The sequence below is a fragment of the Natronospira elongata genome (assembly GCF_034931365.1).
Lineage (GTDB): Bacteria > Pseudomonadota > Gammaproteobacteria > Natronospirales > Natronospiraceae > Natronospira > Natronospira elongata.
In genome coordinates this window covers 115,344-173,014 of the sequence record NZ_JAYGII010000002.1, presented here as the reverse complement: position 1 = coordinate 173,014, position 57,671 = coordinate 115,344, and the positions used below count along the sequence as shown (strand labels likewise).

Sequence of the window (57,671 nt, the reverse complement as noted above, 5' to 3'; positions counted from 1 at the left end):
GCCTTGTACTGGCGTGCCAGCTCATCGGCGTTTTCCTGCCCGGCGGTGACCCGCTCCAGGACCTTGTCAATATGGGCCTCGTCGGGCTTGAGCTCATGCTTGCGGATGACCTCACCCATCAGCAGGCCCACCCGCACGCGACGCTCGGCCTGATCACGGAACATTTCGTCGGGCATGTCGGGGGCCTTGTCGGGGTCGCTGACGCCCATGCGCTGCATGGTGTCCTGACGCAGGGACTGGATCTCCTGGTCCACCATGGCCGTGGGCACATCGATTTCGTTCTTGGCCAGGAGCTTCTCCAGGACCTGCTCGCGGACATTGCCACGCACGGTCTGCTCCAGCTCGGCGTCCATGTTGTTGCGCACTTCTTCCCGGAGCTTGTCCACGCCGCCCTCGGTGATCCCGAAGCGTTCGCAGAAGCTGTCGTCCAGCTCGGGCAGTTCCAGGGCCTTGACCTCATGGACCTTGACCTGGAACACCCCCTTCTTGCCAGCGACTTCCTCGCTGCCATAGTCCTTGGGGAACTTGACCTTGACCTCAAGTTCCTGACCGGCTTCGACGCCCTTCAGGCCCTTCTCGAAATCAGCCAGCAGTCGACCGGCGCCGAGTTCCACTTCCACGCCTTCCGCGGAACCACCTTCGAAGGGCTCGCCGTCAACCTTGCCCTCGAAGTCGATACGCACCTGGTCACCATCGGCCGCCGCCCGCTCAACCGGCTTCCACTCGCCGTGCTGACGCTGGAGATTCTCCAGCATGGCGTCCACATCTTCATCGGTGATTTCCACCTTGGGACGTTCGATGGATTCGCCTTCCAGGCTCTTGAGCTCGATCTCGGGATAGATTTCAAAGGCCGCCTCGTACTCCAGCTCCTTGCCCGGCTCACTGTCCAGGGAGCTGATTTCCGGGCCGCCAGCCGGTCGCAGGGCCTCTTTCTCAAGGGCCTCGGACCAGGTTTCCCGCACCACTTCATTGACGACCTCGGCGCGGACCTGCTCGCCATATTGCTGGCGCATCACCTTGAACGGCACCTTGCCCGGGCGAAAACCGGGCAACTTGGCCTTCTTGCCAAGCGACCGAAGGCGGTTATCCACCTCCTTGTCGATGCGCTCGGCCGGGACCTGGACCTTCATCCGGCGCTTGAGACCGCCGTCGGATTCCACTGAAACCTGCATGGACAACTCCCTCAGAAAACAGAAACCGGCCGCCTTGGGTCGCGACCGGTGGGAACAAAGGCGACCCGCGATGGGCCGCCGGTGAATCTGGTGCGAAAGGAGAGATTCGAACTCTCACGGGGCGTCAACCCCACTGGGACCTAAACCCAGCGCGTCTACCAGTTCCGCCACTTTCGCATTGCCGGCCCGCCCGCTCAGGGGGCGAAATCACGCCACACCCCGAGAAAATTGGGCCAATGCCGGAAGACCCCCCATTATACCGGCTCGCCAATAGCTCGGGAAACCCCGGCCTTCGCTGCGGCCTGGCCTCAGTCCCCGGCCAGGGAGAAGAAAGGCAACAGCATCAGATAGACAATGAAGGCGGTTGCCCCAATGGCCGCAAGCACGCGCAGGGGCTGGCGACGGAGAAAACTGCCTACGGTATCCAGCTCGCCGGCCCGCCGCCGCTCTTCCCGTTCCGCCAGGGCCTGCTCCCGGCGGCGGGCCTGATACTCCGCCATCAAGGCCTTGGCTTCGGCCATGCGTTCCCGGTCCCGGACCCAGATACCGCCAACGGTAATGCCCCAGCGGTTGGGGGGCGTCTCGTAATAATCGATATCATGCGCTTCCAGCATCTCGCGGACGTCATCCGCCTCGTCATCCGGCACATGCCGCAAATTCAGCAGCAGTCGACCCATAATTGCTCCACATCGGCCTGTTCGTGGTGAACATCTTGCATTCAGGATAGGGATTTTCCTACAAAGCGATGCGAAAAGCACCGGCTGTGCGCTCGCTCGGCGCTTCCTATCATAGGCGGCAACAGTCAACCGCACCGGGGAGCAAACAATGATGACTGCAGGGGAAATCACGCAGAGCGGCCGCAGGCTGTTCGCCAGCCTTCAATCGCAGGGCGACGCCGACAAGCGGCTGTGGAAGCGGCTCCGCCATCATCAACTGGGGGTCCTGTTCCGTCGCCGGCAGGTTCTTGGCAGCAACCGGGTGGACTTTTACTGTCCGGAGGCTGCCATGGTGGTGGTGATCGACGTCGAACCTGATGACAGGGGAAACGAGGAAGATCAACGCTATCGCCGCTTCGGCCTGGAGACCCTGCGCTTCGAGGAAAGCGAGATCCTGGAAGATCTGGACCGGGTGGTGGTGGAGATCTTTCGTCAGGTCACTCTCCGCACCAACTCCCCGGCCTTTCAGGGCCATCACTCATAATCGCTCGGGGCACCCGGGCGCGGCGAACCCGCGGCGCCCGGGTCGATCCCAATCTTACCGCCACTGCTTCGCCTCCGGCAGCGCGTCCTCATACTCTCCCGTCAGATCCAGGGGGGCCGCCAGCGCCGCCTCTCCATCCAGCACCTGCCACAAGCGCTCAAAGCCCGCCTGGGCGTAGGGCATCAGGGGACCGTGCAGTGATCGCATGCCCGGCAGGGCCAGCATGGCGTCGAAATGCTGGGCCCGAGGTATCTCGCGATAGACCAGATGATCCGCACCGGCAGCCAGTGCTGCCTCCACGTAAGGGCGGCTGCTGAAGGCGGCCGGCACCAGACCGTCCATCTCGCCATGCAGGATCAGCACCGGCACATCCGGCAAGCGGGCGCTGGCCAGAGTTTCCGCCACCGCCGCCCGCAGTCCGGTCGCTTCCTCATCATCGCCGGTCCACAGTTCTCGCAAGCACCCCAGTCCGACGATGGGATCCTGCCCTTCCCCGTCCAGCAATTCGATCATCCCGTCCGGGGCGATACCGGGGCTCAATGACCACCAAAGATTGCGTTCAACCGTCGTGGCCAGGCGAGGTCGGCGGTCATCATCCAGCAACGCCGTGCGGTAATCACAGGGCATGTCGCCAGCACCGCGGGCGAGATAAGCGGAGGCATAGGTGGCGGCGACCGAGCGAAAGAGGCCAAACGCGGCATTGATCGCCGACTGACTCAGGGCCTGCTCGGTGAAACCCGCATCCCGCAGGATAGTGGCCGCCTCGGCCGGATCCGGCTGCTCCAGCCAACCGGCCTCCGCCAGGGCCTCACAGGCCTGGCGCCCTGTCACTGCCTGCCCCGGCTGTGCCAGGCTCATCGCCGACAGGGCATCCTGGTCGGCCAACAGACAGGGCTGATAGAGGGCCGCCAGGGTGGCGTAATCGTAAAGTGGCGGCGCTCCCTCAACAGTGATGTTGGGCGCCACGGCCAGCACCGCATCAATCCAACCGGCCTCATCCTCTTCCGCGGCCCGCAGCACCGCCCCGCCGGCATTGGACAACCCGGCGGCCAGAACACGCACCTGCCCCCTATCCACCTCATGCTCCGGGGTGGCCTCCTCCAGCCAGACCAGAGCCTGATCAATGGCGGCCAGGGTGAACTGACCCCAATCGGCCTCGGGATGGTCTCCGGAATGAGCATGCTGCATGGCCACAAGTGGCTTGGACGTCGTGCTATCGGGCTCAAAGCCGAGCGGCTCCTCGCCGGGTGCGGCAACCTGGGCGTCCAGGGTGATGCCCTTGCCCGCGGCCAGATCGAAATGATCTGAACCAGCCCCCTTGTCAGTCATGACCAGGGCGCAGCCTCGCGATAGAGCCCATGGCCCCGCAAAGCCGATGGCACCATAAACCCCGCGGGAACCGGAGGCCGGAGCCACGACCAGGCAGGGGGTATCGGCATTGAATGAATCCGGCAACTGCATCAGAACGCGTGCCGGCTGACGATGGCCGTCCAGACGAAGGAACTGATGAAACTCCACGCCGGCAAGCTGCGGCAGGGGGTCATCGGCGAAGGGTGCCGGGCCCTGCACATCGACGATCGAGGTCCAGTTGGCGTGCATGGCGAGGCGACGCCGGGCCTCAAGCGAGGCCTGTTCAGGCTCGGCCGGAACAGGGGCCCGGGACTGGAGACCGCGCCAGCCCAGACCGGCCGAGACCAGGTCCTCGTAAGGCGTGACCTTGAGCTCCCCCAGCGCCTGATAGGACGGCCCCATCGACTCCTCCGGCCGCTCCCGTTCACAGCCCAGCAATGAGGCCAGCAGAAGCGGCAGACAAGTCAACACAGCCAGGGACAGCAGCCAGGGCCTTGCCAGACTGTTACTGCCAGTTCTCTCTGTCATCAGATTCGCTCCCAGTCGTGATCAGTCCATACAGCACAGCTTAACGCCCTAAAACCCCGGCCCGACTTGGACCTTGGTACAGGTTCGGTCATCGCCCGAACGTGCTAGCGTTTTCATACAGCCAACAAGGAGCATAGAGCAATGGCTCAGCGACATGTACTGATCACGGGCGCGGGCAGTGGTATCGGCGCAGGCATCGCCCATGACCTGGCCGCCAGGGGCGACCAAATTACGGTCAGCGACCTGTCACTGGAAGCCGCGGAAGCCACTGCCCGGGCAATCCGGGATGCCGGCGGCAAGGCCGAGGCCCTGGCCATGGATGTTGCCAGTGATGAATCGGTCAACGCCGCCCTGGACCAGCTCTCCGATCCGGTGGAGGTGTTGATCAACAACGCCGGTCTGCAGCATGTGGCGGCACTGGCGGACTTCCCCATGAGCAAATGGGATCAACTCATCCAGATCATGCTGGTGGGCGCGGCGCGAGTCACGCGGGCGGTTCTGCCCGGCATGGAGGCTCGAAATTTCGGGCGGATCATCAATATCGGCTCCATCCATTCACTGGTCGCCAGTCCTTACAAGAGCGCCTATGTTGCCGCCAAGCATGGTCTGCTTGGGCTGTCGAAAGTGGTGGCACTGGAGACGGCGAAATCCGACATCACCATCAACACCATCTGCCCGACCTATGTGAAGACACCGCTGGTGGAGCAGCAGATCGAATCCCAGGCCCGCAGCCACGGCATCCCCAAATCGCAGGTCGTGGATGAAATCATGCTCAAGCCCATGCCCAAGGGCGTTTTCATCAGTTTCGAGGAGCTGGCGGGCATCTGCCATTTTCTGATCGGTCCCGCAGCACGTAATATCACGGGACAGACCATCACCGTGGACGGCGGTTGGACGGTAAGCTGAATGACCGCGCCAAGAGTGGAGAGCCATGCCGCGTGTACTGATCGCCGATGATCACCCCCTGTTCCGGGCTGCGCTCAGCCAGGCGCTGGCCCAGTGCCTGCCGGAAGCCGAAATCATTGAAGCCCATGATCTCCCCCAGGCCCATGCATGTCTTCAGGAGTATCCCGACACCGACCTGGCCATGCTGGACCTGCGCATGCCGGGCAGCCAGGGACTGGCGGGCCTGGCCGCCATCCGCTGTGAGTATCCCTCCGTGGCCGTGGTCGTGGTTTCCGGCAACGAGCACCCGCAGGTAGTCCGCCGGGCCCTGGACCATGGTGCTGCCGGCTTCATCCCAAAGAGCTCAGGCCTGGAGGAGCTGACCGAGGCCATCGAGGCCATCATGAACTGTCGCGAATGGATCCCCCCGGGACTGGAGGAAGCGGTCGCTGCCGAGCCAGGCGGTGACGAGGAGCTGGCTGCCCGCATCGCCAGCCTGACACCCCAGCAGTTCCGGGTATTGCAAATGGTTGCCGAGGGCTATCTCAACAAGCAGATTGCGGATCAGCTTGGCATTCAGGAGCGCACCGTCAAGGCCCATATGAGTGACATCTTCCAGAAACTGGATGTCCGTAACCGGACCCAGGCCGGGGTCGCTTTCCGTCAGTTAAGTATTGATCAAGGCTACGAGCGCCGACGGGAATCGGAGGCCCTGGACTGAGAGCGGGCTGACAGCAGGCGCCGCAACAGCGAACGCAGCGCCAAAGGCTTGAGGGGTTTGTGCAGGAGCTCACAACCGGCTTGGGCAGCTGCCTCACGCAGAGACGCACCGTGGTCGGCACTGATCAGAACGGCTGGCAGGGGCCCCAGCTCCTGGCGCAGAGATTCCAGTACGGCAAGACCGGTTTCCCCTTTATCCAGATGGTAGTCCAGCAGCAGGACATCCGGCAGGGTATTCGCGCAGGTCTCTGCCGCTGTCCGGCCATCGCGAGCCTCGTAGACCTCGCACCCCCATTCCGATAGCAGCCCCGCCAGGGAGGCGCGCATGGCCGGGTCGTTATCCACCACCAGTACCCGACCCTGAAGCCGGTCACGACCGATCCGGCTGGGCTGACGCGCCTGGCGCCTTCCAGGCTCTGCCCGGGGGACCCGGACCCCGAACAGAGTGCCGCGACCGGGCACAGACTCCAGCACCAGCTCATGGCCCAGCAGCCTGGCCATGCGCTCGGAAATGGCCAGCCCCAGTCCCAGCCCGGGCGCGGCTTCCTCGGCCTGCAGCCGCCTGAACTCCTCGAAGATCACCTGCCGGGAATCCGGCTCGATCCCCGGACCGGTATCCCAGACACCTACAAGCAACTCGTCGCCATAACGACGACATCCCATCAGTACTCGGCCCCGCTCGGTATAGCGCAGGGCGTTGGACAGGAAGTTCTGAACGATCCGGCGAAGCATCTGGACATCGCTGCGGACCCAGACCCGGCTCTTTACACAGCGCAAATCCAGTCCCCGTTCACCGGCAATCAGGGAGAACTCACCAGCCAACTGATTGAACAGGTCATTCAGGGGAAACTCATTGATGCGTGGTCGCAAGCCCCCGGCATCCAGACGGGAAATATCCAACAAGCCGCTGAGCAGGGATTCGGTGGCCCCCAGGGCCCCATCAATCTGCTGCAGACTGCGCGCTTCCGCCTGGCCATTCATGCGTTGCGCCAAAGAATGGGTCAGCAATTGGGCGGCATTGAGCGGTTGCACCAGGTCGTGGCTGACCGCGGCGAGAAATCGGGTCTTGGCCTCATTGGCCCGCTCCGCCTCGGTCATCGCCTGCTGCAGTTCGGCGGTACGGGATTGCACGCGTTGCTCCAGGGTCTCGTTGATCCGTCGCAGTTCCTCCTCGGTATGGCGAAAGGCCGTGACATCGGTAAAGGTGGCCACAAAACCGCTACCGGGCATGGGGTTGCCGCGAATTTCGATGATCCGACCATCCGGCCAGGCGCGCTCCACCCGGTAGCGGGAACCGCTGCGCATATGGGCCAGGCGTCGCTCGATGGCACCCTTGCTATCCCCGGCCGCCAGTAGCCCGGTGCGGGCATTGTGCTCAAGCAGATCCGCCACCGGGCGGCCCACGCGAATCAACTCGGGGGGATAATCGAACAGATCCAGATAGGCCCGATTCCAGGCCACCAGCCTTAGGCGATCGTCCACCACGCAAACGCCCTGACTCATGTTTTCCAGGGCCCCTGACAGAACCTCGCGACTGAAGCGCGCGCGGGCCGAGGCCTCGCCCACCATGTCGGCGACAGTGTCCAGCGGTGCCGGGGCCCGCTGGCGGGCTGCATCAAGCAACAGCCGCGCCGATGCGGCGCCCACCATGGCAGACAGCTCATGCTCGACGGCTCGTTCCAACTGGCGACCCTCACCACCATTGTGGAGCAGACGAACTGCCCGCTCCCTGCCCAGGAAACGCCGGGCAATGGTCTCCAGGGTATCCGGGTCAATCTGGTTGGTGGGGGCGGCCGGCGCCTGCCCTGGCCCCAGCAAACGCAATAACAGGAAGATAAAGGCCAGATTGACCGCCAGACTGGTGGCAACGGCGCGGGCCAGCACATCCAGTTGGCCCAAACCGAAAAAGCCCTCTGGCGATAGCCAGGCCAGGCCCAGCGGGCCGTCGGACAACCAGGCAGTGGGCAAGCCGAGAGCCGAAACCGCCAGGGGCACCAGCAACACATAGGTCCAGACCACGATCCCCGCTGCCAGACCGGCCAGGATGGCGCGCTCCGGCAATCCGGGACGATAAACAGCGAGCACCACCGCCGGTGCCAACTGGGCCAGGCCCGAAAAGGACAGGGCGCCGATCTCCCCCAGGGGCTCTGCCACACCAAGGGCCCGGCTGTAGCCGTAGGCCAGCAGCAGAACCACGAGTATCCCAAGCCGGCGCTGTGTACGCACCGAGATGGGCAACTCGCCGCGACGGCCGCCGGTTCCCCGCAACAAGGCCGGTGTCAGCCAGTGGTTACCGATCATGATCGACAGGGTCAGGCTGGCCAAGATCACCATGCCGGTTGCCGCGCTCAGCCCCCCCAGGAAAGCGAACAGGGCCAGCCCCGTCTGCCCTTCCATCATCGGCAGTTGCAAGACATAGAGATCGGGCGGCACTCCCGCCGGCCCCAGCAGTTCGCCGCCCGCCCGGGCCAGGGGCAGGATGGGCAGGCTGATAAGGATCAGAAACAGCGGGAAGAGCCAGCGTGCCGTTCGCATGTGCTCGGGATCACGGCACTCGACAATCCCGATGTGGAACTGATGCGGCAAGGTGAACATGGCCAGGGCACCGAGCAGCATCAGGGTCAGGAAGCTGTCCAGGTTTTGAAACTCTGGCCTGGGTGTACTGGCAAGAAGGTCCGCGGGCCCTGAAAACAGCACAAAGACGACGAAGCCACCCAGGGCCAGCATGGCGGCCAGCTTGAACAGGGACTCGAAGCCCATGGCGAATACCAGACCGCGATTGTGTGCGGTGGCCGCCGCCCATCGGGTCCCGAAGATCATGCCGAACACGGCCATCAGGATCGCCACGTAAAAGGCCAGGTCCTGCCAGGCCGGCGGCTCCCCTCCCCCGACCTCGCCTACACTCAAGGCGCTGAAACTCATGGCAACCGCCTTGAGCTGCAGAGCGATGTAGGGAACCAGGCCGATCAGGGCCACAGCCGTCACTGCCGCAGCCAGAGCCGAACTCTTTCCGAATCGACTGGCAATGAAGTCGGCAATGCTGGTGCTGTTGTGCTGTTTGCTCAGGCGTACCAGGCGACGCAAGAATGGCCAGCCAAACAGAAACAGCAGGATGGTGCCGATGAAGGTAGGCGGTATGGGCCAGCCGGATTCGGCCGCCTGGGTGGTAGTGCCGTAAAAGGTCCAGGCGGTGCAGTAAACCGCCAGAGAGAGCACGTAGACAGTCGGCCAGATTCGATGCCAAAGGCGGCTGGGGCGTTCTCCCAGCAAGGCCACCGCAAACAGCAGCCCCAGCCAGGCCAGGCCGGCCAGAATCAGGGTGGCAATGGTGACCGTCTGGGTCATGAACTCAAGCCTGAAACATGCATGGCATCAGAATACCCGACGGAAAACGGCCCCGCGAGTGCGGGGCCGTCTCCGGATCCACGCCGGGATCAGTAGTAGTGACGCAGGGAGAGCATCCAGTGGCGAGGTGCGCCAAAGAAGGCGCCCTGGATATTACCCACGCTGGAGAACTCCTGGGCATCCACCTTGTACACTTCATCGGTGAGGTTACGGACACTGGCTGCCACTTCCCAACGGGCATCGGGGGTGAGATAGCGCAGCTGGGAATTGAACAGCCAGTAGTCATCCTGGAACAGGCCCGGCTGATTATCCACGCTCAGGGCCGTCTCATCACGATACTGGGCATCGCCACTCAGGGTCAGGGTGCCGCCATTGCCCAGATGGAAGTCATGCAGGACCCCAAAACGGAATGTGACGTCCGGGGAGAAGGGCACCTCGTCATCCGAGCGGTCGGCATCGTCAAAACGGAGATCAAAGAACTCCTTGTAGCGAGCGTCCAGCAGGCCCAACTGCATGGATAGACGGGTATCGTCGCCGACCTGGGCCAATGCTTCCAGCTCCAGACCGTCAATACGCAGTTCACCCGCGTTGATGACCGGGAACTGGTCGATATCCTCGGCCACCCGAGCCTGGAAATCCTGATAGTCGCTGCGGAACACCGCCCAGTTGGTGAGCAGGCGTCCATCCAGGAAGGTCGCCTTGAGACCCAGCTCGAAGGTATCCACGATCTCCGGATCAAATGCACTGGTATCCGTTGGCGCATTGGCACGGCCATTGAAACCGCCCGCCTTGTAACCGCGGCTCAGGGAGCCGTAGGCCATCATGTTTTCATCAATGTCATAACGGACGCTGAGCGAGGGCGTGACTTCCGACCAGCTGTCCTTGTCCTCGAAGGCGAATGTGCCTTCCAGAAAATCAAAGTTCGAGAAGGTAGATGTGGTGCGGAAGTACTCTTTCTCATCGCGGGTGTAGCGAGCCCCGGCGGAAAGCTGCCAGCGCTCGGCCAAATCCCAGGTCCCCTGTGCAAATACGGCGTAGCTGGTCGTGCTCAGGTCATCTTCAATGGTGCGCAGAAAATCCACCGGTGCACCGGCAAAGGTAAAGGCATCATTGGCAATGGCTTCCTGATAGGAAGGCACGTCTTCCTGCATGTAATAGACACCGGTGACAGCCCGGAAGTCATTGCCGCCGTCATAGTGGAACTGGAACTCCTGGCTGAACTGGGACTGATCCAGGGCCACCAGCGCTTCGGTCACGGAGAATCGGGAATTATCGAAATCGAGCCAGAAGTCGGTGTCCAGCTCTCGATAGGCGCTGATCCCCTTCATTCGCCAGTGTTCATTCAGGCCCAGCTCCCAGCGGGCACTCAGCCCCCAATGATCCAGGTCCTGACCCTGTCCGGGATGCAGGTTGGTGGAGGTGCGGAAGTTGAACTCTTCTTCCGGCGCGGGCAGGAGAACAGTGCTCTCGCCGGTGGCCAGATCCACCTGAATCAGGTCTTCCTGCTGTTGGCCCAGCGTGGCGGCCGCCCGCTGACGGGTATAGTCCCAGCTGAGGGTGAGGTTGAAATCCGCTGCCGGATCGTAATGCAGCTTGGCACGCAGGGCCTGACTATCGTCATCATTGAACTCACCACCGAAGACCGGATCTTCCACATAGCCATCCATGCCGGTCACAAGGCCTGACAGGGACATGCCCCAGTCGTTGCCCAGACCTCCGCCAACATAGAACTGGCCGTTGTAGCGGCCATAGTCACCAACTCCCAGCTCGGCAATGGCTTCATTCACTTCGCCGGGCGTGCGGGTGATGATCTTGATTGCCCCTGCCGGTGAGTTACGACCATAAAGGGTGCCCTGAGGCCCACGGAGTACTTCGACCCGCTCCACGTCAAAAAGATTGAACAAAGCCCCCTGGATGCGGGACATGTAGACATCGTCCACGTAGATGCCCACCCCCGGATCAAAGGTCTGCAGGGCATCCGGCTGACCAATGCCACGGATGAAGGCGTTGACACTACTCGCCGACGCCCGGCCCTGGGCAATATTGACGTTGGGCACGGCGGCTTGAATATCGTCCAGCTGTACCGCCTGAAGATCACGCAGATCTTCACTGCTGAAGGCGGTCACTGCCACCGGTACTTCCTGGATGGTCTCTTCAACCCGACGGGTGGTCACCGCAACGCGACCCAGGTCACGGGCCTCCTCGTCGGCACCTCGCTGCTGAGCCTGCTCCTCGTCCTGCTCCGCATCCGCCGTATCGGCAAGAATCGGAGCAGGGACCAGAAACAGGAGGCTGACCAGGCTCCATGCGGAAAGTCGCTTGATATCCATGGGGACTCCTCAAGTTCACTCACTCGGGTGCAGCGGCTTTTGCCCCTGCAAGACTGTCTGGCACTAATGGAGCCTAGAAGGCAGGCACCCGGGTGTAACTTGTACTTTGGTACAGTTTCGCCGCAGGCAGCAGTCAAACGACCATGACTTCCGTGAAGCGACCGGGGGGACCCCGGTGAAGTCACCCTGTGCGGGAGTCATGGGATGCTGAGTGTCATCGGTTTGCTGGGCGCGCTGGCGCTATTGATCTTTCTCACCATGCGCGGGCTAAGCCTGTTCGTGGCCACGCCCCTCTGCGCCCTGATCGTCGCTCTCACCAGCGGCCTGCCCCTGCTGCCACCCCTGGCCGAGACCGAGGGCATGGACCTGGTCAGCCAGTACATGGACGGCTTCACGGGCTTCATCGCTTCCTGGTTCTTCGTATTCCTGCTGGGGTCCCTGTTCGGCAAGCTGATGGAATCCTCGGGCTCCGCGGAAAGCGTTGCCAACTGGATCATCAATCATCTGGGAACCAAGCGTGCGGCCCTGGCGGTGGTGCTGGCCTGCGCCGTGCTCACCTACGGTGGCGTCAGCCTTTTCGTGGTGGCTTTCTCAGTCTACCCCATGGCGGTGAGCCTGTTCCGGGAGGCTGACCTGCCCCGACGATTCATTCCCGCCACCCTGGCCTTCGGTTCGGTCACCTTCACCATGACGTCTGCCGGCTCCCCCGAGATCCAGAACTGGATTCCGGTGGAGCACCTGGGGACCAGCCCCCTGGCCGCCTGGGAGGCCAGCCTGATCGTGGCCATCTTCATGGCCACGACCGGTTACTGGTGGCTGACCTGGATGCTCAAACGCGCAGTGGCCCGGGGAGAGAAGTTCGAGGCCCGCGAGGAGGATACCGCCACCCGCCGGGACAATCTCCCCCACCCGGCCCTGGCCATCATTCCTCTCAGCCTGGTGCTGGGCATCTCCTTTACCACCCACGATGCCCTGGGCACCTCGGCCCTGATTCTGGCCCTGCTCTCTGGTTGCATCGGCGCGGCCCTGACCAATCCCCGTTTCCTCAAGGCCCCGGGACAGGCCCTGACCGACGGCGGCGTGGGCGCGCTCATTGCCATCGGCAATACCTCGGCCGTGGTGGGCTTCGGCTCCGTGGCCCGAGTTTCGCCGGCCTTCGAGTCCGCCGTGGACTGGGTTACCGGCATCCCCGGCGCGGGACTGGCCACCGCCGCCCTGGCGGTCTCGGTGATCGCCGCCTTGACCGGCTCCGCCTCGGGTGGCCAGGCCATTGCCCTGCCCATTCTGGGACAGCACTACATCGACCAGGGCGTGGACCCCGACCAGCTCCACCGCACCGTCGCGATCTCCTCCGGCGCCCTGGATTCCCTGCCCCATAACGGCTACGTGGTAACCACCATCCGCGCCATCTGCAAGGAAACCCACGCCGCCGCCTACGCCCCGGTGGGCGCCCTGACCGTCATCATCCCCCTGGCCGGCCTGGTACTTTGTCTTGGCCTGTTCGCCATCGGGCTTTGATGGGATGAAAGGGTTTGAGTCCCTGGCCCAGAAAAAAGCCTCTCAAACAAAAAACGGCCCACCCGGGTTGGGTGGGCCGTTTCGGCTTAATGGTGGGCCGCCAGGGACTCGAACAAATCGTCCGGAACGATTTGTCGCGAAGCGCGGTAGCGCGAAGCCCGGAGCGAAGCGGAGGGTGAGTCTCAGGGATGAGACGAACAACCCCGAACCATCAACAAAGACCGGGATTTGAGTCCCTGGCCCAAGAGAGAGCCTCTCAACAAAAAACGGCCCACCCGGGCTGGGTGAGCCGTTTCAGCTTAATGGTGGGCCGCCAGGGACTCGAACCCCGAACCAATTGATTAAGAGTCAACTGCTCTACCAGTTGAGCTAGCGGCCCATATTTTAAAGCCGGAGACCGGCCGTCCTGCCGCGACTCCTCCACGCAAAAGGAAAATGCGATTTCCCTTTGCTCCCGTCTCAGCAGAAGCCGAGACGCGCGTACCTACTGTACGCCGGGTAAAAACTGGGGTGGACGATGGGACTCGAACCCACGACGACCGGAATCACAATCCGGGGCTCTACCAACTGAGCTACGCCCACCATTGAACCTGCTTTACTGCGACCCGCACCAAAGCGAATCTTTGGGGCCGGGACTGGCGCGCCCGGCAGGACTCGAACCTGCAACCTACGGCTTAGAAGGCCGTTGCTCTATCCAATTGAGCTACAGGCGCAAACCCTGTTTTCCTGCCTTGAGTCCCGACCGGATAATTGGTCGGGGCAGAGGGATTTGAACCCCCGACTTCCTGCTCCCAAAGCAGGCGCGCTACCAGGCTGCGCTATGCCCCGCAATTCCTGCCGTGCCGTAATCAACGTTTCCGGCAAACTCAACATCAAGCGCCTGCTTCGCTCGCAGGCCTGTTGGCGGCTCGGCTCCTGCCTCGCCTGCCAACCCGGTCGCCGGCTGTCCTGCCGGCGCCGTTCGGACCGCTGCGTTTGTCCACCGGACAAACGGTCGGTCCTCACCCCAAAGCAGGCGCGCTACCAGGCTGCGCTATGCCCCGCGCCGAGCTGCTGAGGCCCCTTGTCAGGGCCCAACCCGGCAGACGGCGAATGATACTGCCTGAGCGGGGCAGCGTCAATTGCCCTCGCTGTTCCCGAGGCGGGCTTTATGCGACAATCAGCGCCCTTTTCCGGGACCGCGGGGTGTCCCGGCTCATCAGATTACCGGAATCGCCATGGCAGCAGAATTGATCGACGGCAAGGGTTTCGCGGCCCGCATTCGGGATGACATCAAGCGGGGTGTGGACCAGCGCACCCGGCGCGGTCTTCGACGGCCGGGCTTGGCGGTGATCCTGGTAGGCGATGACCCCGCCTCGAAAGTCTATGTGGGGCACAAGCGGAATGACTGTGAGCAGGTCGGCATCGAGTCTCAGGTGCTGGAACTGCCCTTCTCCACCACCGAAGCCGAAGTACTCCACCATATCGACGAATACAATGCCGACCCCAGTGTGGACGGCATCCTGGTCCAGCTTCCCCTACCCCGCCATGTGGACAGCACTCGGGTGATCGAGCGCATTCGCCCGGACAAGGATGTGGATGGCTTCCATCCCTACAATATCGGTCGGCTGGTTCAGCGCATCCCTGCCCTGCGACCCTGCACTCCCTTTGGCGTGATCCGCCTGCTGGAATCCATCGGTGAACCGTTCAAGGAAAGGGATGCGGTGGTGGTGGGTGCGTCCAATATCGTTGGACGGCCCATGGCCCTGGAGCTGCTACTGGCCGGCGCCACCGTTACCGTCTGCCATCGCTTCACCCGTGACACCGAGGCCCATGTGCGTCAGGCGGACCTGGTAGTCGTGGGTGTGGGCAAACCCGGCCTGGTCAAAGGCGAGTGGATCAAGGAAGGTGCCACGGTCATTGACGTGGGCATCAACCGCATGGACGACGGCCGCCTGGTGGGTGACGTGGAGTTCGACGTGGCCCGGGAACGCGCGGCCTGGATTACCCCAGTCCCCGGCGGCGTGGGCCCCATGACCCGGGCCATGTTGCTGCAGAACACCCTGGACGCCGCCCGCCATCACGACGGCTGAATAGCCTGCCCGCCGTTCAGCCCCGCTTCCACTTCGTGCCTTCCGGCCCGTCTTCCAGGACAATGCCCTGGGCCTGAAGCTCGTCACGGATGCGGTCTGCCTCGGCGAAGTCGCGCTCCTTGCGGGCCTGCTTGCGTTGCTCGATCATGGCCTCGACCGTGGCCGCGTCGAGCCCTTCTGCGCCACCGCCACCTTGCAAGAAGCTCTCGGCATCGTCCTGAAGAATCCCCAGCACGCCCCCAAGCTCCAACAGCAAGCCCGCATGGCTACTGGCCTGATCCAGCTCACCGGAATCCCGCAAACGGTTCACTTCCCGCGCCAGATCAAACAGCACCGCCAATGCTTCAGGCGTGTTGAAGTCATCATTCATGGCCTCGCTGAATCGATCGCGGTAACTCGATTGCGAAGGCGCACTTCCCGGCTTCACTTCCCGCAGCACGGTATAGAAGCGTTCCAGGCCGGCCCGGGCGGTGTCCAGATTCTCGGTGGAGTAATTGAGGGGGCTGCGATAGTGGCTGTTCAGCATGAACATGCGAACCACTTCCGGGGCATAGACCTTGAGCACTTCACGAACCGTGAAGAAGTTGCCCAGGGATTTCGACATCTTTTCCTCGTCAATCTGGACGAAGCCGTTGTGCATCCAATAATTGACGAAAGGGGAATCATTGGCAGCGCAGGACTGGGCAATCTCGTTCTCATGGTGGGGGAACTTCAGGTCCATGCCTCCGCCGTGGATGTCGAAATGCTTGCCCAGGTGGGCTCTGGACATGGCCGAGCACTCGATATGCCAACCGGGTCGTCCATCACCCCAGGGGCTGGGCCAGCTGGGCTCTCCCGGCTTGGCCTTCTTCCAGAGCACGAAATCCAGGGGATCGCGCTTGGCTTCTTCCACCGCAACCCGGGCGCCTGATCGCAGGTCTTCGGTTCGCTTGCCCGACAAGCGGCCATAGTCCTGGAAGCGACTGACGGCGTAAAAGACATCGCCATTCTCACCCTGATAGGCATAGCCTTTTTCTTCCAGGGTCTGGATCATTTCGATAATGCCGTCCAGGTTTTCGGTGGCTCGCGGCTCGTGATCGGGACGATTGACGCCAAGGGCGGCTTCGTCTTCGTGCATGGCATGAATGAAGCGCTCGGTCAGGTCGCCCATGGCCTCGCCGTTCTCGGCGGCCCGCTGGATGATCTTGTCGTCGATATCGGTGATATTGCGGACATAGGTCAATTCATAGCCCTGGTGGCGGAAATACCGGGCCACCACATCGAAGACCACCAACACCCGGGCATGGCCAAGATGGCAGTAGTCGTACACGGTCATGCCGCAGACGTACATGCGTACACGGCCGTCTTCAATGGGCTGAAAGTTTTCTTTCTGGCGGGTCAGTGAATTGTAGATCTTGAGCATGGCTGCATCGCCCTTATCGGTTTTCGGATGGTCCCATCGTTGCCTGGGTCGTTCAGGCGAGACGGGTACATCGTTCAAGCCGCCGGGCGGCCTCGTGCTGGCCGATAAGGCGAAGGACGCCGTCCAGGTCTGGACCGGAACGCGACCCGGTAAGTGCCGCGCGCAAGGGCAGGAAGAGTTTCTTGCCCTTGGCACCGGTGAGCTGGCGAATGCGATCCACCCAGGACTGGTAGTCAGTTCCCGCCGACTCCAGAGCATCCAGTGCCGATTCGAAAAATTCGCGCCCGCTCTCCTCGATAACGCTCACGGCCTCAGCCGGCATGGGGTCAAGATCATCAAAGAGCCGGTGGGCCCAGTCGCGGGCGTCACGCGGGAAGACACAATTGGGCCTGATCAATTCGGCGAAGGCCCGCGCCTTGCCCGGCGGTACCGCGTCGGCCACGGCAGCGGCCATCCATTGCCAGGCTTCTTCTCCATTCAGGCGAGCCACCGCCTGTTTCTGCCAATAGAGCAGTTGCCCGGCGTCGTAACGCGCCGGTGCCTTGCCGATCCGCCCTGGATCAAAATCCGCCGCCAGCTCATCCAGGCTCCGAAGCCGTTCTTCGTCGTCATAGCGATGACCCAGGCGAGCCATGTAGTTGAGCAGCGCCAGAGGCAGATAGCCCTCGTCCCGGAACTGGCGAATGCCGAGGCTGCCAGCCCGCTTGGACAGAGGGCCGCCGTCGCTGTCGGCAATCAGGGGCAAATGGCCGTACTCGGGGGTGAGCAGGTCCAGGGCCTTGAGCAGCATCAACTGCCGGGGCGTGTTGGTGAGATGATCCTCACCCCGCATGACATGGGTGACGCCCATCAGGGCGTCATCGACGGCGTTGCTGAAAAAGAAGGCCGGAGTCCCATCCGTGCGGCGAATCACGAAATCCCCGATCTCATCGGTCCGAAACTGCTGCGGGCCGCGAACAAAATCCTCGAACGACACCGTCTCATACGCCTTGACCCGGAACCGCCAGGTGGCCGGCTCACCCGCTTCCAGTTTGCCGCGCGCCTCAGCCTCGGACAAACCCGCGCAGGCCCCGTCATAGCGCGGCGGCTGCCCCGAGGCACGCTGAGCGGCACGCAAACGCTCCAGGCGCTCCCGGCTGCAGAAGCAGGGATAGCTGTGGCCCGCCGCCTGAAGACGCTGGAAGTAATCTTCGTAGATATACTGACGCTGGGACTGACGGTAGGGACCGGCGTCACCGCCCGCCTCGTGCCCCAGCTGCCAATTCAGGCCCAGCCAGCGCAGATCCTCCATCAGGGATTGGAGAAACTCATCGCGGGAGCGCTCCGGATCGGTATCCTCCACCCGAAGCATGAATTGCCCGCTGCGGCCTCGACTGAACAGGGCATTGAACAGGGCGGTCCGGGCGTTGCCGACGTGAATATGGCCGGTCGGGCTCGGGGCGAAGCGGGTAACGGTCGTGTTGGGGGCTGTGTCGCTCATGGCGGGGCATCATAGCCGATACGGCCGGTGCGGACAAAGCGGTCGGTGGTGGATTGCTCAATTTGCGACCAGAACCGCTAGAATGTGGGGCCTCGCAATTGCCATCGGAGGAGAAGATGCCCGTCAAGCTGTTGCTGATCGTGATCGGCCTGGCCTTGCTACTGCCGACCCGGGCGGTGGCCTTCAACGACCATCTGCTGCTGGACACCGATCGTGGTGAGATTCTGATCCAGCTCAACTTCGCCCGCGCGCCGCTGACCGCGGAAAATGTGATGAGCCTGGCGGAGGCCGGTCACTACGATGGCCTGATCTTCCACCGGGTCATAGAAGATTTCGTGATTCAGACCGGCGGCTATGACCCGGACATGGAGGAACGTCGCAGCGAGGAACAGATTCCCAATGAATCCGGCAATGGTTTGAGCAATGAGCGGGGGACCGTGGCCCTGGCACGGGGCTCCGATCCCCATTCCGGCAGCGCCCAGTTCTATATCAACCTGTCCGACAACAGCCGCCTGGACCCACGTTCAACCCGCTGGGGCTATGCGGTATTCGGTCGGGTTCGGGCCGGGATGTCGGTGGCCGATGAGATTGCCGGCCTGCCCACTGGTGGCCGAGCACATCTGAGCAGTGATGTGCCCGAGGAAGATGTCCGTATTCGCCGGGCTCGCCCCATGAGCTACGAGGAGGCCGAGGCCTGGCTGCAGGACAGAAATAACGCATCCGACGAGGAAGACTGAAAACGATGGCTAGCACCCTGTTCATCTCCGATCTGCATCTGTTTCCCTCGCGCCCGGAAATCACTGGACTGTTTCTGGATTTTCTCGACGGGGAGGCTCGCGAAGCCGAATCGCTGTACATCCTCGGCGACCTCTTCGAGGCCTGGATCGGTGACGATGCCATGCCCCCCCACGATCAGGAAGTGGTGGCCGGCATGAAGGCCCTGAGCGACAGCGGGGTGCCCTGTTATTTCATGCGAGGCAATCGGGACTTTCTGGTGGGCGACGACTTTGCCCGGGCCAGTGGCTTCGAGATTCTGCCTGACCCCACCGTCATTGATCTGCATGGCGAGCCGGTACTCCTCATGCACGGCGATTCACTGTGCGTGGATGATCACGACTACATGGCGTTCCAGGAGCTGGTACGCAGCGAGGCCTGGCAACAGGATTTTCTATCCAAGCCGGTAGCGGAACGGATCGAATTCGCCAAGCGTGCAAGAGCGGAGAGCATGGCCCGAGGCCAGGAAAAGTCCATGGAAATCATGGATGTGAACAAGCAGGCCGTCGAGGAAGCCATGAAGGAGGCCGGTGTCCGCCGCTTCATTCATGGTCATACCCATCGGCCTGCCATCCACGACATCGAAGTTGACGGCCAACCCGCCCAGCGCATCGTGCTCGGGGACTGGTACGAACAGGGCAGCGTCCTGCGTGTCAGCGACGGCCAGTACGACCTTCAAACGATCCCGCTTGAGTCACGGTAGCGCCGGGCGGCAGTCCTGAACGGGCCGGGGTGGCCCGGAATGGAAGCGGAACTGAGAGTCAGGCCGGGTGATGAGCTGAGCTTCAAGTTCGGCAAACGCCACAACCCGATCGTCCACCGGTGCCTGGTTGAACTGTTCCGCCAAATGGAGATAGTCCCTGAAGTGCCGAGCCTCGGACCGCAACAGGCGATAATAGAAACCGCCGATCTCTTCATCCAGCTCCGGTGCCAGACGTTCGAACCGCTCACAGGAGCGGGCTTCAATGAAGGCCCCACAGACGAGCAGATCCACCAGCTTCTCCCGAGCACCGGCGCGCACGCCCTCCCGCAAGCCCGCAGCATAACGAGACGGGGCAATGCGACGATAGCGGTAGCCACGCCGACGAATGATGGCCAACACCTGCTCGAAGTGCCGTAGCTCCTCACGGGCCAGACGAGACATCTTGTCCTGCAGCTCATCCCACTCGGCATGGTCATGCATGAGCTTCATGGCGGTGGCCGCGGCCTTGCGTTCGCAATGGGCATGATCGATCAGCAGGGTTTCTTCCTGCTTCAGGGCCTCGGCCACCCAGGCGTCCGGTGTCGGGCAAGGCAGAAATTCCCGTATGCCCTCGGTGAGGGATGGATCAACTTCGCGAGCCATTACTGAGTCCGTAAACCGATTATCAGATCATTGACATTGGTACCGGTGGGACCGGTGTCCACCAGGTCCCCGCTGGCAGCCAGGAACCGGCCGGCATCCGCGTAATCCAAGGCATCCTCCATACTCAAGCCGGCTTCCATTCCGCGTGCCACAGTGCCGCCGTCCACAACGGCCCCGGCATCACCCTCCGGACCATCAAGACCGTCACTGCCACAGGCCAGCAGGTAGCAACCGTCCTCGCCGGCAATGCGATCCGCCGCCGCCAGGGCCAACTGCTGGCAGCGGCCACCCCGCCCGGGCGTGGCGGGCAATTCCACCGTGGTTTCCCCCGTCCAGATGAATATACCGGGCTCGGATGCAAGGATTGCTTCGGCCAACTCCCGCCCCACATCGGCGGCATCCCCTTCCAGCCAGCGGGGTGATGCTGCCACCGGCAAGGATTGCTGGCCGGCCAGATCGGCCACGGTTTCACGAAATATGGCCGCATCGGCGAGCAGATGGTGGGGGATTCGGGGCACGCCAGATGGATTTACAGGAGCAGTGAGAATACTGACCCAGTCAGGCAGCAGAGGCAGTGCCCCCTCCAACGGTGGCAGGAATGGCCCGGAGGCCAGGGCCGCATCCATGCCCGGCGGTATGTCGGCAATACAAAGCACGCGGGCGTCACGCTCACCCAGACGACGAGCCAGTCCCCCGCCCTTGATCCGGGAAATGGCCTGGCGAACCCGGTTCACTTCGACGATATCCAATCCCGACGCCAGCAACCATTCGTGTACGGAGAACAACTGTTCTTCACTGACGCCGTCTCTTGGCGCCGCCATCAGACTGGAACCGCCCCCGGAAATCAGCACCAGCAGGCGGGCATCGGTGGGCAGCTCATCAATGAAGCGTTCGGCAGCAGTGCCAGCAAGAAAACTGCCCGCACCGGGCAGGGGATGCTGAGCAGCAATGCACTCAACCCAGGAAGGCATGGCCGAGGCGGGTTGATCATCGGGATGAATTACCAGGGCCTGACTGGGAGGTCGGGAGAGGGAGTCCAGAGCGCCGGCGGCCATGGACAAGGATGCCTTTCCCACTGCCAGCAAGTGCGTCGGCGGTGCTTCCGGATCGTTTTCCAGGGCCATTCGGACCAGCCGACGACCGCTCATGCAGGCGACACCTTCCCGGTACAGCTGAAGCAGCAGATCTCTTGGTGCCTTGTGTCCTGCAGTCATGGCGGCATCTTCAATTCGAGTTATGCAGATCGATCACGCCCGGGTAATTGGCTTCACGCTCCTGCTTGGCGCCATCGGAGCGCTCCTGCGCCAGTCTGGAAAGATAGTCCGGACTCACATCACCGGTGACGTACTGGCCATCAAAGACCGAGGTATCGAAACCCTTGATGGCCGGATTGCCTCGACGGATGGCCTCCAGCAAATCCGGCAATTCCTGATAGAACAAGCGATCGGCGCCGATCAATTCGCAAATCTCAGCATTATTGCGCTCATGGGCAATCAGCTCGCTGGCCGCCGGCATGTCGATGCCATAGACATTTGGGTAACGGACCGGCGGCGCGGCAGAGGCGAAATAGACATTGTTCGCCCCGGCATCTCGCGCCATCTGAATGATCTGACGCGAGGTTGTCCCACGCACGATGCTGTCATCGATGAGGAGAACATTCTTGCCGCGGAACTCCAGATCGATGGCATTGAGCTTCTGGCGCACGGACTTCTTGCGCTGCTGTTGCCCGGGCATGATGAAGGTTCGGCCGATATAGCGGTTCTTCATGAAGCCTTCGCGATATTTCACACCCAACTGGAAGGCCACTTGCAGTGCGGCGGTACGGCTGGTGTCAGGGATGGGGATGACCACATCGATATCGTGATCGGGCCATTCCCGATTGATCTTCTCGGCCAGGGTATCCCCCATGCGCAGACGGGCCTTGTAGACCGAGACATCGTCGATAATGGAGTCTGGGCGGGCGAAATAGACAAACTCGAAAAGGCAGGGATTGGTCGTAGGCTTCTCGGCACACTGGCGGGAATGGAGCTTGCCATCCATGTCGATGAGGATGCCTTCGCCCGGCGCCAGGTCCCGTTCAAGCTCGAAACCCAGCACATCCAGGGCCACGCTCTCCGAGGCCACCATGTACTCCCGCCCATGCTCGGTCTCGCGAGAGCCAAAGACAAGGGGACGAATTCCCCAGGGATCGCGAAAAGCCACCAGACCATAACCGGTCACCATGGCCACCGCGGCATAGCCCCCACGACAGCGACGATGAACCGCGCTCACCGCGGAAAAAATATCATCGGGACTCAGTTGCAGCTTGCCACCCTGCTGCAGCTCATGGGCAAAGACATTCAGGAGGATCTCGGAATCCGAGTCGGTATTCAGGTGCCTCAGATCTTCCCGGTACAGGAGATCCCGCAACTCGGTGGCATTGGTGAGATTGCCATTATGGGCCAGTGCAATCCCGTAAGGTGAGTTGGTATAGAGGGGTTGAGCCTCCGCCGAGCTGGAACTGCCGGCGGTGGGATAACGACAGTGACCGATCCCCAGGTTTCCTCGCAGCCGGAGCATGTGCCGGGTTTCGAAAACATCCCGAACCAGGCCATTGCTCTTGCGCAGGAACAGCCTCTCTCCTTCACAGGTCATGATGCCTGCCGCATCCTGACCACGATGCTGGACGACGGTCAAGGCTTCATAGATTGCCTGATTGACGGGGGAAGTACCCATCAGCCCCACGATGCCACACATGGCGAGTTCCTCTACTTACGATATGTTCAGAAGGGTGTGCCGCTCAAAGCAGATCCAGGTCCTGGACCAGGTTGTCGGGCAGAAATCCCGCCATCCAGGTGGCAATGGGTTCCATCAAGGGGATGAATACCGATTCATTCCACCAGGGATCCCGATTGACTTCCGTTACCAAGCCCAGCAGGACCAGTGCGCCTACCACCAGCACACCACGGGCAGTGCCGAAGACCACGCCAATCATGCGGTCCGTGCCACTCAGGCCGGTCTTCTTGACCGCCAGACTGACGAAGTGATTGATCATGGCTCCAATGATCAAGGTCACGATGAACAGGGAAGCGAAGGCGACCAGCAAGCGCACGGTGGGCGTCTCGATGGTGCCCGTCAGCATGGCATCCAGGGTATCCACGAAGGTCAGGGACACCCAGAAAGCCATGATCCAGGTGGCCAGGGAGATGGCTTCCTTGACGAAGCCCCGCATGAGGCTGATCAATGCGGATATGATGACAAGCGCGACTATGAAGTAATCGACCCAGACCATGCCCCATCCAATCCCCGCACGCTTTCCCTCGAGAGTCCGGCTCGAATAGGCCGGACGGACGCGAGCCGGAATTCTACCAGATCAGAGAGCCTCAGGGGTGGGGCACGGGACTGGCACTATGGCCGGTCTGGGATTCAATCCGCCTGGCCAGACCCTGCGCCGACTCCCGGTCAGTCTCCAGCCCCACACGGACCCGATACAAGACCTGCTCATCCCGCTCATAGCGCATGATGAAGGCCTGAAAACCCTCGTCCCGCAGCTGGGCGATCAGGCGCTCGGCATTCTCCCGATCGCCAAAGCTGCCAACCTGGGCACTCCAGCCGCTGCCGGCAGGGGCACCAGGGACCGCTTCGTCTTCGGACTTGGCAGACTCCTCCGGCTCGGGCTCGGGCTCGGGCTCGGGCTCGGGCTCGGGCTCGGGCTCGGGCTCGGGCTCGGGCTCGGGTTCCGGCTCGGGTTCCGGCTCGGGTTCCGGCTCCGGCTCCGGTTCAGGCTCGGATTCAGGCTCGCCTTCATCCGCCCGACGGGGGTCCGACTCATCCAGCGGGCTCACTTGGACCAGCTCATCATCGTCTTCCTCGGGTTCTGGACGAAACAGATCATCATCGTCCTCCTCCGGGGACTCATCCCGGGCATCCCGCTCCCGCAGGTCCAGCCGGGTAACCGGCAATTCCCGCTCATCCTGAGGGCGGTCCAGACGCACCGAACGCTCACCCTCCTCTGGCCCGCCAAGCATCATGGGCAGGATGATGATCGCCAGTGTGAGCAACACCACCAGGCCAATCAGGCGTTCCTTAAGCTTGCGGTCCAAGACGGTACGCTCCCGAATCGATCAGCGATTGCCAATACCCACAGTGTGCCCCGCAGCATCGACCTGGCGCAACACGGGGCCGACGGTCATGAAGGAACCAAGCACCAGCAAGCGGTCGCCGGGGTTGGCGCTGGCCCGGGCCGCAAGCCAGGTCTCAACCGGGTCGGCATTCTTCACTCGGGTGTGGGCGGCAGGACAAGCAACATGGATGCGCTGATCCAGGCCCTCGGCACTGAGCCCCCCCTGAGCGGACAAATCAGCAGGCCACCATTCGTCCACTTCACCGGCCAATGTCGTCACCACACCAGCAATATCCTTGTCCGCGCGCATACCAATGATGGCCCGGGTCTGCCCATTCACGGGTCGGGCACGCAAATAATCCATCAAGGCCAGGGCGGCATCCGGATTATGGGCCACATCGAGCAGGGTTTCGGGCTGGCCGGCCAGTCGTTGAACCCGGCCGGGGGGCTGCAGCGTGGACAGGACCTGACGGACCCGCCCCGCATCGGCCAGAACCTCCGGCGCCAGCAACGACACCGCCTGCATGGCCGCGGCCGCGTTGGCCCGCTGCCAGGGCATATGCCACCAGGGCTCGAGCCCGAGCCCATCCAGCCGCGCTTCGTTGGATTCCCAGAACCAGCTATCTCCGTCCTGGCCCCAGACAAAGTCACGCTTCCCAAGCAGCAGCGGCCGCGCGCCCGTTTCCCGGGCTGCCTCGGCCAAAGGTCCATCTCGGTCCGCCACCACAACGGGTCGGGACGGCCGACAGACACCGGCCTTCTCCCGGGCAATGCCGGCAAGATCGTTACCGAGCCACTCGGCATGGTCGAGTGCCACCCGGGTCAGCAATGCCACATCGGCATCAATGACATTGACCGCATCGAGACGGCCTCCCAGGCCGACCTCCAGCACGGCATGGCTTACCCCGCGCTGTCGAAAGATCGCCAGCGCGGCCAGGGTGGTGTATTCGAAATAACTGAGACTGATGGCGCCACGGGCGGCCTCCACGGCCTGAAAGGCCTGGAGGATCTCGGCATCGGAGGCCGGAAGGCCGTCAATACAGATACGTTCGTTGAAATCGATCAGGTGGGGCGAGGTATAGCTGCCCACGCGATGTCCGGCAGCGGTCAGCAGGGCTGCGGCGACTGCCACCGATGAGCCCTTGCCATTGGTACCGGCCACGGTGAGAACACGAAAGGGAGGACGGTCGAGCCCCATGGCCTGGCAGACCGGCCGAAGACGCTCCAGACCCAGGTCGATGGCACTGCTGTGCAGGCCTTCCAGCCAGCGCAGCCACTGCGTCAATCCGGCCTTGGGGCCGGGCGCGGTAGGAGCAGGCTGGCCGGCTGGTTTCATTGCCCGCAACTGCCCCGGCCGATCAGACCTGGGTCAGGCGCTGGCGAGTCATGATGGCCAGCACATTGGCCAGGCGCTGGCGCATCTCGCGACGATCCACGATCATGTCCACCGCCCCATGCTCTACCAAAAACTCACTGCGCTGGAAGCCTTCCGGCAGGGTCTCGCGCACGGTCTGTTCAATCACCCTGGGACCGGCAAAACCGATCAAGGCCTTGGGTTCGGCGACATTGAGGTCGCCCAGCATGGCCAGGCTGGCGCTGACGCCGCCGGTAGTGGGGTCAGTGAGTACGGAAATGAAGGGAACGCCCTGTTCGGACAAGCGCGCAAGCGCAGCGCTGGTCTTGGCCATCTGCATCAGAGACAGCAGGGCTTCCTGCATGCGGGCGCCACCACTGGCGGTAAAGCAGATGAGAGGACAATTGGCCTCCGAGGCAGCGGTGGCCGCACGGACGAAGCGCTCACCGACCACCGAACCCATGGAGCCGCCCATGAAAGCGAAATCGAAGGCGCAGGCGACCACGGGCATGCCCTTGAGCCGACCTTTCATGACCACCAGGGCATCTTTCTCACCGGTCTTCTTCTGCGACTGGACGATGCGGTCACGATACTTCTTGCTGTCCCTAAACTTGAGGGCATCCACGGGCTCCACCCCATCCGCCAACTCGGCGGCGGAGTCCGCATCCAGAAACATTTCCAGACGGCGACGGGCACGCAAGCGCATGTGATGGCCGCATTTGGGGCAGACATGCTCATTGCGCTCCAGGTCGGAACGATAGAGCACCGAATCGCAGGCCGGACACTTGGTCCACAGCCCTTCCGGCACGCTACGGCTGCGCCCCTGGGTCTTGATACGGGAGGGAACGAGTCGCTTGAACCAGTTCATGACAAGGCCACGTCCTTTGCATTGCCGCCACTACGCGCCCCGTCCAGGGCCTCGCGCAGAGGCTCGATGAATTGACGAGCGGCCCGGGCCGGTTCTTCACCCTGCCCCGCCGCTGCATGAAGATGTTCCACCAGGGCGCTGCCAACGATCACGGCGTCGGCCACCCGCCCCACGGCGGCCGCACTGTCGGCATCACGGATGCCAAAGCCCACGCCCAGTGGCAGCTGGGTGTGCTGCCGCAAACCGGCGAGGCTCTCGGCGACCGCGTCCACATCCAGTCCGCCGGCCCCGGTCACGCCCTTGAGGGACACATAATAAACGAAACCGCTGCCCAGCTCCGCAATTCGGCGACGACGGACCTCGCTGGTGGTGGGTGCCACCAGGAAGATCATGTCCATACCGGCCTCGCGCACCGCCGGCGCCAGCTCCGCGGATTCCTCGGGTGGGGAGTCTACCAATAGCAGACCATCCACCCCCGCCTCCGCAGCAGACTGAACAAAGGCCTCAGTGCCCATGATTTCCACCGGGTTGAGGTAGCCCATGAAGATGACCGGCGTGTCCTGGTCTGTCTCCCGGAAGGCGCGAACCGCAGCCAGACTGTGCTTGAGGCGTTGACCGGCGGCCAGGGCCCGCTCGCCGGCAGCCTGAATGATACTGCCGTCAGCGACCGGGTCGGAGAAAGGCATGCCCAGCTCGATCATGTCGGCACCCCCCGCCACCAGGCCATGCATGACGGCCACGGTCTCATCCGGTGACGGATCACCGGTCATGATGTAGGGGATCAGAGCGGCCCGATTGGCCGCGCTCAGGGTCTTGAAACGTGCTTCGATCCGGCTCACAGCGACACCCCCTCTTCGGCGGCGACCGTGTGCATATCCTTGTCACCTCGCCCGGAGAGGTTCACCAGCACATGCTTGCCCTTGCCGAGGCGTCGCGCCAGCTTGATGGCATGGGCCACGGCGTGAGCCGATTCCAGCGCCGGCATGATGCCTTCCGTGCGACTGAGGCGATGGAAGGCATCCAGGGCCTCTCGGTCGGTCACATGACCGTATTCGGCCCGCCCCACGTCCTTCAACCAGGCGTGTTCGGGACCGACGCCGGGATAGTCGAGGCCGGCGGAAATGGAATGGGTATGAATGATCAGCCCATCCTCGTCCGTCATCAGATAGGTTCGATTGCCATGCAGCACCCCGGGCCGACCGGCGCTCAATGGCGCCGCGTGACGACCGGTTTCCACCCCGTCGCCTGCCGCTTCCACACCATGGAGGGCGACCTGGTCATCGTCCAGGAAGGGGTGAAAAATGCCGATGGCATTGGAACCGCCACCCACACAGGCCACCACGGCATCCGGCAGCACACCGGCATCGGCCTGCATTTGCTCCCGGGCCTCTTCGCCGATGACTGACTGGAAATCCCGCACCATCATGGGATAGGGATGGGGGCCAGCGACGGTGCCGATGATGTAAAAGGTGTCGTCCACGTTTGCCACCCAATCGCGCATGGCTTCATTGAGGGCATCCTTCAAGGTGCGGGAGCCGGATTCCACCGGCACCACCTTGGCGCCCAGGAGTCGCATCCGGAAGACATTGGCTTCCTGGCGACGCATATCCTCGGCGCCCATGTAGACCACGCATTCCAGGCCCAGCCGGGCTGCCACGGTAGCCGATGCGACACCATGCTGACCGGCCCCGGTTTCGGCAATCACCCGCGGCTTGCCCATCCGTCGGGCAAGAATGGCCTGCCCCACGGTGTTGTTCACCTTGTGGGCACCGGTATGGCAAAGGTCTTCCCGTTTCAGCCAGATACGGGCTCCGCCGGCCCATTCGCTGAGGCGATCAGCGGGATACAGGGGGGTGGGACGACCCACGAAACGCCCCAGCTCGCGGGCAATTTCACGCTGGAACGCCGGGTCCTGGCGTGCCGATTCGTACGCCTGTCGCAGCTCCTCGACCGGCCCCATCAGGGTCTCGGACACGAAACTGCCGCCAAATATGCCGAAATGCCCTTGTGCGTCGGGCAGCTGGCGGTATCCATTCGGGGGAAGCTCACTCAGATTCTTTGCTTTGGCCGACACCTTGCACCTCTTCTATGAATCGCGACATCAATTGCGGATCCTTCTGCCCCGGCGCCGATTCCACGCCGGAACTGACATCCACCGCCCAGGGCCGGACGACGCGAATCGCCTCGGCGACATTGCCTGGAGCCAGACCGCCGGCAAGGACCAGATCAAAATCGGGCCGGGAAGGCAGTCGACTCCAGTCAAAACGCTCACCGGTACCACCGGCACGGCGGCCGGCATGGCTATCCACCAGTAGAGCGGCAGCATCCGGATAGAGCTGACTGGCCTGCTCCAGATCCAATTCCCCGGACATGCCCACGGCCTTGACGTAGCGACGGCCAAAGCGGCGACAGAAATCGGCACTCTCCTCGCCGTGAAACTGCAGCATTTCCAGCGGCAGTCGCTCGAGCACCGTCCGCACCTGGGCGGCATCCGGGTTCATGAACAATCCGACCACGGAAACATAGGCCGGTATGGCTGCAATGATGTCGGTGGCCTGCTGTATCCCGACGGCGCGAGTGCTTGGCTCGTGAAAGACCAGACCAATGGCGTCCGCGCCGGCCTCGGCAGCCCAGCGGGCCTGTTCGGCCGTGGTGATGCCACAGATCTTCACTCGGGGCTGCATGTGGAGCGGGTTGCCTCTGCCGCGCAAATTATCGCTGTTGATAAGGAAACTGCCGGGATGGGCAGGCACATGCCTTAAACCTTAACAGAAAGCCGACCCGGACTCACTGCCCCGGGATGGCCGGCCCCGGCAACATGGGCTCATGAGAAGGCTTGCTGAGGCGGTCAATGGCGGGAAAATCGGGATAGCGAACACCGTGGAAATAAAGCCCCTCCGCTGGCGCCGTCACGCCCCCGCGCGTCCGGTCCCGGCCGACCAGCACATCGGCCGGCCATGATTCCTCCGCATCCCCCTTGCCGACCGCCATCAAGACCCCGGCAATATTGCGGACCATGTGATGCAGAAAGGCATTGGCGCGGATATCCATGACCACCAGGTCACCCTCCCGTTGGACCGAAATGGCTTCCACGAAACGCATGGGTGTTGGCGACTGGCAGGCAACCGCACGGTAGGCACTGAAGTCGTGTTCCCCGATCAGCGCCTGGGCCGCCCGATGCATGGCGGCGGCATCCAGAGGATGGTAAACCCAGCAGGCCCGCTGACGGCCCAGGGCAGTCCGTGCCGGGCGATTCCAGAACACATAACGATAGCTTCTCGAGTGCGCCGAGTAACGCGCATGAAAGTCGTCATCGACGGGCTCGACCCAGCGAAGATTGACGTCATCGGGCAAGGCACTGTTGCAGCCCAGCAGCCAGGCCCGAGGAGGCCGCGGCGCGGGGCTCTGAAAATGTACCACCTGCCCCAGTGCATGAACGCCAGCATCGGTCCGTCCGGCACAAACCGCCTCCAGCGGGTGGTCAGCCACCCGTGACAAGGCAGCGGTCAACACTTCCTGCACCGTGCGAACCCCCGGCTGCTGGGCCTGCCAGCCCCGGAAACCGCTGCCGTCGTACTCCAGGCCGGCCACCCACATCTGTCCCTTGTCAGTCGTCATCGCGTGATTATCCAGTCAGATCCATAGCAGAGTCAGCAAGGCCAGCGCGGCGAGGATACATATTAGCCAGTCATGCCACGGGGTGGGCCCCAGGTCTGGCAGGGGCGGAAAATCGTCCGCCGGCTCCGCGGCCCGGGCCTCCATCCGTCGTATCTCCCCGGCCAGTCGGCGCGGAATCCAACTGAACCAGCCACCGCCGCCCACTGTGTCTTGCGCCAGGGAACGGCGCTCTTCCACGGCTTGCGCCAGCAGCATGGCCAGCCGCCGTGCAAAAATGGATCCCGGCAAATGGACACGATCCAGCGGGCTCAACCCTTCGGCAAGAGCAGCGCCAAGCCGGTCCGGCGGGGTGGAAAACAGGAGCGTGTGTACGCTGGCAAACATGGCCAGCAACACCAGGCCCCGCTCCATTGCCGGCCACCAGGCATCCGCGAGTGGCTCCCGCCCAGGCAACCACAAATAAACCAGCATGAGGCCGAGGAGCAGCCATTTCAGGCGCCAGACCCCGCGCCCCAGGCTGGTCATGGCAGCCGCCCCCTGCCACAGATGCCAAGCCAGTAGCAGGACCAACAGGCCCACTATCACGCGACCGTCCTGCCATGGGAGGCTGATTACCGTGAACAGCACCAGCAATAGGTGGGCACGAACATGTGGCATGGAGTCACTTATCGGTACGGGGGCAGGGCCAGGCCATAAGCAAAGGCCGCCGGCCAAGGGGCCGGCGGCCTTTGTCGCTCGTCTACACCGACATCAGATCCCGTCGAGCAGGGACTGGGCCTCTTTCTTCTGATCCTCATTGCCTTCCTCAAGAACTTCTTCGAGGATCCCCTGGGCACCTTCGCTGTCACCCATATCGATATAGGCACGAGCCAGATCAATCTTGGTATCGATCTCTCCCATCTCATCGGAGTCGTCGTCACCCAGATCCAGCAGATCGTCGTCATCGTCACCGAAGTCGATGCCGCCACCAGCAACATCATCATCGGTGGTGCTGCCGGGGGCTTCGGCACTGGAGGCTTTGCCCTCTTCCTCACTGCCCATGTAGCTTGAGAGCTCTTCAAAGGCCTTCTCGAACTGAGCCTGGGAGTCGGTTCCAAAGGCTTCGCTGGCCTTCTCCGGTGGCACATCCACCGTCGGGAAATCCAGATCTTCACCTTCATCCTTGCCGCTGTCCTCTTCCTCAAGGGAGCGATCAAGGACGCGCGCGGCTTCTTCATCCAGGGAGAAGTCCTCGTCTGCTGGCGCGGGCGCATCGTCCTGGGACGGGGTTTCCGCCGACGGCTGCCCACCATCGTCGTCCAGGTCCGGCAGATCGAAACTCAGTTCCTCGTCGCCGGAACTTTCCTCGGTGGGGGCGGCTACATCACCGGCATCGGTGGATTCGGCATCCGCGTCCATGTCGGGCAGATCAAAACCGATTTCCTCTTCCTCAGCCTGATCAGTGCCTGCATCCAGATCTTCGCTGTCACCCAAATCGATCTGGATCTCCTCGGTATCCTCGGCGGGACGCCGCTCCACTTCCAGGGTCTGAGCTTCCGGCGGAGTCAGATCCGCTTCTTCTTCCTGCTCTACCGCCGGCTCAGGCGCAGCGACCCCCGCAAACAGGGCATTATTGGGGGCAATTTCTCGACCCAGGCGCGCTGCTTCCGACCACTCGGAGCTGTCGCTACCCAGTTTTGATCTCATGCGTTCAGCGGCGGAGACAAAAGCCTCGGCATCGCTGGCGGCAAAGTGGGTTTCCAGCAACTTGAGATGCAACTGACCCTCGCCAGGATGCTGTTCCAGGGCTTCCTCCAGCTGCTTCACGGCCTTGTCAAAGGTGCCGTAGGCGATGTGGAAATCCGCCTCTTCCACCACTGTCTCAATCTGTGATTCATCGAGGCCACCGGCATCGCCTGCCTCGGCATCCGGTTCAGCAACCGAATCGGCCTCATCAGACAGATTCACATCCTCGAGATCACCGGCATCCTCTGCGGCCGCAAAGTCTTCGCCGTCTGCATCGAAATCAGCTGCTTCACCATCGCCGCCAAGTCCAGCCGTCTCGGCAGCGGCCCGGCGACGGCGCACGGCAACCAGACTCAGGGCTGCTGCCAACACCAATGCCCCAAGCACCCCCATGCCGGCGGGACTGCCAAGGGCCGCCATGACTCGAGACAGCATGGACGGGTCATCCGTAAAGCGGGTCTCCGGCCGGGCCGGCTCAGGTCGAGCCTCCGGCTCTTCCTCGGCCCCAGCTTCGGGCTCATCGGCCACCGGGTCGTCTTCGACGGCTACCACCAGCTCATCCTCGTCTTCTTCCTCGATGACTTCCGACTCGTCTTCCTCGCGAGCCTCTGCCAGCCGCTCCTCTTCCTCAAGGGCCTCTTCCTGCTCATCAGCGAATACGGGGGTCTCCTCAAGACCCTCGTCCAGGTCTTCATCCCGGACACGCTGCTGCAGACTGGCAAGTTGTTCGTCCTTGAGCTCCACCATGCGGCGAAGCTCTTCGATCTCTTCTTCAAGTTCGCCGACCCGACCGCGCAGGGCCTCACCTTCGTCCTCCGCCATGTCACGCTCGGTGCGAACCTGGTCCAGCTCGGTTTCCAGTTCGGCCAGCCGTTCCTGCTGCTCCTCGGTACCGACCCCGACAGCCTCGGTATCCTCCTCACCCGGGGCTACCAGGCGAAGTTCGTCGCGGCGCTCACGCTCCGGGGCCTCCGCGACGCGAGTCCGCCCCTGCTGCCATTCCTCGTTTTGCCGGGCTACCTCGCGATTGGCGGTGGTCGTAGCGACCTGGCCCAGCTCGGCTCGCTCGGGGACGCGAAGGACCGCTCCCTGTCGGAGACGATTGATGTTGCCGTCAAAGGCACCGGGATTGGCTTCAAACAAAGCCACCATCATCTGATTGACGGAAACACCGTCGGGACGGAGTTGATTGGCAATGTCCCAGAGGGTCTGATTACGACGAATGGGTCCATAACGACCGCCCAATTCCACTTCCGGGGCAACCCGGCGCGGTTCCTCTCGGACTTCCTCGCTGACTTCCGGTTCAGCTTCCGCTCGCGGTTCCGGACGCGGCTCAGGGCGGGGTTCCGGGCGTCGGGGCTCTTCCTCCCGTTCCGCCACGGGACGCTCGGGCTCGGCCGCTTCGCCGGGAGCAAAATCCGGCGGATCCAGCAGCAGAGTGTATTCCCGCAGCAGGCGGCCAGCGGCCCAGCGTGCTTCCACCAGGAAAGACACGAAGGGTTCACGGACGGGCTGCTCGGTACTGACCTGGATATAGGAATCCCGGCCGTCCCGAACCAGTTCGAAGCGGATACGAGCATGAAGCGCGCCGCGATCCAGGCCGTACCGTTCGAAATGCTCCGGCGAGGCCATCCGCACCTCAAGCGCGTCCAGCTCCTCCTCGGTGGGAGAAACCAGAGCGATGCGGGCATCCAGCGGCTGATTGAGGTGGGAACGCAGCTCCACATCCCCGAGGCCGAGAGCCAGGGAAGCAGGCGCCCAGATCAGGGCGAGCAGCAGCGCCGCGTAGGCCAGTCTTGATTTCATTCTCACTCCGTCACTCCCCGTTCACTCCGGCCACCTTTTGAGATACAGCAGCGACCCGGCATTACCGGACTGCTCATGGGCATGGAGCAAAGTCCTCACCAGTTTTCTCATGATAATGGGCTAAATATAGCTCACAAATAGTCTTTTACCAAAAGCTCGGCGATCTGAACACTGTTGAGTGCCGCACCCTTGCGGACATTATCCGCCACCACCCACAGATTCAGGCCGCTCTCGTGGGAAATATCTTCGCGGATTCTGCCCACATAGACGGGATCCTGATTGGCGGCCTCGGTCACCGCGGTGGGGTAGCCGGCGGGCTCACGGCGATCCAGAACTTCCACGCCCGGCGCCTTCTCCAGCAGGCGAGTGGCCTCTTCCGCGCTCAATTTTTCCCGGGTTTCGATATGAACGGCCTCACTGTGACCGAAAAACACCGGAATCCGCACGGCGGTGGGATTCACCTGGATGGCGGGATCGAGGATCTTCTGGGTCTCCCAGACCATCTTCATTTCTTCACGGGTGTAGCCATTGTCCTGGAAGGTGTCGATATGCGGAATGGCATTGAAGGCGATCTGCTTGGGCGAAATCTTGTTCTCAATCGGCTTGCCATTGAGCAGCTTGGCGGTCTGATCGGCCAACTCTTCCATGGCGGATTTGCCGCCACCGGACACGGCCTGGTAAGTGGCCACATTGATCCGCTTGATGGTCGCCGCGTCATGAAGGGGTTTGAGCGCCACCAGCATCTGAATGGTGGAGCAGTTGGGGTTGGCGATGATGCCACGATTGCGATACTCGGCAATCTTTTCCGGGTTCACCTCCGGAACCACCAGGGGGATGTCGTCTTCCAGGCGAAACTTGGAAGTGTTGTCGATCACCACGCAACCGGCTGCCGCCGCCTTGGGGGCGAACTGGGCGGAGATATCACCACCGGCGGAAAACAGGGCGACCTGGACCTTGGAGAAATCAAACTCGGCGAGATCCTCGACCGTGATCTCCTTGCCGGCATAACGAAGCTTCTTGCCCGCGGAACGGCTGCTGGCGAGGGGGTAGACCTTCCCCGCCGGAAACTGGCGCTGTTCCAGGATGGAAAGCATGGTCTCTCCAACCGCTCCGGTGGCGCCCACGACTGCAATGTCCACTTGCTTGCTCATTAGGATCTGACTCCCGTTGTCTGAAGGTTCGATGAATGTTGCGGCCCACCACCCGGCTCTCGCCCGGTGGGCAAGCCGAGCCAGGCGACCACCAGCCCCAGGCCCGCCAGCAAGCCGGCCAGCAGAAAAACCAGAACCCCATCGGTTCCGGCCCATAGATAGCCGGCACCAAGGCTGCCCACGGCACCCCCGGCACCAAAACTCAGGCTGCTGTATAAGGCCTGGCCCCGGCCTTGAAATGGCCCCCGGAAGAAGCGGTGAATGAAATGGACGGCGACGGCGTGATAAAGGCCGAAGCTGGCCATATGCAAGAGCTGGGCCGCGATCAATACCGGCATTTTATCAATAAATAGCGCGATCAGCAGCCAGCGCAGGGCAGTCAGGCCGAGAGCCACGACCATCAGGGTGCGGGGTCCGGCGTTTGCCAGCAGACGCGGCATGATCAGAAAAACGCCAATCTCGGCAACGACCCCCAGGGCCCAGAGCGCGCCAATGACCAGCCCCTGGTAGCCGGCATCCTGCAGATAAATGGTGAAAAAGCCGTAGTAGGGCCCATGACTGGCCTTGGCCAGGAAACAGGCCAGGAACAGGGAAATGACTTCGGGCCGGCGCATTATCGCGGCGATCCCGCCCGCGCTGGGCTGGGCGCGGCGGTCCGGACGCTCGGAGACGGCCAGGGTTGAAAACCACAGCAGGACCAAAAGCGCCCAGATGACCCAGGGCAGCAGGGCCTCGCCAAACTGATCCAAAAGCGGGCCCAGTACCACCACCGACGCAATGAACCCCACCGAGCCCCATAGGCGGATACGCCCGTATCGCTCCACCCGGGTGCCCAGATGGTTGAGGGTCAGGGCCTCGAACTGGGGCAAGGCGGCATTCCAGAAGAAACTGAAAGCCAGCATGACGGCCGCAATCCAGAGGTAACTGTCACCAGCGAGGATGCCCGCGAAACAGGCGGCGGCCATGAAAGCCGCCAGACGGATGATGGCAACCCGCCGCCCGCTCTGATCCGCGATCCACCCCCAGAGATAGGGAGCAATGATCTTGGTGCCCAGGAGGATGGCCATCAGCTCGCCAATCTGCGCGGGGCTGAACTCCAGCGAGCGCAGATAAGGCCCCCAATAAGGCACCAATCCGCCGAGCACGGCGAAATAAAGCAGATAGAAGCTGGACAGTCGGGCGGCGATCATTCCCCCGGGCGTGCCGGAATCCGAGGCCCCGGGGCGTCCACATCCGCGTTCTGGGCCCGGTGCCGCAGCCAGTGGTCCATGATCACCAGCAGGAGCATGGCCTCGGCGATGGGCACTGCCCTCAGCCCCACACAGGGATCGTGCCGGCCAGTGGTCACCACTTCCACCGCCTGCCCCGCCACATCCACGCTGCGACCGGGCAGACGCAAACTGGAGGTGGGCTTGAGGGCGATGCTCACCCGCAGGTCCTGGCCGGTACTGATACCGCCCAGCACGCCGCCGGCATGATTGCTGAGAAAGCCCTCCGGGGTCATTTCATCCCGGTGCTCGGTACCCTTTTGATGGACGCAGGCGAAACCATCGCCTACCTCGACACCCTTGACGGCATTGATCCCCATCATGGCCTTGGCCACATCCGCATCCAGGCGATCGAACACCGGCTCACCCAGGCCCACCGGCATGCCGGTGGCCACCAGATTGATGCGCGCGCCCACGGAATCACCGGACTTGCGCAGACGGTGCATGTACGCCTCCAACTCCTCTACCCGCTCCGGGTCGGCGCAGAAAAAGGGGTTGTCATCCACGGCGCTCCAGTCGGCAAAGCCCAGGGGGATTTCCCCGAGCTGGGCAAGGTAGCCCCGGACCTCCACGCCCAAATGCTGGCGCAGATACTGACGGGCGATGGCGCCGGCCGCCACACGCATGACCGTCTCCCGTGCCGAGGAGCGGCCACCACCTCGATAGTCCCGCCGGCCGTATTTGTGCATATAACTGTAATCGGCATGCCCGGGGCGGAAGCGATCGGCGATGTTGCGATAGTCCTTGGGTTTCTGGTCCTGGTTCTCCACCAGCAATCCGATCGGGGTGCCAGTCGTCTTGCCCTCGAAAACCCCCGAGAGAATGCGTACCTGATCAGGCTCACGACGCTGACTGGTGTGGCGCGAGCGCCCCGTCCGACGGCGCTCCACATCGGCCTGGATCAGGGCCTCGTCCACGGCCAGCCCCGGTGGACAGCCTTCGACTATGCAGCCCAGGGCGGGGCCATGACTCTCGCCGAAGCTGCTGACACGGAAGCGCTCACCGAATCCATTACCCGGCATGGTCAATCCCTCCCCGGGCCGTCGGCGGCAATGGCGCCCAGATCGGCCGCATGAATCACGCATATCCCCTGGCCACCCCGCTCGAACAGGGGCCATTCCATGGGCAGCTCGTTGAAGCGATTGGCGAGCGCTTCGGCCGCATTGCCCACCTCGATGACCAGAATGCCCTCCGGCGAAAGATAATCGGCCGCCGAGGCGATGATACGAGCGGCAATGGCAGTGCCCTCCTCCTCGGCCCGCAGCCCCAGCACCGGCTCGCGCTGATACTCGACCGGCAGTTCGGCCATTTCCGTGTCGGGCACGTAGGGCGGATTACTGATGATCAGATCGTAGCCCTGCCTCGGCGCATCGGCGAAAAGATCGCCCTGGTGGAGCTGGACCACGGACTGCAAACCATAACGAGCGACGTTTCGGCGAGCCACGGCAAGGGCCTCGGCCGAGAGTTCGGTGGCATGAACCTCATCGACACCCAGATGCATGGCGCAGGCAATGGCAATGCAGCCACTGCCGGTACACAGATCGAGCACCCGATTGAACCCCGTGGGCGGAGCGAAGGGGCCAAAGCCCTGCTCGATCAGCTCAGCCAGCGGCGAGCGGGGAACCAGCACATCCTCGGTGACATGAAAATCCAGCCCGGCGAAGCGTGCCTGTCCGGTAAGGTAGGCGGCCGGCTTCCGGCTGCTGAGACGCTCACCGATCAATTCCACCACTTCCGCCCGCTCCGTGGGCGTCAGCCGTGCCGAGTAGAGGGCATCCGGCAGCGGCGGGGTGACCGCCAGGGCGTGAAGAACCAGCCAGATGGATTCATCGAGGGCATTGTCGGTGCCGTGACCAAAATACAGGCCGGCCCGATTGAACTCGCTGGCCGCCCAGCGGACAAAATCGGCGACGGTCTCAAGTCCGTCCGGTTCTGAGGAAAAGCGCGACACGCGTCAAGGCCTCCTGGCAGCGAAACTGGCCGCTCATCATACCACCGGGACCTGCAGTTCCCGGGCCAGTTATGGGATAATTGCAACCATGAACAGTATCAGGCAGATCCTCATCCCACTAGTCATCCTTTGCTTCGCGGCCGCCGGTGCCACGGTAGCCTGGTTGACTTCCGACAGACCCGGTCAGCAACCGGACACCGAGGCCGTGCTGCTGGAGCAGCCTCGCCTGATCCCGGAGCTGCAACTGCTCGACCATCACGGGACCTACTGGTCGCCGGAACGACTCAAGGGCCAATGGACCCTGGTTTTCTTCGGTTTCACCCATTGTCCCGACATTTGCCCCGAGACCATGGTGCAGATGAATCAGGTCCACCGCATGGTCCAGGAGAACGGGCGAGTGATGCCGCCCTCCGTGCTATTTGTCTCCGTGGACCCCGCCCGGGACACGCCCGAGCGCCTTGCCGAATACGTGCCCTATTTCAACCGCAACTTTCTGGGCGTCACCGGCGGTGAGGCAGAGGTTGTGGAGCTGGCGCGCTCAATGGGTGTGCCGGTCTCCATCCCGGATGTTGATCCCGGCGAGGATTACGAAGTAGATCATGGATCCTCTCTGACCCTGGTGGGGCCGGACGGTAATATCCAGGCCTTTTTCACCGCCCCGCATCAGCCCGATCAGATAAGCCGGGACTTTGAAGCCATCGTCCGCTATCTGGGACAGGACCTGGGTCAGCAGCACGCCCAACATCAGTAAGTACTGACTTCCAAAGGATATCCGACGATATGAGAACTCTGTTTCTGGCGCTCGGCCTGCTTACCCTTTCCCTGGCTGTGCAGGCCGCCCCCCCGGTGACTGCCGAATCGCCCTGGGTGCGCGAAGCACCACCGGGATCCTCGGTAACCGCCGCCTACCTCGACCTGGTCAACCAGGGCGACGAGACCATCACCCTGGTGAACGTTCGAAGTGAGGAATTTCGCCGCGCCGAGATCCATGAAACCATCCATGAAGATGGTCAGGCGAAAATGCGTGCGGTCGATGAAATTGCAGTGCCCGCGGAAGGCCGGGTCGAGTTGAAACCCGGTGGCAAACACCTGATGTTGCATGAGCCGCGTGAAGAGCTATCCGTCGGAGACTGGGCTCATCTGGTGCTCGAATTCGACAATGGTCAGCTGCTTGAGCTGGCCGTTCCGGTCAAGCGACGCACGGGCCGGGATGATGACGATGACCATCATGACCATCACGAACATCGGGGGCATCATTGATGCGGCAGGCGCCCCCTCCCACTCTGGGTGATTATTGCCGTGCCCTGCCACAGCATCTGCTGCCCCAGCATGCCCTGTCGCGGCTGGTCCATGCCGTCACTCGTTCCCGCCGCCCCTGGCTGCGGAAACGTCTGATCGACGGTTTTCTGAATCGCTTCCCGGTGGAGCTGTCCGAGGCCGAACGGGAGAACCCGGGCGACTACGACAGTTTCAATGACTTCTTTAGCCGTGCGCTCAAGCCCGATGCCAGACCACTGGCAAACGCCCCGGTGCTCTCCCCCGTGGATGGACGCATCAGTCAGCTGGGACAGATCAGCGCCGGACGGCTGTTCCAGGCCAAGCGGCGCTGGTATCGCTTCGAGGAGCTGCTGGGACGCTCGGGGCGACAGACGGATTTCGAGAATGGACGCTTCTGCACCATCTACCTGGCGCCCCATAACTATCACCGTATCCACATGCCAATGAGCGGCCAGTTGACCGCCCTGCGCCACCTCCCGGGGCGGCTGTTCTCGGTCAACCCGGCCACCACCCGAGTGATTCCCGGACTGTTCGCCCGTAACGAACGCGTGGTCGCGGAATTCGATACAAAGTATGGCCCCATGGCGGTGGTGATGGTGGGTGCCCTGTTGGTGGGGTCCATTGAAACCGTCTGGACAGGGGAGATCACCCCTCCCACCCGGCTGCAGGCGCGGGAGCTGCCATTGCCGCCTGCCAGTCAGCGGGCATTGGCCCAGGGCGCGGAGCTGGGCCGTTTCAACATGGGGAGCACCGTGATTCTGATGCTGCCGGAAGGGGCGCCGGCCTTTGATCGCCGCCTTTATCCCACCGCCGCCCTGCGAATGGGGCAGGCCCTGGTCCAAGGAGACTAGATCGCATGTTCAGTCTGCCGCAACTCGATTACTCCCAGCGCGAGAGTTTCTACGACGATCTCCGCCTGGCGGCAATGGGCCTGGTCGCCGGAGAAAAACAGTTGATCGCCAATTGCGCCAATCTGTCCGCCCTGATCTACCACAGCCTGCCGGACGTGAACTGGGCCGGCTTCTACCTGATGGATGACGGCGAGCTGGTGGTCGGCCCCTTTCAGGGTAAGCCGGCCTGCGTCCGGATCCGTCTGGGTGAAGGCGTCTGTGGCACGGCCGCGGAGCGGCGGGAAAGCCTCGTCGTGGACGACGTGGACGCCTTCCCGGGGCATATTGCCTGCGACAGCGCCAGCCAGTCGGAGATCGTCATTCCACTGGTCCGCGATGGCCGGCTGCTTGGGGTACTGGACATCGATTCTCCACATAGGGCACGCTTTGATGAACAGGACCGTCAGGGCCTCGAGGCCTTGATCACGGTGCTGGACTGAAGCGCCCAATTTCGGGCAGGGAGCCGCCCTTGAGCATGATCAGGAAGGAAGTCGGGGAACTCGCACTGGGGATGTACATCAGCCGGCTGGATCGTCCCTGGCTGGAGAGCCCCTTTCTGTTTCAGGGCTTTTTGCTGGAACGGCAGGAAGACCTGGATACCATCCGCGAGATCTGTCGCTTTGTCGACGTGGATCCGGAGTTGTCCCGGATCGATGTTCAGGGCCCTGTTTCCCACAAACCCTCCCCGGCCCAGCCCAAAGAAGCTGCCCAGCCTACCAGCCGCCTGAAGGACACGCGCCTTAACCCCCAGCGAATTATCGCGACCCTGGAGCAACAACGGGAAAACCGGATCCGGACCCACGATTATCTCAAGCAACTGTTCACCGATATTCGCATGGGTCACAGCGTGGATAGCGAAGAAGCCAAGGAGTTCGTTGGCACGCTGGTTGATGCCATCACCGATTACCCGGATGTAGTGGTCTGGCTAACTCAGATGAAGAACCGGGATGAGTACACCTCGCTTCATTGCCTGAATGTCTGTGTACTCACTCTGGCCTTCTGTCATCACCTGGGCTATGGCGATGAAGATTTGAAAGCCATTGGCATGGGCGCGCTATTGCATGACATCGGCAAGGCGGAGATTCCGGAGGCAGTGCTCAACAAACCGGACAGGCTGACTCCCGAGGAATGGAAGATCATGCGTCAGCATCCCGAAATCGGTTATCGCATGATGCGCGGCTCGGGCCAGATTCCAGACGTTGCCCTTGCCATCATTCGTGGCCATCATCGCCGAGTTAACGGTGCCGGCTATCCCGAAGCATTTCCACAGGACGAACTCAGTCGCCCGGTTCTCGCCGCGGCCATTGCCGATGTCTATGACGCCATGACCAGCGACCGGCCCTATCACCGCGGACTGGCCGCTGATCAGGTGCTACGTACCATGCAACGTCATGGCAAAGACACCTTCGGCCAGGACCTGATGGACGAATTCATCCGTTGCGTGGGCATCTTCCCGGTAGGCAGTGTGGTGGAACTGGTCAATGGCAGCATTGCCCTGGTTATCTCCGCGGGCCGCAGTGCCCGGCTGCTGCCCCAGGTTCTTCTGCTGCGGGATACGAAAGGTCATAAACTGGAAAAGCGCAAGTTGATGGATCTTGCCCTGGCTGCGACCCGTCAACCGGAATCCGGCTGGCAAATCCGGCGTGTGGTTGAACCGGCTCGCCACCAGATCACCCAAAGAGAGTTGATGCTCACCAACGACAGTTCAGTCGCATCCAGCTAAGGGACCTCTGATTAATTCATTCAAACAACCTCTCCCGCCGCACGCCCCGACGCCCAGGCCCACTGAAAATTATGACCGCCCAGGTGCCCCGTCACATCGACCACCTCACCAATGAAATAAAGCCCCGACACGCTGCGACATTCCATGGTTTGGGAAGACAGTTGCCGAGTATCCACCCCACCCAGGGTCACCTCGGCGGTGCGATAACCTTCCGTCCCCGAAGGCCGCAATTGCCAGGGCTGACAATAAGCGATCACATCCTCAACATCCTTGTCTGACATATCTGCCAAGCGCGGATTGCCCAGATAAAGCTCACACCAACGCTCCGCCAGGCGGCGACTCAGCCAGTTGGAGAGCAGAGATTTGAGACGCAGTCTCGGTGTCTCGCGACGAGCTTGCTTGAGAGTGTCAGCCAATGCCTGGGCGGGAAACAGATCCAGCTCCACCGCCTCTCCGGGACGCCAATAAGATGAGACCTGCAATATCGCGGGACCACTCAGGCCACGATGGGTGAACAGCAGATTTTCGCGGAAACAGGCATGTGGCCCACTTCCCCCACCTGCACAGGCTTCGACCTCGGTCGAGACGCCGGACAGATCGGACAGGTCCCGCAGCTTGCGTTCATCCAGGGTAAAGGGAACCAGGCCGGCGCGGGTTTCCAGAACAGTCAGACCGAACTGCCTGGCCAGGTCGTAGCCAAAGCCACTTGCGCCCATTTTGGGAATGGACAGCCCACCTGTGGCAATCACCAGGCTCTCGCATGAATACAGGCCCGCGGAAGTCTGGAGCCGGAACCCTTCGTCCTTGATCACTTCCAGGACCGAGATACGGGTCATGATCTCTACGACCGCCGACTGACACTCGTGAAGCAGCAAATTGACGATGTCCCGAGACTTGCGGTCGCAGAACAACTGGCCGAGCTTTTTCTCATGGTAGGGAATGCCATGTGATTCCACCAGCGCGATAAAGTCCCAGGGCGTGTAACGGCTGAGCGCAGACTTGCAGAAGTGGGGGTTATCGGACAGGAAGTTATCCGGGGTGGAAAACATATTGGTGAAATTACAGCGACCGCCACCGGACATGAGGATCTTTTTGCCAACCTTGTTGGCATGATCCAGCACAAGCACCCGCCGGCCGCGCTGGCCGGCGGTGAGTGCACACATCAGTCCGGCGGCACCGGCCCCGATGATGATGACATCATAGGCCTGGGATTGGCTCACCGGGCCAACAGTTGCCGATAATCATCCAAAAGATCGGCGATCCCTGCCTCGAACAGCTTCTCACCGGCCTCCGGCGATGCCAGGGAGGGGTCGGAACCCACCCGGCCATCCGGGTAGTTGCGACGAAAATCCACCGCATCCCTGAATCCACCCGATGGCGCCCGCCGCGGGCTCATTTCCACCTGCTTAATGGCCTCGGGATAGGCATATTGGGTCAGAGAGACTTCCGAGCAGGTAGCATGGGAACCTTCGGCATCACCGAAGAGCTCGGCGGAAAGGGCCCGAACCCGATTACCGGCGAACCAATTCCCCAGATGGAGATGAGTGCTGGTTTCACAGCCGGGTGTCTCGTGCAGACTGTAGTCAGCGTAATACTCGGCGAAAGCCGCCTGCACGGTATTGATATTGCCGCCGTGACCATTGAGAAAGTACAGGTGACGGAAACCATGACGGGCCAGGGACTGAACCACATCGTAAACCACAGCCATCAGGGTCCGAGGGCGCAGGGTCACCGAACCCGGAAAGCAGAGGTGATGCTGGGCCATGCCAATGGACAGGGTCGGCGCGACCATTATTTCCTCCCGTTCACCTGCGGCACGGGCAATCACTTCCGGACACAAGGCGTCAGTTCCCACCAGGCCATTGGGCCCATGCTGCTCGGTGGATCCGATGGGAATGATGATGCCGGTGGATGCCTCCAGATAACGCTCCACCTCAAGCCAGGAACATAACCGCAACTGCATTGCCAATTCCCCTGTCGCTGTCAAAGCCTCCATTCTATCAGGCCACCCCAGGTCCAGTCGTGCTACCTTTGCGCAAGATCAAGACCCACAAGCACAAGACTCATGAACACAGGGGAGCTGTCATCCGTGATTTCTCTTCCGGGACGCGGGCAACTGCTAAGCATAATGCTGATGACTGCCCTGCCGCTTCAAGTTACGGCCTGGGAATTCGGCGGTGACATCCGCAGCGGCTTGTACGCCAGTGAACGCCTCGACCGGCAAGGTGAACGCCAGCGTGCGGATGATTGGCGGGCCCGAATCCGCCTGTCCGCGGACCGAGACCTGGCCGGCGACTGGCGTTTTCGGATTCGGGCAGCCGGCCGCTACAGCAGTGACGACAATACTGGCGATGCCTATTTCCGGGCCTGGGCCCCCACCCGTAGCGGCATTGCCACTGGCGATACCACCATCGATACCCTGCAATGGCAGTGGCAGCCTGAACACGGGGAATGGGGCGTGTTGATCGGCCGTTTCCAGGCCCAGGCCGGCATTCCTGTCGTGCCCGGGAAGGGACTGGACCGCAAGGACAGCTCCAATGTAGGCGTAAGCTGGACCGACGGCATCGAGTTGAGCCACCCCCTACCCGGCCGTTGGCAGGGCCGAAGCCGCTTATTCTACAACCACCAGCGCGGGGCTGGCGGCGTCTATCGATTCCCCCTCGACCACCAGGACTCAGGCAGTCGCCTGGCCCTGAGCAGTGCGTTCGAATCCACTGCCGGACCCGGCCCCTTGATCCTTAGGCGAGTCACCATCACCTGGATGCCGGACAGCCTGGCCCCTGACGGCCCCCAGTCGCCACGGCGAGAGGATTACCGCAGCCTGACTGGCAGCCTGGCCACCTCCTGGCCCGTGGCCCCGTCCGGCACGCGATTGGTGGTGGCGGGAGAACTGGGCTTCACCGATGCCCGCGTGCCTACCGGGCTGCTGGACGCGGGCGACGAGGGGACCCTGGGCGGCCGCGCCTGGCAGGCCTCGGCGAACCTGTTTGATCTGGCGCCGGGCCATCTTCTGGGACTGGTCTATGGCGAGGCCGAAGGCAGCTGGCTCCATTCCGTTGATTACCGAAATAATGATGCCCTGGCGGAAATTCGCTATCAGTACCGCTTTACCCCGGCCCTGTCCTTCGAAGGCCGCTATCGTTGGCGGCGAGAATTGAAAGTGCCGGATGACAGCCCCAGACGCCGAGTGGATCAGGATATCTACCTTCGCCTAAGCGCACGTTTCTAGCTGGGAATATAACTCGTTCAGTCTGCTCTGCCCGATTAGGGCACCCGGGAGACCGAGAATGTCATTGATTCCACCTTCAGGGGAGGACCGAACTGGTGAAATATGGGCACATCGGCACCATCACGCCCGACACCCAGCACCAGACGGTCACCACCCTTGCCTTCCTGGGTGGGATCAAAGGCATGCCAGTGCTCTCCCAACCAGACCTCGAACCAGGCATGCAGGTCCATGGGCTCCAGTTCATGGAGGTAGCCACTGACAAAACGGGCGGGAATGCTCAGGGCACGACAGAGCCCGACACCGAGATGGGCCAGGTCTCTGCATACCCCGTATCCACGACTGTATACTTCCGTAGCGCTGATCAGCTCATGCCCTTCACCAGGCCGATAGGCAATTTGTTCAGAAATCCAGTCCACGATCCTCTTTACCTGCGCGTAGCCTGACGGTGCATCGCCAACGATTCGCCAGGCCAATTCATCCAGTCGGTCCGATTCGCAGTAACGGCTGGGCAGAAGATAGGGAATCACGGCATCCGGCACCTGCTCTACCGGGGTGAAGGACAGTGTCTGATCAATGGCCGGGTGCAGTGGCACTGCCACCCTGGCCATACCGTGAATTCTGCAATGCCCCGCGGGCACCATGATCCGTTGACAACGATTGCCATGGACATCCTGATACTCCCGGATAGTGACTATCGGGGACAGATGGAACTCATCCTGACTGATCCACTGATGCTCGCAGGCCCGCGGCCTCAACATCAGCAGTAGCGGTGTTTCCATGCTGGCATGGAAACGAATATCAAAATGTGATTCCAGATCGACTCTGCCAATCATTGGGTCTTGCTTTCTTCCGCCGCCGCCATCAACAGAGCGGAAACTTCGGAGCCCAGGTAGTCTTCCAGCGTTTGCTGCCAGAAATCCGATTGCAGCAAACCACCATGTGCGTTCTGAAAGTATTCTTCCATCAATGCCTCCCAGTCGCTGCCATGGGGCATGATGACGCCAAAGGCCTCACCAGGGTCATCACCGACCGGGTGGCGGCGCAGAGGCATGCCTTCCTCTCTGGCCCGAACAAAGTTGTAGGCATCAATCCAGGCAAAATGGCCACCTTCAGCCACTCGCTCCAGAATCTCGTCATTGGATTCGGCCAGATCGATGGCCAGGTCCGGCATGGACCGCTCTTTCAGGCGTTCCAGTCTTTCCTCATGAAGCGTCCCCGCGAAGCCCAGGCCCCGTAGGTCGGAGAAGACTTGATCACTGTTAGCCATCTCCGACAGTTCAGAGACTTCATCCACGGTAATCAGAACCGCCACGTTATAGACGTAGGGGGGTGAAAAGGCCAGCTCCTCTCGTCGTTCCTCGGTGATGGTGACATTACCAATACCAAAGACACCTTCTTCGCTATTCACCACCCGACGATAGAAGCGGCTCCAGTCCTGCTCTTCCTCAAATTCAATACCGAGCCTCACATCATGGGTTTCACCCACCCAGCGGACAAAATCACGCATCAAGGTAACGGTGACACCGGAAAGCTGCCCCTCCTCGTCTTCACCCCGCCAGGCCCAACCCCGGGCAGGGACGTAGAGCACCCGTATCTCTCCCTGCCCCTCTTGGCTGATCGACTGCCAGGACCCGCCATGCGCCACAGCATCACCATCAGCGCCCCGCTCATCGGTTTGACAGGCCCCGAGAGCGAGGGTCAGCAGAAGGATCGACAGCAATCTGAACATGGACATTCTCCTTCGATAAGACTCGGATAGATTCATTGGCGAGACCACCTGGCACAGCGGCTCTTTTGATCAGGGGTGATCATTGATCAGGCTGGCGCAAATCAGGCATTCTCTCACCCTCCGGGATAAACACCAGCGCCAGGCCATTGTTGCAATAGCGCAGGCCGGTAGGGGGTGGGCCGTCGGGGAAGACATGCCCCTGATGGCCGCCGCAGCGAATGCAATGATATTCAGTACGCGGCATGGTGAGCTTGAAATCCTCGCGAGTGCCAATCCGCCCCGGCAGAGACTCAAAAAAGCTCGGCCAGCCCGAGCCGCTGTCATACTTCATGCCGGCATCAAATAATGGCAAGTAACAGGCGGCACAGATGAAGGTACCAGGGCGAGTCTCATGATTCAGCTCGCTGCTGCCCGGGCGCTCGGTCGCTTCACCGAATAACACCTTATATGCCGGGGTATCCAGCAATGGTTTCCACCGTTCGCTATCAACGCCCAATGGCTTGATTGATTCACTCATTTGCTACCTCTAGGCACGGTCCCAGGGGAAGGCTGTCACCGGCCCGATGCCGTCACAGCCCAGTACCAGGGCAATCAGCCGATCCAGACCGAGAGCGACGCCGGCACAGTCGGGGAGCCCGGCCTCCAGGGCAGAAATCAACTGCGGGTCCCAGGGCACCGGCGGCAACCCCTGGCCCTGGCGCTCTTCCGTCTCGACCCGGAAACGCCTCAATTGCTCCTCCGGATCACTCAACTCATGAAAGCCGTTGGCAATCTCGACCCCGCCCAGCACCACTTCAAATCGGGCCGCCGTCGGTGGTGAACCCGGATGCACCCTGGCCAAGGCGGCCTGGTCAGCTGGAAACTCCGTCACCACGGCAGGACGGCCATGGCCCAGGGCGGGGTATACCTTCAGGCTGCCCAGCAAATCCAGCCAGTCGTTCCGCCCCCAATCCAAGGGGCCGCCGGTGCCGGTCACGCGTATGGCTGCCTCGGCAATCGCCCCGGTCTCGTCTTCGAAGGGATCGACTCCGGCATGACGCCGATAGGCCTCACGATAGCTGATTACCGCCGGCTCTGACTCCAGATTTGCCAGTGGCCCCTCGGCTTCCCTGGCCAGTTCGGCAACCAGCTCACAGACTTCCATGGCCAAAGCCTGCTCTTCCATGCCCAGACGGTACCACTCAAGCAAGGTGAACTCGGGATTGTGCCAGCGGCCCTGCTCCCCATCGCGAAATACAGGACAGATCTGATAGATATCACCGCTGCCACTGGCGAGCAGGCGCTTCATGGGGAATTCCGGGGAGGTATGCAGCCAGCGTCTGCCATCGCCGGCCTCGGCCGGGATCGAGGGAATGGCCGGGTCGGGGATGCCCCAGCGTGACAGCAGCGGCGTATTCACTTCCAGGACCCCGCGCCGGTCGAAGAAGGCGCGGACCTGCCGGAGCAACCGCGCCCGTTGCCGGAGGCTCTCCATCGCGGCAACGGGTCGCCAGGCTGCGGAAGGCTTTCGGCTCAAGACTCAGTCCTTGACGCGAGAGACATATTCACCTTTGCGGGTATCGACCTTGATCACCTCGCCTTCGTCAATGAACAAGGGAACGCGAACCACGGCTCCGGTCTCCAGCGTGGCAGGCTTGCCGCCCCCACCCGAGGTATCACCGCGGACACCGGGATCAGTCTCCACGATCTTGAGCTCGGTAAACGGTGGCGGCTCCACGGACAGGGGATCCCCCTGGTAGAGAGTGACCTTGCAAACGTCCTGTTCACGGATCCACTTGGCAGTCTCCCCCATGGCCGCCGGAGAGGCCTGGTGCTGCTCGAAGGTATCGGGCACCATGAAGTAGTAGAATTCACCATCCGTGTACAGATACTGCATGTCCATCTCGAAGACATCGGCAGCTTCAACGGATTCACCGGACTTGAAAGTCCGATCGATTACCCGGCCGGTTTTGAGGTTACGAACCTTGACCCGATTGAAGGCCTGGCCCTTGCCGGGCTTGACGAACTCGTTTTCCAGAATATTGTAGGGCTCGCCGTCAAGCATGATCTTGAGCCCGCCCTTGAATTCGTTGGTGCTATAAGTGGCCATTGAAAAACCCCATTTAAGATTCCGGTGCAAAATTGCAGAATGGGCCCCTGCCCACGAAGGGGCCCCGGCCCGGCCGGGAACCCGATAATCCAGCGTCCCCTGGAGACAAAGCCCAGTATGATACCTGCTCACTCCGCACCCCGTCAGCCCGCCGGGCAATCCAGGCCGTCAGAACAGGCGAGCGAGGCAGATTGGCACCGACTCCTGGCTCAAGGTTATCGCGAGGTGGGTGCCCTCTTGCAGGACCTGTCCCTGAGCGCCGAGGAGCTGGCCGAGCCGGTGGATCCCGCCACCCCTTTCCCGCTAAGGGTCCCTCGCGGCTATGTTGCCCGCATGCGACCCGGTGACCCGACCGACCCCCTGTTGCGGCAGGTACTGCCACTGGATAGGGAAAACGATGCGGTTCCCGGCTACGTCAATGATCCGGTTGGGGATCTGGACAGTCGCCAGAGCGCGGGCGTCCTGCACAAGTATCCGGGGCGGGCATTGCTGGTCACCACCGGTGCCTGCGCCATCCACTGCCGTTACTGTTTCCGGCGTCATTTTCCCTATGGCGAGGAAAATGCCGGCCGCAAGCGGTGGCGGAACAGCCTGGAGGCGGTGGCCGCCGATGACAGCATCCGGGAAGTGATCCTGAGCGGTGGCGACCCCCTCAGCCTGGATAACGACAAACTCCGCCCCCTCATCGAAGGCCTGGGCAAGATAGCCCACGTGGAGCGTCTGCGCATCCATACCCGCTTGCCGGTGGTGCTGCCGGAAAGGATCGATCCAGAGCTGGTGGCGTTACTGACAGCATTTCCCGGGCCAGTGTGCCTGGTCATTCACGCCAACCATGCCCAGGAGCTGGATGAGAGCGTGGCCCGAGCCCTCGGCCCCTTGCGCGAGGCCGGTGTTCTGCTGCTCAACCAGGCGGTTCTACTCAAGGGCGTCAATGACAGCGTCAGCGCTCAAGAGGATCTGTCGGCGCGACTGACCGCGCTCGCTGTGGCACCCTATTACCTGCATCAGTTGGATCCCGTGGCCGGCGCGGCCCATTTTCAGGTTTCCGATCACCGCGCCCGGACCATCATTGACGAACTGCGCCGCTTGGCTCCCGGTTACATGGTTCCCCGATTGGTACAGGAAATTCCGGGCGACCAGGCCAAGCGGCCGCTGTAATGAAATCACTATTATCGAGGGGGCTCGTTTACACTGGAAAATCGAGCACGATTCCGTTACAAGTGTCGAGTTGGAGTCGGTCTTTCAGGGACAGGAAAGCTTGCCCCCGACCCGCCCGCGCCTTTTCGAACACGCTAACAGTCAGGATCCGACCCTAAATGAAACGAAGCTATCTACCAGCCATTGTTCTGACCCAGTCACAGGACGACGCGGAAGTCCTAAACCGGCTGCTGCGCAATGCAGGCCACGCGGTTCGCCCCAAGTGGATCAGCCGTTTCGAGGATCTGGAAAAGGAGCTGCGGGCAGAGGAGCCGGACCTGATCGTTTCCTACACCAAGGGTGCCGGCGCCGGCCTGTCCAAGGTGATCGAGCTGCGGGACAAACATGCCCCCCTGGTTCCCGTCATTGCCATCAGTGAAGAAGCCAGCGAGGAAGCGGTCGCCAAGGCCATCCAGACCGGGGCCCGTGACCTGGTTTCCCTGGACAAGACGGAACGCCTGGTGGCGGTGGTCTCGCGGGAGCTGGAGGTACTGGGCCAGGCCCGGGCCCTGCATGAAGCCCGCAAGCAACTCCGCGAGTATGAAGAACGCTTCGAGGGCATTCTGGAAGACTCGGCCGATGCCCTGGCGTATATCCAGGAGGGTATCCACGTCAGTGCCAACCCGGCCTACATCGAACTGTTCGGCTATGAGGATGCCGATGATGTGGAAGGCATGCCGGTCATGGACTTCTTCAGCAAGGAGTCTCAGGCCGACATTCGCAAGATCCTGAAGCAGACCCTCAAGGGCAAGCCACCCACGGAAGCGCTGACGCTCAAGGGCCGTAAAGCCGATGGCGGCGAAGTGGAGCTGACCGTGGAAGTACGCGGCCTTGAGATGGATGGCGAACCGGCCGTCGAGCTGGCCATTCGCAGCGAAGGCGGTGACCCGGAAGCCTACGAACGACAACTGGCAGAACTGGAACGCCGGGATTCCCTCACCGGCCTGTTCAATCGCAATTACTTCAACCAGATTCTGACTCAGCGTTTTGAGAGCCGACAGGATGATGACAAGGCCCGGACCTTGCTGGTGGTCCAGCCGGACAAATTCGATTCCGTGCGGGAGCGCATTGGTGTCGTGGCCTCCGATGATGTGCTGAAGGGGCTGGCCGAGATCATCCGAAACCACGCTGAAGACGGTGATTTCCCGGCACGCCTGGAGAATGCCAGCTTCGCCGTCATGCTGGAACGGGGAAATCTAGCGGCGGTAAAAAGCTGGGCCGAGTCTCTCAACCAGGCCATCGCCAAGCATGTCTTCGAGGCAGGTGGCCAATCCACCGCCATGACGGCCACCATCGGCATCAGCGAGATGTCGGAGCTGATCGAAACCGCAGATGGGCTATTAAGCACGGCCCTGGAAGCAGTGGCCCAGGGCGGCAAGGCCGGCGGCGGCAAAGTTATCGTCTATGAGCCACCGGAAACCGATGCCGAAGGGCAGCTCTCGGATCATGCCTGGGCCAAGCGCATCCGTGCCGGCGTGGAGCAGGACCTGTTCCAGCTGGTTTACCAGCCCATTGCGGACCTTACCGGTGGTGATTCGGACCTCTCCGATATTCTGGTCCAACTCAGGGACGAAGAAGGCGAGGAATTCCAGGCCCATGATTTCATGCCGGCTGCCGAACGACAGCGGCTGGTTGGTCTTGTGGATCATTGGGTGATTGATCACTCGCTCAAGGTGCTCAAGGAAAGAATGGAAAAGGGCCAGCCCGGCCGCTTCTTCCTGAGAGTTTCACACCAGACTCTCGCCGACCCGAAGCTGGTGAAATGGATACTGGGCAAGGTCAAGCAGTCTGATACCCTCGCCAAGCATGTGGTCTTTGAAATCTCGGAGCATTCTCTGGACAAGCGCCTCAAGGAAGGCAAGGCCTTTGCCGCAGAGGCTCGCGACCTGGGCTGCGGCGTGGCCGTTGAGCATTTCGGGATCGGCCTCAACTCCATGCAGACTCTGAGTCACATGGACATGGACTTTCTAAAGATCGACGGCTCATTCATGCAGGGCATCGATAGCGACGATGCCAAGCGGGAACAAGTCGAGCAATTCATTGCCGCGGCCAAGGAGCGGGACATCACGACCGTTGCCGAACGAGTGGAAGACGCCAACACCATGGCGGTCCTTTTCCAACTGGGTGTCGCCTACATTCAGGGCAACTACGTTCAGGAACCGGAAGTGGTAATGGAAGAACAGGAATAAGCCCGGGCATTCGGCCTGGGCGCGACGCGGGGGCTTCCATGCCCCCAAGCCGCTTTCTCGAAACGCAGCCTGGCGCTGCGTTTTCTTTTTTACCGAAGCCGCTGAAGTGCCTCGATGCGCTCCTCAATGGGCGGATGACTCATGAACAATCTCTTCAGACCCTGACCGGGCCGCCCGAAGATACCAAAGGCTGCCATCTGGTCGGGCAGTTCTTCGTTGCGCGGATTGGCCAGCCGCTTGAGAGCGCTGATCATCTTCTCCCGCCCCGCCAGGCGAGCACCCCCTTCGTCGGCCCGGAACTCCCGGTAGCGGGAGAACCACATCACGATGGTGCTGGCGAGGATGCCCAATACAATCTGGGCAATGATGGCCGTGATGAAATAACCCGGGCCATGACCGTGCTGGGTCTTGAACACCGCCCGATCCACCACATGGCCGACGATGCGGGAAAGGAAGATCACGAAGGTGTTCACCACCCCCTGCACCAGGGCCAGGGTCACCATGTCGCCATTGGCCACATGGCTGACCTCATGGCCCAACACGGCCTCCACTTCATCCCGGCTCATGTTGCGCAACAGGCCCACACTCACAGCCACCAGGGCCTTGTTCTTGTTCATGCCGGTGGCAAAGGCATTCATTTCCCCACCGGGATAAATGGCGACTTCCGGGGTGGCAATATTGCACTGCCGGGCCTGGTTTTCCACCACCCGCAGTAGCCAGGCTTCGGTTTCATTGCGGGGCTGGGTGATGACCTGGGCACCGGTCATCTTCTTGGCAGTCCACTTGGACATGGCCAGGGAAATGAAAGAGCCACCCATCCCGAGAATGAAGGAAAAAATCAGCAGGGCCTGGAAATTGATCGCACCCTGCTCGTCCAGGTAGCGATCCACACCAAGGATGGAGGCCACCACGAACAGCACAGCCAGGATGGCCAGGTTGGTAATCAGAAACAGACCGACTCGCTTCATTGTTGGCAACACTCCGTTTGAGTTTCACTGCCGAAAAATATGGGGACCGACCTTCGCCTTATCAAGAAGGATGGACCATGGAGGCGCAGGAAGGTTCTGGAAGGGGGCTGGCGATGGCACGACTGGGCCTTCCCTGGCCCAGCTTTCTCTGCAATGGCGGTCTTACTTGGCCGGCAGACGCGCCTGGGGCACCAGGGCATCCACCTTGCGCCAGCCCTGGGGCAGTTTGTAGCCACGACGGCCTCGCTCGCCCACGTATTCATCCAGCTCCGACGGAGTAAGGCGCTTGTAGCGCTGACCACTGAACAGGACCAAGGTGTCGGCCTCGTCAAAGGCGGTGGCAGCCACCACCCGCTCCTCGCCAGTCTTGAGCTTCTTAGGCGGGATACCCATGAGCTTGTTGCCCTTGCCCCGGGTCAGCTCCGGCAGCTCTTCCAGCGGGAAGGTGAGGAAATGGCCCTCGCTGCCGGCCACGGCAATCCAGTCGTGGGCCGGATCCACTACCGGGGTGGGCGGTAACACCCTGGCACCCTTGGGCACGGTGAGGACGGCCTTGCCCTTGCGATTACGGGAATACATCTCGCCCAGACGGCAAACAAAACCGTGCCCCTGGTCCGTGCACAGCAGCCAGCGATCATCCTCATTTCCGATCATCACCCCGGCAAAGGTGGCACCATCCGGCGGATTGACCCGGGCCGACAGGGGCTCACCCTGTCCCCGCGCCGATGGCAGCGTATGGGCCGGCACGGTATAGGTACGACCGGTGCTGTCCATGAACACGGCCAACTGGTTGCTTCGACCCTGAGCCGAGGCCTGATAACCATCGCCGGATTTGTAGTTCAGCCCCTCCGGGTCGACTTCATGTCCCTTGGCCGCCCTGGCCAGACCCCGCTGTGACAGGACCACGGTAACCGGCTCGGAGGGCACCAGTTCGGTTTCATCCAGGGGCTTGGCGGCACCCCGGCTGACGATGGGCGAACGACGCTCATCACCAAAGCGCTCGGCGTCGGCCAGGATCTCCTTCTTGATCAGGGTCTTGAGTCGCTGCCTGGACCCCAGGGTCTTCTCGAGCTGCTTGCGCTCTGCTTCCAGTTCGTCCTGCTCACCCCGAATCTTCATCTCCTCAAGCCTGGCCAGGTGACGCAGCTTGAGTTCCAGGATGGCTTCGGCCTGCTCATCGGAGAGACCAAAACGCTTCATCAACACCGGCTTGGGCTTGTCCTCCTCGCGAATGATCTGGATCACCTCATCAATGTTGAGATAAGCAATCAGCAGACCTTCAAGCACATGCAGGCGGGAGGTCACCTTGTCGAGGCGGAACTGCAGACGCCGGGTGACGGTGTCCATGCGGAACTGCAGCCACTCGGACAGCATCTCCTTGAGATTACGTACACGCGGCCGTCCATCCAGGCCAATCACATTCAGATTGACGCGGTAGTTGCGCTCAAGATCGGTGGTGGCAAACAGATGGTTCATCAGCTTTTCGGCTTCCACCCGGTTGGAGCGGGGAACGACCACCAGGCGCACCGGGTTCTCGTGATCCGACTCATCCCGCAAATCCGCCACCAGGGGCAGTTTCTTCTGCCGCATCTGCTCGGCGATCTGCTCCAGCACCTTGCTGCCGGAGGTGTGGTGCGGCAGGCCGGTGATGACAATCTCGCCCTCTTCCTTCTTCCAGGCCGCCCGCATGCGAATACTGCCGTTGCCGGTTTCATAGACCTTGCGGATATCCTCCCGCGAGGTAATGATCTCGGCCTCGGTGGGATAGTCCGGGCCCTGGACGTACTCGCACAGCTCTTCCAGCGAAGTGCGACTGTTCTCCAGCAGACGCACGCAGGCAGTGGCCACTTCCCGCAGATTGTGTGGGGGAATATCGGTGGCCATGCCGACGGCAATACCGGTGGTGCCATTGAGTAGCACATTGGGCAATCGGGCCGGCAGAACCTCGGGCTCGCTCATGGTGCCGTCAAAGTTCGGCCCCCAATCCACCGTGCCCTGCCCCAACTCGGACAGCAGGACGCCGGCATAGGGCGCCAGACGGGCTTCGGTATAACGCATGGCGGCGAAGGATTTGGGATCGTCGGGTGAACCCCAGTTGCCCTGCCCGTCCACCAGGGGATAACGGTAGCCGAAGGGCTGGGCCATGATCACCATGGCCTCGTAACAGGCCGAGTCACCATGGGGATGGTATTTGCCCAGCACATCGCCAATGGTGCGCGCGGATTTCTTGGGCTTGGCGGCGGCGCTCAGGCCCAGTTCGGACATGGCGTAGATGATGCGGCGCTGAACCGGCTTCAGGCCATCACCGATATGCGGCAGTGCACGGTCCAGGACCACATACATGGAGTAGTCCAGATAGGCCTTCTCGGTAAAGTCCTTCAGCGCCTGGCGTTCCCAGTTGGCCTCACCATTGCTCACGGTTTCGGTCATTTCCTGTCCTCGGAAGATTTATTTTCGAGACTTGTTCGTGTAAATGGGCTTTGGTGGCTTCGAGCCGGTGGCTTACGCTGGCGCCGGCTGTCCTCGAAGTCCTCATGGGCCGATAGAGCGGCCATGGTCCAGAACTGTCCGTGGCGCGAGGTGGCGTAGCAGGGGCGGGGAGGCTTTTCCAGGATTGTGGGCGACAGGACGTCGCCCACAAAGCCTACAGGGACGTATCCACGGCGTTCCTGGAAAAGCCTCCCCGCCCCTGCGTCAGCCACCGACTCGAAGCCACCAGACGTCGACCGCCGAAACAGCCGCCCAAGCATCATTCAAAGTATCTCGGTATCAGCCAGATTCCCCTTGGATTCTAGCCAGTTGCGCCGATCCGGAGAGCGCTTGCGCGAGAGCAGCATGTCCATGATGCGATAGGTGTCGTCGCCATCGCTGATGGTGAGCTGCACCAGGCGCCGGGTTTCCGGCGCGATGGTCGTCTCGCGAAGCTGCACGGGCGACATTTCACCCAGGCCCTTGAAGCGGGTCACCGCCACCTTGCCCTTGAGCTTTTCCGCCTCGATGCGATCCAGCACCCCCTGCTTCTCCGCCTCGTCCAGGGCGTAGAAGACCTGCTTGCCCACATCGATCCGGTACAGCGGCGGCATGGCCACGAAGACATGGCCCTGGGCCACCAGCGGGCGGAAATGGCGCAGGAACAGGGCACATAGCAGAGTGGCGATATGCAGGCCGTCGGAGTCGGCATCGGCCAGGATGCAGAGTTTCTGGTAACGCAGGCCCTTGAGATCATCCGAGCCCGGGTCGACCCCGAGGGCGATGGAGATGTCATGGACCTCCTGGGACCCCAGGACCTGGGCCGGATCCACTTCCCAGGTATTCATGATCTTGCCGCGCAGCGGCATGACCGCCTGGAACTCCCGGTCCCGGGCCTGCTTGGCAGAGCCGCCGGCCGAGTCGCCTTCCACCAGGAACAGTTCGGTCCGTTCCGGATCCTGGGCCGTGCAGTCTGCCAGCTTGCCGGGCAGGGCCGGGCCCTGAACCACACGCTTGCGAACCACCTTGCGGCTAGCCTTCAGCCGTTTCTGGGCATTGCTGATGGCCAACTGAACAATCTTGTCACCGGCATCGGAATGCTGGTTCAACCACAGGGAGAAGGCATCCTTGACCACGCCGGAGACAAAGGGGGCACATTCCCGGGAGCTGAGGCGTTCCTTGGTCTGGCCGGAGAACTGCGGATCGTGCAGTTTCACCGACAAGACATAGACACAGTTCTCCCAGACGTCTTCCGGGGTGATACGCAGCCCCCGCGGCAAAAGGTTGCGAAACTCGGCGAATTCGCGAATGGCCTCGGTCAGACCCTGGCGAAGACCATTGACGTGGGTTCCACCCTGGATCGTGGGGATGAGATTGACGTAGCTCTCGTTAACCGGCTCGCCGCCATCGGGCAGCCAGGCCACGGCCCACTCGGCGGCTTCATTGCGGGCCTCGATCTTGCCATCGAAGGTGTCAGCCGGCAGCACTTCCTGGCCCTGCTGGCGCTCCACCAGGTAATCGGCCACCCCGCCCTGGTAGCACCATTCCTCGGTGTCCTCGCCGGGGTGGTCGAAGCGGACCACCAGGCCGGGGCAAAGGACGGCCTTGGCCCTGAGGGCATGACGCAGGCGGGGAATGGAAAACTTGGCGGAATCGAAGAAGCTTGTGTCCGGCCAAAAGCGCAGGGTGGTACCGCGATTGCGCTGGCCCACCTTGCCGGCCTTTTTCAGCTTTTCCACCCGCTTGCCGTTTTCAAAGGCAATGGTCCACAGGTGGCCGTCGCGCTTGATCTCCACTTCCAGGCGCTTGGACAGGGCATTGACCACCGAGACCCCCACGCCGTGCAGGCCACCACTGAACTGATAGTTCTTGTCGGAGAACTTGCCGCCGGCGTGCAGGCGGGTCAGGATCAATTCCACCCCGGGCACCTTCTCCTTGGGGTGAAT

At 62.1% G+C, this 57,671-nt stretch carries 49 protein-coding genes and 5 tRNA genes (2 of these 54 cut by a window edge); 15 read left to right on the top strand and 39 right to left on the bottom strand.

The window, feature by feature from the left end; genetic code table 11:
- From tig to VCB98_RS01870, 3 genes are all read right to left on the bottom strand, one after another.
- A protein-coding gene (tig, locus tag VCB98_RS01880) for a trigger factor (RefSeq protein ID WP_346049894.1) crosses the window boundary here: on the bottom strand, positions 1-1,172 show its 5' portion. Its footprint begins 130 nt before the window's first position; 1,172 of the gene's 1,302 nt are visible here — the first part of the coding sequence; its start codon is at positions 1,170-1,172; the stop codon falls past the left edge of the window.
- Between the two features lie 88 nt (positions 1,173-1,260).
- Positions 1,261-1,349: transfer RNA gene (locus tag VCB98_RS01875), tRNA-Leu, on the bottom strand.
- A gap of 131 nt (positions 1,350-1,480) precedes the next feature.
- Positions 1,481-1,849, bottom strand: a complete 369-nt coding sequence (locus VCB98_RS01870) for a DUF6164 family protein (RefSeq protein ID WP_346049892.1) — start codon at positions 1,847-1,849, stop codon at positions 1,481-1,483.
- A 148-nt stretch (positions 1,850-1,997) separates the two neighbouring features.
- Between VCB98_RS01870 and VCB98_RS01865 the strand changes: the two genes are divergently transcribed.
- Positions 1,998-2,372, top strand: coding sequence for an endonuclease domain-containing protein (locus tag VCB98_RS01865; protein WP_346049890.1), 375 nt, complete (start codon positions 1,998-2,000; stop codon positions 2,370-2,372).
- Between the two features lie 54 nt (positions 2,373-2,426).
- Here the strand turns inward: VCB98_RS01865 and VCB98_RS01860 are convergent, their stop codons facing one another.
- Positions 2,427-4,250 (bottom strand): 3-hydroxybutyrate oligomer hydrolase family protein, encoded by a 1,824-nt coding sequence (locus VCB98_RS01860; RefSeq protein ID WP_346049888.1) that lies wholly within the window; start codon positions 4,248-4,250, stop codon positions 2,427-2,429.
- A gap of 141 nt (positions 4,251-4,391) precedes the next feature.
- Here VCB98_RS01860 and VCB98_RS01855 point away from each other — a divergent pair, with 141 nt between their 5' ends.
- Positions 4,392-5,156, top strand: a complete 765-nt coding sequence (locus VCB98_RS01855; RefSeq protein WP_346049886.1) for a 3-hydroxybutyrate dehydrogenase — start codon at positions 4,392-4,394, stop codon at positions 5,154-5,156.
- A gap of 25 nt (positions 5,157-5,181) precedes the next feature.
- Positions 5,182-5,856, top strand: a complete 675-nt coding sequence (locus tag VCB98_RS01850) for a response regulator (RefSeq protein WP_346049884.1) — start codon at positions 5,182-5,184, stop codon at positions 5,854-5,856.
- On the opposite strand, the gene VCB98_RS01845 is transcribed toward VCB98_RS01850, so the two are convergent.
- Positions 5,820-9,200, bottom strand: a complete 3,381-nt coding sequence (locus VCB98_RS01845; protein WP_346049882.1) for a hybrid sensor histidine kinase/response regulator — start codon at positions 9,198-9,200, stop codon at positions 5,820-5,822. The genes VCB98_RS01850 and VCB98_RS01845 overlap by 37 nt on opposite strands.
- An 89-nt stretch (positions 9,201-9,289) precedes the next feature.
- A complete protein-coding gene (locus VCB98_RS01840) occupies positions 9,290-11,530 on the bottom strand; it encodes a TonB-dependent receptor (RefSeq protein ID WP_346049880.1) in 2,241 nt (746 codons plus the stop codon).
- A 204-nt stretch (positions 11,531-11,734) separates the two neighbouring features.
- Between VCB98_RS01840 and VCB98_RS01835 the strand changes: the two genes are divergently transcribed.
- Entirely contained in the window at positions 11,735-13,048 is a 1,314-nt protein-coding gene (locus VCB98_RS01835; protein WP_346049878.1) for a GntP family permease, read from the top strand.
- A gap of 303 nt (positions 13,049-13,351) precedes the next feature.
- Here VCB98_RS01835 and VCB98_RS01830 read toward each other — a convergent pair.
- The 4 genes from VCB98_RS01830 to VCB98_RS01815 all read right to left on the bottom strand — a co-directional run bounded on the left by VCB98_RS01830 (position 13,352) and on the right by VCB98_RS01815 (position 13,876).
- Positions 13,352-13,427, bottom strand: a tRNA-Lys gene (locus tag VCB98_RS01830).
- A 127-nt stretch (positions 13,428-13,554) separates the two neighbouring features.
- Positions 13,555-13,630, bottom strand: a tRNA-His gene (locus VCB98_RS01825).
- A 54-nt stretch (positions 13,631-13,684) separates the two neighbouring features.
- Positions 13,685-13,761 (bottom strand) — tRNA-Arg (locus tag VCB98_RS01820).
- 38 nt (positions 13,762-13,799) lie between these two features.
- Positions 13,800-13,876, bottom strand: a tRNA-Pro gene (locus VCB98_RS01815).
- Positions 13,877-14,265: 389 nt separating this feature from the next.
- On the opposite strand from VCB98_RS01815, the gene folD reads away from it, so the two are divergent.
- Positions 14,266-15,120 carry a bifunctional methylenetetrahydrofolate dehydrogenase/methenyltetrahydrofolate cyclohydrolase FolD gene (gene folD / locus VCB98_RS01810; RefSeq protein ID WP_346049876.1) on the top strand — a complete coding sequence of 285 codons (855 nt, stop codon included), beginning with the start codon at positions 14,266-14,268 and terminating at the stop codon, positions 15,118-15,120.
- A 16-nt stretch (positions 15,121-15,136) separates the two neighbouring features.
- Here the strand turns inward: folD and cysS are convergent, their stop codons facing one another.
- Entirely contained in the window at positions 15,137-16,522 is a 1,386-nt protein-coding gene (cysS, locus tag VCB98_RS01805) for a cysteine--tRNA ligase (RefSeq protein ID WP_346049874.1), read from the bottom strand.
- A 52-nt stretch (positions 16,523-16,574) separates the two neighbouring features.
- Positions 16,575-18,002 (bottom strand): glutamate--tRNA ligase, encoded by a 1,428-nt coding sequence (gene gltX / locus VCB98_RS01800; RefSeq protein WP_346049872.1) that lies wholly within the window; start codon positions 18,000-18,002, stop codon positions 16,575-16,577.
- Between the two features lie 116 nt (positions 18,003-18,118).
- Between gltX and VCB98_RS01795 the strand changes: the two genes are divergently transcribed.
- Both VCB98_RS01795 and lpxH read left to right on the top strand, forming a co-directional pair.
- Positions 18,119-18,739, top strand: a complete 621-nt coding sequence (locus tag VCB98_RS01795; protein ID WP_346049869.1) for a peptidylprolyl isomerase — start codon at positions 18,119-18,121, stop codon at positions 18,737-18,739.
- Positions 18,740-18,744: 5 nt separating this feature from the next.
- The gene (lpxH, locus tag VCB98_RS01790) at positions 18,745-19,479 is read left to right on the top strand and encodes a UDP-2,3-diacylglucosamine diphosphatase (RefSeq protein ID WP_346049867.1); all 735 of its coding nucleotides are present in this window, start codon (positions 18,745-18,747) and stop codon (positions 19,477-19,479) included.
- Here lpxH and VCB98_RS01785 read toward each other — a convergent pair.
- The 17 genes from VCB98_RS01785 to prmB form a co-directional block, all read right to left on the bottom strand.
- Entirely contained in the window at positions 19,471-20,121 is a 651-nt protein-coding gene (locus tag VCB98_RS01785; protein ID WP_346049865.1) for a MiaE family protein, read from the bottom strand. The two genes, lpxH and VCB98_RS01785, sit on opposite strands and share 9 nt — an antisense overlap.
- On the bottom strand, positions 20,121-21,335 hold the full coding sequence (locus tag VCB98_RS01780) for a glycerate kinase type-2 family protein (protein ID WP_346049863.1): 1,215 nt from the start codon (positions 21,333-21,335) through the stop codon (positions 20,121-20,123). Before VCB98_RS01780 ends, VCB98_RS01785 begins: the two co-directional genes overlap by 1 nt.
- Positions 21,336-21,345: 10 nt before the next feature.
- Positions 21,346-22,857: an amidophosphoribosyltransferase gene (purF, locus tag VCB98_RS01775; RefSeq protein ID WP_346049861.1), complete on the bottom strand. Its 1,512-nt coding sequence runs from the start codon at positions 22,855-22,857 to the stop codon at positions 21,346-21,348.
- 43 nt (positions 22,858-22,900) lie between these two features.
- Entirely contained in the window at positions 22,901-23,392 is a 492-nt protein-coding gene (locus VCB98_RS01770) for a CvpA family protein (RefSeq protein ID WP_346049859.1), read from the bottom strand.
- Positions 23,393-23,483: 91 nt separating this feature from the next.
- Entirely contained in the window at positions 23,484-24,203 is a 720-nt protein-coding gene (locus tag VCB98_RS01765; RefSeq protein WP_346049857.1) for an SPOR domain-containing protein, read from the bottom strand.
- Between the two features lie 21 nt (positions 24,204-24,224).
- Positions 24,225-25,559: a bifunctional tetrahydrofolate synthase/dihydrofolate synthase gene (folC, locus tag VCB98_RS01760; RefSeq protein WP_346049855.1), complete on the bottom strand. Its 1,335-nt coding sequence runs from the start codon at positions 25,557-25,559 to the stop codon at positions 24,225-24,227.
- A gap of 22 nt (positions 25,560-25,581) precedes the next feature.
- Entirely contained in the window at positions 25,582-26,445 is an 864-nt protein-coding gene (gene accD, locus VCB98_RS01755) for an acetyl-CoA carboxylase, carboxyltransferase subunit beta (protein ID WP_346049853.1), read from the bottom strand.
- The gene (gene trpA, locus VCB98_RS01750; protein WP_346049851.1) at positions 26,442-27,284 is read right to left on the bottom strand and encodes a tryptophan synthase subunit alpha; all 843 of its coding nucleotides are present in this window, start codon (positions 27,282-27,284) and stop codon (positions 26,442-26,444) included. The genes accD and trpA overlap by 4 nt, the downstream gene beginning before the upstream one ends.
- Positions 27,281-28,519, bottom strand: coding sequence for a tryptophan synthase subunit beta (gene trpB / locus VCB98_RS01745; RefSeq protein WP_346049849.1), 1,239 nt, complete (start codon positions 28,517-28,519; stop codon positions 27,281-27,283). The genes trpA and trpB overlap by 4 nt, the downstream gene beginning before the upstream one ends.
- On the bottom strand, positions 28,491-29,129 hold the full coding sequence (locus tag VCB98_RS01740) for a phosphoribosylanthranilate isomerase (protein WP_346049847.1): 639 nt from the start codon (positions 29,127-29,129) through the stop codon (positions 28,491-28,493). The genes trpB and VCB98_RS01740 overlap by 29 nt, the downstream gene beginning before the upstream one ends.
- Before the next feature lie 103 nt (positions 29,130-29,232).
- Positions 29,233-30,063: a tRNA pseudouridine(38-40) synthase TruA gene (truA, locus tag VCB98_RS01735; RefSeq protein WP_346049845.1), complete on the bottom strand. Its 831-nt coding sequence runs from the start codon at positions 30,061-30,063 to the stop codon at positions 29,233-29,235.
- A gap of 15 nt (positions 30,064-30,078) precedes the next feature.
- Positions 30,079-30,720: a hypothetical protein gene (locus VCB98_RS01730; RefSeq protein WP_346049843.1), complete on the bottom strand. Its 642-nt coding sequence runs from the start codon at positions 30,718-30,720 to the stop codon at positions 30,079-30,081.
- 93 nt (positions 30,721-30,813) lie between these two features.
- Entirely contained in the window at positions 30,814-33,594 is a 2,781-nt protein-coding gene (locus VCB98_RS01725) for a motility hub landmark protein FimV (RefSeq protein WP_346049841.1), read from the bottom strand.
- Positions 33,595-33,725: 131 nt separating this feature from the next.
- Entirely contained in the window at positions 33,726-34,745 is a 1,020-nt protein-coding gene (locus VCB98_RS01720; RefSeq protein WP_346049839.1) for an aspartate-semialdehyde dehydrogenase, read from the bottom strand.
- Complete coding sequence (locus VCB98_RS01715; RefSeq protein ID WP_346049836.1) at positions 34,745-35,935, bottom strand: MFS transporter; 1,191 nt, start codon at positions 35,933-35,935, stop codon at positions 34,745-34,747. The genes VCB98_RS01720 and VCB98_RS01715 overlap by 1 nt, the downstream gene beginning before the upstream one ends.
- Positions 35,932-37,035, bottom strand: a complete 1,104-nt coding sequence (gene aroC / locus VCB98_RS01710) for a chorismate synthase (protein ID WP_346049834.1) — start codon at positions 37,033-37,035, stop codon at positions 35,932-35,934. The genes VCB98_RS01715 and aroC overlap by 4 nt, the downstream gene beginning before the upstream one ends.
- Positions 37,036-37,037: 2 nt before the next feature.
- The gene (prmB, locus tag VCB98_RS01705; RefSeq protein ID WP_346049832.1) at positions 37,038-37,964 is read right to left on the bottom strand and encodes a 50S ribosomal protein L3 N(5)-glutamine methyltransferase; all 927 of its coding nucleotides are present in this window, start codon (positions 37,962-37,964) and stop codon (positions 37,038-37,040) included.
- 88 nt (positions 37,965-38,052) lie between these two features.
- On the opposite strand from prmB, the gene VCB98_RS01700 reads away from it, so the two are divergent.
- Genes VCB98_RS01700 through VCB98_RS01680 form a run of 5 tightly spaced genes read left to right on the top strand, consistent with a single transcriptional unit; the run spans position 38,053 to position 41,855 of the window.
- A complete protein-coding gene (locus VCB98_RS01700; RefSeq protein WP_346049830.1) occupies positions 38,053-38,715 on the top strand; it encodes an SCO family protein in 663 nt (220 codons plus the stop codon).
- 29 nt (positions 38,716-38,744) lie between these two features.
- Positions 38,745-39,224 carry a copper chaperone PCu(A)C gene (locus VCB98_RS01695; protein ID WP_346049828.1) on the top strand — a complete coding sequence of 160 codons (480 nt, stop codon included), beginning with the start codon at positions 38,745-38,747 and terminating at the stop codon, positions 39,222-39,224.
- Entirely contained in the window at positions 39,224-40,093 is an 870-nt protein-coding gene (asd, locus tag VCB98_RS01690; protein WP_346049826.1) for an archaetidylserine decarboxylase, read from the top strand. The genes VCB98_RS01695 and asd overlap by 1 nt, the downstream gene beginning before the upstream one ends.
- A 5-nt stretch (positions 40,094-40,098) precedes the next feature.
- Positions 40,099-40,572 carry a free L-methionine (R)-S-oxide reductase MsrC gene (gene msrC, locus VCB98_RS01685; RefSeq protein ID WP_346049824.1) on the top strand — a complete coding sequence of 158 codons (474 nt, stop codon included), beginning with the start codon at positions 40,099-40,101 and terminating at the stop codon, positions 40,570-40,572.
- A gap of 35 nt (positions 40,573-40,607) precedes the next feature.
- Positions 40,608-41,855 carry a cyclic di-GMP phosphodiesterase gene (locus VCB98_RS01680; protein WP_346049992.1) on the top strand — a complete coding sequence of 416 codons (1,248 nt, stop codon included), beginning with the start codon at positions 40,608-40,610 and terminating at the stop codon, positions 41,853-41,855.
- A gap of 20 nt (positions 41,856-41,875) precedes the next feature.
- On the opposite strand, the gene VCB98_RS01675 is transcribed toward VCB98_RS01680, so the two are convergent.
- Both VCB98_RS01675 and VCB98_RS01670 read right to left on the bottom strand, forming a co-directional pair.
- Positions 41,876-43,075 (bottom strand): BaiN/RdsA family NAD(P)/FAD-dependent oxidoreductase, encoded by a 1,200-nt coding sequence (locus VCB98_RS01675; RefSeq protein WP_346049822.1) that lies wholly within the window; start codon positions 43,073-43,075, stop codon positions 41,876-41,878.
- On the bottom strand, positions 43,072-43,818 hold the full coding sequence (locus tag VCB98_RS01670; RefSeq protein WP_346049820.1) for a creatininase family protein: 747 nt from the start codon (positions 43,816-43,818) through the stop codon (positions 43,072-43,074). The genes VCB98_RS01675 and VCB98_RS01670 overlap by 4 nt, the downstream gene beginning before the upstream one ends.
- Before the next feature lie 171 nt (positions 43,819-43,989).
- Here VCB98_RS01670 and VCB98_RS01665 point away from each other — a divergent pair, with 171 nt between their 5' ends.
- Positions 43,990-45,084 (top strand): hypothetical protein, encoded by a 1,095-nt coding sequence (locus tag VCB98_RS01665; RefSeq protein WP_346049818.1) that lies wholly within the window; start codon positions 43,990-43,992, stop codon positions 45,082-45,084.
- Positions 45,085-45,119: 35 nt separating this feature from the next.
- Here VCB98_RS01665 and VCB98_RS01660 read toward each other — a convergent pair whose 3' ends face one another.
- From VCB98_RS01660 to efp, 5 genes are all read right to left on the bottom strand, one after another.
- Positions 45,120-45,917, bottom strand: a complete 798-nt coding sequence (locus VCB98_RS01660) for a transglutaminase domain-containing protein (protein WP_346049816.1) — start codon at positions 45,915-45,917, stop codon at positions 45,120-45,122.
- Positions 45,914-46,813, bottom strand: a complete 900-nt coding sequence (locus tag VCB98_RS01655; protein ID WP_346049814.1) for a substrate-binding periplasmic protein — start codon at positions 46,811-46,813, stop codon at positions 45,914-45,916. Before VCB98_RS01655 ends, VCB98_RS01660 begins: the two co-directional genes overlap by 4 nt.
- A gap of 79 nt (positions 46,814-46,892) precedes the next feature.
- On the bottom strand, positions 46,893-47,330 hold the full coding sequence (msrB, locus tag VCB98_RS01650) for a peptide-methionine (R)-S-oxide reductase MsrB (protein WP_346049812.1): 438 nt from the start codon (positions 47,328-47,330) through the stop codon (positions 46,893-46,895).
- A gap of 9 nt (positions 47,331-47,339) precedes the next feature.
- Entirely contained in the window at positions 47,340-48,329 is a 990-nt protein-coding gene (epmA, locus tag VCB98_RS01645) for an EF-P lysine aminoacylase EpmA (RefSeq protein ID WP_346049810.1), read from the bottom strand.
- Between the two features lie 3 nt (positions 48,330-48,332).
- A complete protein-coding gene (gene efp / locus VCB98_RS01640) occupies positions 48,333-48,902 on the bottom strand; it encodes an elongation factor P (protein ID WP_346049808.1) in 570 nt (189 codons plus the stop codon).
- Between the two features lie 117 nt (positions 48,903-49,019).
- Between efp and epmB the strand changes: the two genes are divergently transcribed.
- Together epmB and VCB98_RS01630 are read left to right on the top strand one after the other, a co-directional pair.
- Complete coding sequence (gene epmB, locus VCB98_RS01635; protein WP_346049806.1) at positions 49,020-50,060, top strand: EF-P beta-lysylation protein EpmB; 1,041 nt, start codon at positions 49,020-49,022, stop codon at positions 50,058-50,060.
- 158 nt (positions 50,061-50,218) lie between these two features.
- The gene (locus VCB98_RS01630) at positions 50,219-52,288 is read left to right on the top strand and encodes an EAL domain-containing response regulator (protein ID WP_346049804.1); all 2,070 of its coding nucleotides are present in this window, start codon (positions 50,219-50,221) and stop codon (positions 52,286-52,288) included.
- 89 nt (positions 52,289-52,377) lie between these two features.
- On the opposite strand, the gene htpX is transcribed toward VCB98_RS01630, so the two are convergent.
- The 3 genes from htpX to parE form a co-directional block, all read right to left on the bottom strand.
- On the bottom strand, positions 52,378-53,256 hold the full coding sequence (gene htpX, locus VCB98_RS01625) for a protease HtpX (protein WP_346049802.1): 879 nt from the start codon (positions 53,254-53,256) through the stop codon (positions 52,378-52,380).
- Positions 53,257-53,418: 162 nt separating this feature from the next.
- Positions 53,419-55,686, bottom strand: coding sequence for a DNA topoisomerase IV subunit A (gene parC, locus VCB98_RS01620; RefSeq protein ID WP_346049800.1), 2,268 nt, complete (start codon positions 55,684-55,686; stop codon positions 53,419-53,421).
- 323 nt (positions 55,687-56,009) lie between these two features.
- Positions 56,010-57,671 carry the 3' portion of a DNA topoisomerase IV subunit B gene (gene parE / locus VCB98_RS01615; protein ID WP_346049798.1) on the bottom strand. It continues 231 nt past the right edge of the window, so 1,662 of the gene's 1,893 nt are visible here — the last part of the coding sequence; its start codon lies beyond the right edge, outside the window; the stop codon is at positions 56,010-56,012.

What these genes read in the sequence shown, in the direction of transcription:
- VCB98_RS01855 (WP_346049886.1), top strand. Translation starts at nt 4,392, where the DNA reads ATGGCTCAGCGACATGTACTGATCACGGGCGCGGGCAGTGGTATCGGC.
- VCB98_RS01850 (WP_346049884.1), top strand. Translation starts at nt 5,182, where the DNA reads ATGCCGCGTGTACTGATCGCCGATGATCACCCCCTGTTCCGGGCTGCG.
- VCB98_RS01725 (WP_346049841.1), bottom strand. Translation starts at nt 33,594, where the DNA reads ATGAAATCAAGACTGGCCTACGCGGCGCTGCTGCTCGCCCTGATCTGG.
- VCB98_RS01865 (WP_346049890.1), top strand. Translation starts at nt 1,998, where the DNA reads ATGATGACTGCAGGGGAAATCACGCAGAGCGGCCGCAGGCTGTTCGCC.
- msrB (WP_346049812.1), bottom strand. Translation starts at nt 47,330, where the DNA reads ATGAGTGAATCAATCAAGCCATTGGGCGTTGATAGCGAACGGTGGAAA.
- htpX (WP_346049802.1), bottom strand. Translation starts at nt 53,256, where the DNA reads ATGAAGCGAGTCGGTCTGTTTCTGATTACCAACCTGGCCATCCTGGCT.
- aroC (WP_346049834.1), bottom strand. Translation starts at nt 37,035, where the DNA reads ATGCCGGGTAATGGATTCGGTGAGCGCTTCCGTGTCAGCAGCTTCGGC.
- VCB98_RS01840 (WP_346049880.1), bottom strand. Translation starts at nt 11,530, where the DNA reads ATGGATATCAAGCGACTTTCCGCATGGAGCCTGGTCAGCCTCCTGTTT.
- accD (WP_346049853.1), bottom strand. Translation starts at nt 26,445, where the DNA reads ATGAACTGGTTCAAGCGACTCGTTCCCTCCCGTATCAAGACCCAGGGG.
- VCB98_RS01660 (WP_346049816.1), bottom strand. Translation starts at nt 45,917, where the DNA reads ATGATTGGCAGAGTCGATCTGGAATCACATTTTGATATTCGTTTCCAT.
- VCB98_RS01780 (WP_346049863.1), bottom strand. Translation starts at nt 21,335, where the DNA reads ATGACTGCAGGACACAAGGCACCAAGAGATCTGCTGCTTCAGCTGTAC.
- VCB98_RS01785 (WP_346049865.1), bottom strand. Translation starts at nt 20,121, where the DNA reads ATGGCTCGCGAAGTTGATCCATCCCTCACCGAGGGCATACGGGAATTT.
- VCB98_RS01795 (WP_346049869.1), top strand. Translation starts at nt 18,119, where the DNA reads ATGCCCGTCAAGCTGTTGCTGATCGTGATCGGCCTGGCCTTGCTACTG.
- VCB98_RS01770 (WP_346049859.1), bottom strand. Translation starts at nt 23,392, where the DNA reads ATGGTCTGGGTCGATTACTTCATAGTCGCGCTTGTCATCATATCCGCA.
- VCB98_RS01670 (WP_346049820.1), bottom strand. Translation starts at nt 43,818, where the DNA reads ATGCAGTTGCGGTTATGTTCCTGGCTTGAGGTGGAGCGTTATCTGGAG.
- VCB98_RS01835 (WP_346049878.1), top strand. Translation starts at nt 11,735, where the DNA reads ATGCTGAGTGTCATCGGTTTGCTGGGCGCGCTGGCGCTATTGATCTTT.
- efp (WP_346049808.1), bottom strand. Translation starts at nt 48,902, where the DNA reads ATGGCCACTTATAGCACCAACGAATTCAAGGGCGGGCTCAAGATCATG.
- truA (WP_346049845.1), bottom strand. Translation starts at nt 30,063, where the DNA reads ATGACGACTGACAAGGGACAGATGTGGGTGGCCGGCCTGGAGTACGAC.
- parC (WP_346049800.1), bottom strand. Translation starts at nt 55,686, where the DNA reads ATGACCGAAACCGTGAGCAATGGTGAGGCCAACTGGGAACGCCAGGCG.
- VCB98_RS01870 (WP_346049892.1), bottom strand. Translation starts at nt 1,849, where the DNA reads ATGGGTCGACTGCTGCTGAATTTGCGGCATGTGCCGGATGACGAGGCG.
- folC (WP_346049855.1), bottom strand. Translation starts at nt 25,559, where the DNA reads ATGAAACCAGCCGGCCAGCCTGCTCCTACCGCGCCCGGCCCCAAGGCC.
- lpxH (WP_346049867.1), top strand. Translation starts at nt 18,745, where the DNA reads ATGGCTAGCACCCTGTTCATCTCCGATCTGCATCTGTTTCCCTCGCGC.
- VCB98_RS01700 (WP_346049830.1), top strand. Translation starts at nt 38,053, where the DNA reads ATGAACAGTATCAGGCAGATCCTCATCCCACTAGTCATCCTTTGCTTC.
- asd (WP_346049826.1), top strand. Translation starts at nt 39,224, where the DNA reads ATGCGGCAGGCGCCCCCTCCCACTCTGGGTGATTATTGCCGTGCCCTG.
- folD (WP_346049876.1), top strand. Translation starts at nt 14,266, where the DNA reads ATGGCAGCAGAATTGATCGACGGCAAGGGTTTCGCGGCCCGCATTCGG.
- VCB98_RS01860 (WP_346049888.1), bottom strand. Translation starts at nt 4,250, where the DNA reads ATGACAGAGAGAACTGGCAGTAACAGTCTGGCAAGGCCCTGGCTGCTG.
- VCB98_RS01720 (WP_346049839.1), bottom strand. Translation starts at nt 34,745, where the DNA reads ATGAGCAAGCAAGTGGACATTGCAGTCGTGGGCGCCACCGGAGCGGTT.
- gltX (WP_346049872.1), bottom strand. Translation starts at nt 18,002, where the DNA reads ATGAGCGACACAGCCCCCAACACGACCGTTACCCGCTTCGCCCCGAGC.
- VCB98_RS01630 (WP_346049804.1), top strand. Translation starts at nt 50,219, where the DNA reads ATGAAACGAAGCTATCTACCAGCCATTGTTCTGACCCAGTCACAGGAC.
- VCB98_RS01695 (WP_346049828.1), top strand. Translation starts at nt 38,745, where the DNA reads ATGAGAACTCTGTTTCTGGCGCTCGGCCTGCTTACCCTTTCCCTGGCT.
- VCB98_RS01740 (WP_346049847.1), bottom strand. Translation starts at nt 29,129, where the DNA reads ATGCAGCCCCGAGTGAAGATCTGTGGCATCACCACGGCCGAACAGGCC.
- VCB98_RS01730 (WP_346049843.1), bottom strand. Translation starts at nt 30,720, where the DNA reads ATGCCACATGTTCGTGCCCACCTATTGCTGGTGCTGTTCACGGTAATC.
- epmB (WP_346049806.1), top strand. Translation starts at nt 49,020, where the DNA reads ATGATACCTGCTCACTCCGCACCCCGTCAGCCCGCCGGGCAATCCAGG.
- VCB98_RS01845 (WP_346049882.1), bottom strand. Translation starts at nt 9,200, where the DNA reads ATGACCCAGACGGTCACCATTGCCACCCTGATTCTGGCCGGCCTGGCC.
- VCB98_RS01680 (WP_346049992.1), top strand. Translation starts at nt 40,608, where the DNA reads ATGATCAGGAAGGAAGTCGGGGAACTCGCACTGGGGATGTACATCAGC.
- cysS (WP_346049874.1), bottom strand. Translation starts at nt 16,522, where the DNA reads ATGCTCAAGATCTACAATTCACTGACCCGCCAGAAAGAAAACTTTCAG.
- VCB98_RS01665 (WP_346049818.1), top strand. Translation starts at nt 43,990, where the DNA reads ATGACTGCCCTGCCGCTTCAAGTTACGGCCTGGGAATTCGGCGGTGAC.
- VCB98_RS01655 (WP_346049814.1), bottom strand. Translation starts at nt 46,813, where the DNA reads ATGTTCAGATTGCTGTCGATCCTTCTGCTGACCCTCGCTCTCGGGGCC.
- purF (WP_346049861.1), bottom strand. Translation starts at nt 22,857, where the DNA reads ATGTGTGGCATCGTGGGGCTGATGGGTACTTCCCCCGTCAATCAGGCA.
- VCB98_RS01715 (WP_346049836.1), bottom strand. Translation starts at nt 35,935, where the DNA reads ATGATCGCCGCCCGACTGTCCAGCTTCTATCTGCTTTATTTCGCCGTG.
- msrC (WP_346049824.1), top strand. Translation starts at nt 40,099, where the DNA reads ATGTTCAGTCTGCCGCAACTCGATTACTCCCAGCGCGAGAGTTTCTAC.